Source organism: Streptomyces sp. OR43, from assembly GCF_008042275.1.
Lineage (GTDB): Bacteria > Actinomycetota > Actinomycetes > Streptomycetales > Streptomycetaceae > Streptomyces.
Genome location: NZ_RDBK01000012.1, coordinates 867 through 43,932, shown reverse-complemented (window position 1 = coordinate 43,932; position 43,066 = coordinate 867). Strand labels below are relative to the sequence as shown.

General features: G+C 70.5%; 33 protein-coding genes and 2 pseudogenes. 7 read left to right on the top strand and 28 right to left on the bottom strand.

From position 1 onward, the window contains the following. Nucleotides 1-442: 442 nt before the first annotated feature. The gene (locus tag EAO72_RS08390) at nucleotides 443-1,750 is read right to left on the bottom strand and encodes a hypothetical protein (RefSeq protein ID WP_148016613.1); all 1,308 of its coding nucleotides are present in this window, start codon (nucleotides 1,748-1,750) and stop codon (nucleotides 443-445) included. Between the two features lie 386 nt (nucleotides 1,751-2,136). On the opposite strand from EAO72_RS08390, the gene EAO72_RS08385 reads away from it, so the two are divergent. Beyond that, nucleotides 2,137-2,769 carry a hypothetical protein gene (locus EAO72_RS08385; protein ID WP_148016608.1) on the top strand — a complete coding sequence of 211 codons (633 nt, stop codon included), beginning with the start codon at nucleotides 2,137-2,139 and terminating at the stop codon, nucleotides 2,767-2,769. 349 nt (nucleotides 2,770-3,118) lie between these two features. On the opposite strand, the gene EAO72_RS41830 is transcribed toward EAO72_RS08385, so the two are convergent. Continuing rightward, nucleotides 3,119-3,259 (bottom strand): hypothetical protein, encoded by a 141-nt coding sequence (locus tag EAO72_RS41830; RefSeq protein WP_187284969.1) that lies wholly within the window; start codon nucleotides 3,257-3,259, stop codon nucleotides 3,119-3,121. A 258-nt stretch (nucleotides 3,260-3,517) separates the two neighbouring features. Here EAO72_RS41830 and EAO72_RS08375 point away from each other — a divergent pair, with 258 nt between their 5' ends. Next, the gene (locus tag EAO72_RS08375) at nucleotides 3,518-4,420 is read left to right on the top strand and encodes a helix-turn-helix domain-containing protein (protein WP_148016607.1); all 903 of its coding nucleotides are present in this window, start codon (nucleotides 3,518-3,520) and stop codon (nucleotides 4,418-4,420) included. After that, complete coding sequence (locus EAO72_RS08370) at nucleotides 4,417-4,620, top strand: DUF397 domain-containing protein (protein WP_148016606.1); 204 nt, start codon at nucleotides 4,417-4,419, stop codon at nucleotides 4,618-4,620. Before EAO72_RS08375 ends, EAO72_RS08370 begins: the two co-directional genes overlap by 4 nt. A gap of 79 nt (nucleotides 4,621-4,699) precedes the next feature. On the opposite strand, the gene EAO72_RS08365 is transcribed toward EAO72_RS08370, so the two are convergent. From EAO72_RS08365 to EAO72_RS08350, 4 genes are all read right to left on the bottom strand, one after another. Beyond that, nucleotides 4,700-7,885: a type I restriction endonuclease subunit R gene (locus tag EAO72_RS08365; RefSeq protein ID WP_148016605.1), complete on the bottom strand. Its 3,186-nt coding sequence runs from the start codon at nucleotides 7,883-7,885 to the stop codon at nucleotides 4,700-4,702. Next, nucleotides 7,882-9,123, bottom strand: coding sequence for a restriction endonuclease subunit S (locus EAO72_RS08360; protein WP_148016604.1), 1,242 nt, complete (start codon nucleotides 9,121-9,123; stop codon nucleotides 7,882-7,884). The genes EAO72_RS08365 and EAO72_RS08360 overlap by 4 nt, the downstream gene beginning before the upstream one ends. Further along, nucleotides 9,120-11,237 carry a type I restriction-modification system subunit M gene (locus tag EAO72_RS08355; RefSeq protein WP_148016603.1) on the bottom strand — a complete coding sequence of 706 codons (2,118 nt, stop codon included), beginning with the start codon at nucleotides 11,235-11,237 and terminating at the stop codon, nucleotides 9,120-9,122. The genes EAO72_RS08360 and EAO72_RS08355 overlap by 4 nt, the downstream gene beginning before the upstream one ends. Before the next feature lie 85 nt (nucleotides 11,238-11,322). Continuing rightward, a complete protein-coding gene (locus EAO72_RS08350) occupies nucleotides 11,323-13,488 on the bottom strand; it encodes an N-6 DNA methylase (protein ID WP_187284968.1) in 2,166 nt (721 codons plus the stop codon). 164 nt (nucleotides 13,489-13,652) lie between these two features. Between EAO72_RS08350 and EAO72_RS08345 the strand changes: the two genes are divergently transcribed. Together EAO72_RS08345 and EAO72_RS08340 are read left to right on the top strand one after the other, a co-directional pair. Continuing rightward, nucleotides 13,653-14,879, top strand: coding sequence for a DNA sulfur modification protein DndB (locus EAO72_RS08345; protein WP_148016602.1), 1,227 nt, complete (start codon nucleotides 13,653-13,655; stop codon nucleotides 14,877-14,879). 273 nt (nucleotides 14,880-15,152) lie between these two features. Beyond that, on the top strand, nucleotides 15,153-15,569 hold the full coding sequence (locus tag EAO72_RS08340) for a hypothetical protein (protein WP_261991369.1): 417 nt from the start codon (nucleotides 15,153-15,155) through the stop codon (nucleotides 15,567-15,569). Nucleotides 15,570-15,618: 49 nt separating this feature from the next. Here EAO72_RS08340 and EAO72_RS08335 read toward each other — a convergent pair whose 3' ends face one another. The 13 genes and pseudogenes from EAO72_RS08335 to EAO72_RS08275 all read right to left on the bottom strand — a co-directional run bounded on the left by EAO72_RS08335 (nucleotide 15,619) and on the right by EAO72_RS08275 (nucleotide 30,747). Beyond that, on the bottom strand, nucleotides 15,619-16,272 hold the full coding sequence (locus tag EAO72_RS08335; RefSeq protein WP_148016600.1) for a hypothetical protein: 654 nt from the start codon (nucleotides 16,270-16,272) through the stop codon (nucleotides 15,619-15,621). A gap of 126 nt (nucleotides 16,273-16,398) precedes the next feature. Then, nucleotides 16,399-17,382, bottom strand: a complete 984-nt coding sequence (gene sph, locus EAO72_RS08330; RefSeq protein ID WP_148016599.1) for a sphingomyelin phosphodiesterase — start codon at nucleotides 17,380-17,382, stop codon at nucleotides 16,399-16,401. Between the two features lie 307 nt (nucleotides 17,383-17,689). Continuing rightward, on the bottom strand, nucleotides 17,690-18,334 hold the full coding sequence (locus tag EAO72_RS08325; protein WP_148016598.1) for a class F sortase: 645 nt from the start codon (nucleotides 18,332-18,334) through the stop codon (nucleotides 17,690-17,692). 211 nt (nucleotides 18,335-18,545) lie between these two features. Further along, a pseudogene (locus EAO72_RS08315) lies at nucleotides 18,546-20,069 on the bottom strand (MFS transporter); the annotation flags it as partial. A gap of 110 nt (nucleotides 20,070-20,179) precedes the next feature. Continuing rightward, nucleotides 20,180-20,943 (bottom strand): annotated as a pseudogene (locus tag EAO72_RS08310) (arylsulfatase); the annotation flags it as partial. Between the two features lie 91 nt (nucleotides 20,944-21,034). After that, entirely contained in the window at nucleotides 21,035-22,852 is a 1,818-nt protein-coding gene (locus EAO72_RS08305) for a sulfatase (protein WP_148016597.1), read from the bottom strand. Continuing rightward, nucleotides 22,849-23,763 (bottom strand): formylglycine-generating enzyme family protein, encoded by a 915-nt coding sequence (locus tag EAO72_RS08300; RefSeq protein ID WP_410090140.1) that lies wholly within the window; start codon nucleotides 23,761-23,763, stop codon nucleotides 22,849-22,851. Before EAO72_RS08300 ends, EAO72_RS08305 begins: the two co-directional genes overlap by 4 nt. Next, nucleotides 23,760-25,616 carry an ABC transporter ATP-binding protein gene (locus EAO72_RS08295; protein ID WP_148016596.1) on the bottom strand — a complete coding sequence of 619 codons (1,857 nt, stop codon included), beginning with the start codon at nucleotides 25,614-25,616 and terminating at the stop codon, nucleotides 23,760-23,762. Before EAO72_RS08295 ends, EAO72_RS08300 begins: the two co-directional genes overlap by 4 nt. Continuing rightward, nucleotides 25,613-26,494 carry an ABC transporter permease gene (locus EAO72_RS08290; RefSeq protein WP_148016595.1) on the bottom strand — a complete coding sequence of 294 codons (882 nt, stop codon included), beginning with the start codon at nucleotides 26,492-26,494 and terminating at the stop codon, nucleotides 25,613-25,615. Before EAO72_RS08290 ends, EAO72_RS08295 begins: the two co-directional genes overlap by 4 nt. A 4-nt stretch (nucleotides 26,495-26,498) precedes the next feature. Beyond that, a complete protein-coding gene (locus EAO72_RS08285) occupies nucleotides 26,499-27,443 on the bottom strand; it encodes an ABC transporter permease (protein WP_148016594.1) in 945 nt (314 codons plus the stop codon). A gap of 1 nt (nucleotide 27,444) precedes the next feature. Then, nucleotides 27,445-29,037: an ABC transporter substrate-binding protein gene (locus EAO72_RS08280; RefSeq protein WP_148016593.1), complete on the bottom strand. Its 1,593-nt coding sequence runs from the start codon at nucleotides 29,035-29,037 to the stop codon at nucleotides 27,445-27,447. A 332-nt stretch (nucleotides 29,038-29,369) separates the two neighbouring features. Continuing rightward, entirely contained in the window at nucleotides 29,370-29,441 is a 72-nt protein-coding gene (locus EAO72_RS43760) for a putative leader peptide (protein ID WP_315986294.1), read from the bottom strand. Nucleotides 29,442-29,541: 100 nt separating this feature from the next. Then, nucleotides 29,542-30,747, bottom strand: coding sequence for an ROK family transcriptional regulator (locus tag EAO72_RS08275; protein ID WP_148016592.1), 1,206 nt, complete (start codon nucleotides 30,745-30,747; stop codon nucleotides 29,542-29,544). A 540-nt stretch (nucleotides 30,748-31,287) separates the two neighbouring features. On the opposite strand from EAO72_RS08275, the gene EAO72_RS08270 reads away from it, so the two are divergent. Further along, nucleotides 31,288-32,238 carry a TauD/TfdA dioxygenase family protein gene (locus tag EAO72_RS08270; RefSeq protein ID WP_148016591.1) on the top strand — a complete coding sequence of 317 codons (951 nt, stop codon included), beginning with the start codon at nucleotides 31,288-31,290 and terminating at the stop codon, nucleotides 32,236-32,238. Then, entirely contained in the window at nucleotides 32,235-33,710 is a 1,476-nt protein-coding gene (locus tag EAO72_RS08265) for a sulfatase-like hydrolase/transferase (RefSeq protein ID WP_261991368.1), read from the top strand. Before EAO72_RS08270 ends, EAO72_RS08265 begins: the two co-directional genes overlap by 4 nt. 27 nt (nucleotides 33,711-33,737) lie before the next feature. On the opposite strand, the gene EAO72_RS08260 is transcribed toward EAO72_RS08265, so the two are convergent. From EAO72_RS08260 to pcaH, 9 genes are all read right to left on the bottom strand, one after another. After that, entirely contained in the window at nucleotides 33,738-34,964 is a 1,227-nt protein-coding gene (locus EAO72_RS08260; protein WP_148016590.1) for an MFS transporter, read from the bottom strand. A gap of 82 nt (nucleotides 34,965-35,046) precedes the next feature. Then, nucleotides 35,047-36,084 carry an alpha/beta hydrolase gene (locus EAO72_RS08255; protein WP_148016589.1) on the bottom strand — a complete coding sequence of 346 codons (1,038 nt, stop codon included), beginning with the start codon at nucleotides 36,082-36,084 and terminating at the stop codon, nucleotides 35,047-35,049. Next, nucleotides 36,081-36,638 carry a quercetin 2,3-dioxygenase gene (locus tag EAO72_RS08250; RefSeq protein ID WP_222724075.1) on the bottom strand — a complete coding sequence of 186 codons (558 nt, stop codon included), beginning with the start codon at nucleotides 36,636-36,638 and terminating at the stop codon, nucleotides 36,081-36,083. The genes EAO72_RS08255 and EAO72_RS08250 overlap by 4 nt, the downstream gene beginning before the upstream one ends. Before the next feature lie 135 nt (nucleotides 36,639-36,773). Beyond that, nucleotides 36,774-37,676 carry a LysR family transcriptional regulator gene (locus EAO72_RS08245; protein ID WP_148016587.1) on the bottom strand — a complete coding sequence of 301 codons (903 nt, stop codon included), beginning with the start codon at nucleotides 37,674-37,676 and terminating at the stop codon, nucleotides 36,774-36,776. 25 nt (nucleotides 37,677-37,701) lie between these two features. Further along, nucleotides 37,702-38,877 carry a 4-hydroxybenzoate 3-monooxygenase gene (locus tag EAO72_RS08240; RefSeq protein WP_148016586.1) on the bottom strand — a complete coding sequence of 392 codons (1,176 nt, stop codon included), beginning with the start codon at nucleotides 38,875-38,877 and terminating at the stop codon, nucleotides 37,702-37,704. Between the two features lie 3 nt (nucleotides 38,878-38,880). Then, nucleotides 38,881-40,071, bottom strand: a complete 1,191-nt coding sequence (pcaDC, locus tag EAO72_RS08235) for a bifunctional 3-oxoadipate enol-lactonase/4-carboxymuconolactone decarboxylase PcaDC (protein WP_148016585.1) — start codon at nucleotides 40,069-40,071, stop codon at nucleotides 38,881-38,883. A gap of 127 nt (nucleotides 40,072-40,198) precedes the next feature. Next, nucleotides 40,199-41,701: a 3-carboxy-cis,cis-muconate cycloisomerase gene (gene pcaB, locus EAO72_RS08230; RefSeq protein ID WP_148016584.1), complete on the bottom strand. Its 1,503-nt coding sequence runs from the start codon at nucleotides 41,699-41,701 to the stop codon at nucleotides 40,199-40,201. Further along, a complete protein-coding gene (gene pcaG, locus EAO72_RS08225) occupies nucleotides 41,670-42,266 on the bottom strand; it encodes a protocatechuate 3,4-dioxygenase subunit alpha (RefSeq protein ID WP_148016583.1) in 597 nt (198 codons plus the stop codon). Before pcaG ends, pcaB begins: the two co-directional genes overlap by 32 nt. Further along, nucleotides 42,266-43,063 carry a protocatechuate 3,4-dioxygenase subunit beta gene (pcaH, locus tag EAO72_RS08220; RefSeq protein WP_148016582.1) on the bottom strand — a complete coding sequence of 266 codons (798 nt, stop codon included), beginning with the start codon at nucleotides 43,061-43,063 and terminating at the stop codon, nucleotides 42,266-42,268. Before pcaH ends, pcaG begins: the two co-directional genes overlap by 1 nt. Nucleotides 43,064-43,066: the final 3 nt, after the last annotated feature.

The following is a 43,066-nucleotide window of genomic DNA, read 5'->3' as shown; positions in this document are numbered from 1 at the left end:
CGGCGAGCGACTCCCCGTACAGCCGGCCGCCGCGGCGCCGGATGCCGGGCTCGACGTAGACGTAGACAGTGACGGAGACGGAGACGGGGGCAGAGGGCTGCTCCTGGTATCGGCGCTGACGGGGAGGGGTGGCGGGTTACTGGTCATGCCCCCACGCTTTCGCGCCGTCGCTCACGGTGACCAGTGGTGACGCGCGGTCGCGATGGGCTTGTACGCGGTGGCGTTCGGCTTGTACGCGGTTGGGGCAGGCCATGGGGCGAGGCGACCGAAGGAGACAAGGCCTTGACAGAGTCGCGGTCACGTGTGAACCGGACGACACGAGCAGTCCGCGCTCCTGGTGCAACTGTCTGCGCGTGCTATCCGCTCCAGCAGTGGCGGCCGGTCGATGGCCGCATGTCGCAAAGGTCATCGACCGGCAGCGAAGCCGGTGCTGCCGAGCTGTCTACGCGGCCAGCGCGGGGAACACGTCCAGCGAGCCGTCTTTGTTGCGGGCGATCTCGATCGCCACCTCCGTTTTGTGGCCGTGGACCACGACGCCGTCACTCAGCTGGTGAATGCGGTGTGCGGTGCGCATCAGGCGATCGACTTCACCGGTGGTGAAGACGGGCCGCAAACCGCTCGGGCGTGCCAGCTCCAGCGCCGACAGGCGTTCCAGGACACCGGCGATGCCCGACTCCAGTGCGTCGAGGCGCTGCTGGTCGCTCTTGAGTGTGCGGGCGAAGTTCCCGAACAAGTTGTCAGGGTCGCTCTGGGCATGCTCGACGGCCTGGAGGACGATGACCCGCTGCTTCAGCGCGATGGCCAGTGCGGCGAGTTCGAGGTGGGCGCGGAACGTGCCGCCGTCGCTATCGATGCCGGGGAACGACTTGGTCAGCGTGGCGATCTCGACGGCCTGGCCGTCGGGAAGCTTGTCGAGCGCGCTCTGCCACTTGTCGAGGCGGCGGCGGGCTTCTTCCAGGGCCTTGCTGATGGCGTGCACCGCCGAGTCCAGTCCCAGCGAGACACCAGGCTTGCCCTGGTCGAGCAGTACGGTGGTGGCCTTGTCGATGGCATCGCGGCAGCCGTCGAGTTCACTGCGCTCGCTATTGAGCTTGTCGTCCTGCAATTGCTCCAGCAGTTCCGTGATGTGCTCGACGGCCTGCTGACGCTTGCGGTCAGCGTTCGCGCTGACTCCCACGGCTACGGCCATGAGCACGAGCGGCGCGGCCACGGTGAGCGCCGCGCTGCCGGCGGCCGCGACTCCTGCTGTCGCACCGGCTCCGCCGACTACGCCCGCTGCTGCCGCTTTTCCGACGGGCATGAACGTCGCTTGGGCAGCGATGCCCGTTGAATTCACGAGCGCACCGTGGAATCCTCCGGCTGCCCCCTTTGCCGCCATCGGACGCACGATGCCCTGCCCGAACTGGGCGGCAACCTTCGCCGGCACCACCATGCGATACAGGCCTTCGCCCGATGCGGTCGCCTTCGCCGCCGCAGAGGAACTTCGCGCTGACTGCGTGATGAGTTGCGACAGGTGCTGTGCCAGGGGACTCGCGGCATCGAGCGGAATGCCCCGGCTGCGGTCGAGCTTGTCGGGCAGCGGATGAACCTCGAGTGTGGCGATCGGCTCGGCGGCCAGGCCGGCCAGCACACTGCGCAGTTCGGTCAAGCGCTCCGCCGTCATCAACTCCTCACCGGCCAGATAGGGCACCGGGGTGTCGCCGGTCCCCAGCGTCCACACCGGAATGATTGCCTCGTGGTCGTCAGTCATCGTCTCCCCATTGTTTTCGGACAACAGCGTACGGCTGACGTCCGACACGGAGAGCATGAACTCCGTCAATACGACCACGGGTTCGGCCTCCTGACGAATCAACGGCCGGTAACGCAAGGGTGCGTCTCACCTGCGTGATCTGGGCCGCCCAGATCAAGGAGCAGCCGAACGAGCACACGCTCCCCCATGAACCCGAATGCGCCCAGCAACCACCTGGCTGGGAGCAACGCCGCTCCGGACCACCGGATGAGACCGCACGCAAGGGTCGCGATTTCTTCACAGGTTGACCACATGTATGATCGCGCGTCACGGGGTGAGTGTTGTCGCTGCTTGCGGTCCTGCCTGCCCGTGGCCCTTCCAGCGCTGACCCAACGGAGGTCGTGTACGTGGGGATCAACATGAGGAAGAACGAGTCGGCTCTCATAAGCGGCGCTGTCGCAGTGAGTGTGCTCACCGTGACGTTGGCGGGTTGTGGCAGTGACGATGCCTCATCTGACGCTGCGCCAAGGGTCAAGCCCAGCGCTACTGCGAGCCCCACGGCTGACTTGTCGAAGCCTGTCAGCCCCTGGCCGGATATCTCTGCCGTGCAGAAGCCGGAGAAGACGGCCAGACGCGAGCCAAAGAAGGTCACGCTGTCGCTTGCGGAGATCGTCGACAATCCCGGCACTTTCGAACGGTTCAAGGAGTTCGTCGCAAAGCACGGGTCCGACGAGCAGAGGAAGGCCGTGCGTCACCTCAAGGGGTGGCGAGGCTACGAACGCAAGGCCTACCCGGTCCTGGAGGCCAGTTCCGACTACGCCACCGTCAACTACGAGGCCATAGATGGTGGTGACGAGGCGGAATCTGACAAGATGATGGGCTTGGAGGCGCAGAGCCAGCACATGGCTGAGGCGTTCGATGCCTGGTGGGAGGTCGACGAGGTGTCAGTCCTCCAGGTCTACGACCGCAGTGGCGAGAATGCTGTTGGCACCGCCTGCATCCGGCCCGACAGCGTGGAGAGCGAAGGGTCCTGCATCTGACCGTTCGGCTGACAACGGGCCGCAAGCGGCGGGCTTGGCATCAGCCGAAGAGCCTGTGCGGGACCGTTGTTGCCCACCTCGGAGCTGACGCGAACGCGCGAGCGCCACTGTCGGGCGGAGTCTTGACCGGCGGCGAGGGCGGCGCTGCGGGGGCAGAGGAAGCTGCCTGAGCTCTTGGACGCGGTGAACGCCTCGTTGAGGTAGTTGTCGGAGGCCGCCGTGTCCCCGCGTCGTCGAAGGTGAGCATCGGGCTGTTGCTGAGCGTGGCGCTCGCGTCGCCGCTGCTGTTGACAGTGGAGCGGTCGACGGCCAGGGCGGCAGGTGGGTCCGCGCTGGCGGTGGCGTCGGTCTAGGCGCTGCCCGCTGCCGTGATCACGCCGTCGACCAGCTGAGAGGCCTGGGGGCCCAGCGCGTTTGCTGCGGTGGGCGCGCGGGCGGTGACCGCGACGACCATGGCGGTGACACACGAGAGCTTCGGTGTGAGCCCCATGTCCACATACCCGTAAGTCGGAAGGGCGTGGCAGCAGCCTCGGTTGACGCCCCCGGGGAGGGCCCCGGCGACCTGGCAGAGCCCCTGCCCCCTGGTTCGAGGCGGCCACTCTTTGGAGGGAGCCACCAGCGAACGCGGTGCAGGCGGGTCTGCAGGTGATTACGGTGCCCGAGTGGGACGAGCCGAGGCGGGCGCTGCGGTGCGCAGGCGCGAGCGTGGGTGAGGAAGTCCTGAGTTGGGGCCGGGCGCGGGGCGCGTATGTACGGACAGGCGGTGGTGACGATGGCGCTGGACGAAGCGGGGACGGAGCCGGGTGCGGAGGCGAGCGGTGGGCCTGAAGCCGGGGGGCGGCCGGAGGGTAAGCCGGAGAACGGAGTAGCGGTCGCGTTCGGGCGGCAGTTGAAGCTGTTGCGCCTGCGGGCGGGGCTGGACCGGACGGAGTTCGGGAAGCGGGTGGGGTATGCGGCGCAGTCGATCGCCTCGTTCGAGCAGGGGCGTCGGATTCCGCAGCCGGAGTTCATTGACAAGGCGGATCCGGTGCTGGATGCCGGGGGGTTGTTGCTGGCGTTGAAGGAGGAGTTGGCGCGGGCTCAGTATCCGGCGTTCTTCCGGGACGCCGCGCGGCTGGAGGCGAAGGCCGTAGGGCTCTGCGTGTATGGCCTGTACGCGATCCCGGGGTTGCTTCAGACGGCGGACTACGCCCGAGCCGGCTTCGAGCTGGAACGTCCCTTGCTTGACGAGGAGGATATCGAGCAGGGCGTCTCAGCTCGACTGGCCAGGCAGGAGATCTACGATCGGCGTCCCGCTCCGTTGCTGAGCTTCATCGTCGACGAGTCTGTGCTCCGTCGGCCGATCGGTGGCTGGCCGACGCTATACGGCCAGCTGGAGCAGATGCTCAGAATCGGGAGCAAACGCAACGCGGAGATTCAGGTCATGCCGCTGGACCGTGAGGACCATGCGGCGCTCGGAGGACCGTTCACACTGATCGACATGGCTCAGGGACAGCGCCTCGCCTACGCTGAAGTACAGGGTGACAGCCGGCTGTACACCAGCCGGGACATGGTCCGCGAACTCGAAGCGCGCTATGGCATCATCCGGTCTCAGGCGCTCACTCCGCGTGAGTCCACGGAGTTCATTGCGAAGCTTCTGGGAGAGAAATGACCGTTCACCACGCTGTGCCGACCGGTCCCGAGTTGGTGTGGCACAAGAGCAGTTACAGCACAGGGAACGGTGGTGAGTGCGTTGAGGTTGCTGCCGCCGTCGCTCGCGTGCACATCCGTGACTCGAAGCAGACCGGCGGTCCCGTGCTGACGGTTGGGCCGGGCGCATGGGCGGGGTTCGTCGGGCTCGTCGCGAGCTGAGCCGCGCCTATGCAGGAGGGCCCCGCCGCGTGCCGAACCGGCAGCGCGGCGGGGCCATCCCGTGCGTACGGGCGACGAACTACTCGTCCAGGCCCTCGTCCCGGCGGATCATCCGCCAGGCCGCCCGGCGGGCGCTGCGGTCCAGGCTGGAGCGGAAGTTCTTGTCGGGGCCGAAGTACTGGCGCCCTATGCCGGCGGTTGCCTCGATGTGATCGGCCATGTTGTCGGCGAAGGCGCGGTCGAAGACCTTGCCGAAGTTCGCCTCGTCGTTGACGACGGCCGCGGCCCGGACCTTCGGGTCGTCGGTCGTCTTCTTGAACGGCTTGCGGACGTCGCCCTCGGTGAACTCCGTGCCGAACTTGGCGTTGAACGCCTCGATCAGTTCCGACAGCAGAGACTTCTCCGGCTCCGCCGCACCGCCCGTGCCGTCGCCGAATCCGGGGAGCGCGGTCGGCCCCTCGGGGGACAGGGAGACGTCGTATTCCCCCGTCTTCTCCACGCGCAGATGGCTGAGGTCGATTTCGCCTATGTCGACGCCGCCGTCCGCACGGCGGGGGAGCCGGTTGAGGAGGTAGCGGCCGTAGAGGTGCAGCCGCTCCAACTCCGCGTCGCGGTACGGGACGATCTGGGCGAGGAAGCCGTACTTCCGCACGTAGTCATTGAGGTTGGCGCGGAACTGCTCGGCCTCGTTTACGTCGTCCTCCTCCTCGCTCTCCAGGAGGGGAGTGAAGCGCGCGACGGCAGGGGAGAGGAGCCGGTACAGCTCGGCGTGCAGCTTCTCCCACTTTGCCTGTGAGCCGGCCGCCTTCTCCTTCGCCGTGAAGTACGCGGCGGCGAACTCGTCCATCTCGGACTCGGAGATGATCGGCGCCGACATGACCCGGCCTTGCGCGGTGTAGAGCAGGTTCGGGTCGGAGGGAAGGGTGTTGGCCTCCTCGAAGTACGGGCGGAACGCTTCCTGGATGTCCTCGGCGGCGTTCACGAAGTCCAGGACCGCCAGGTCCGCCTGCGTCTTGCGGTCGGCCGTGCGATTGAGCCGGGAGAGCGTCTGGACTGCGGAGATTCCGGTCAGGGTCTTGTTGACGTACATGGTGGTGAGGAGCGGCTGGTCGAAGCCGGTCTGGTACTTCTCCGCGACGACCAGGATCTTGTACTCCTGCTGCCCCCGCCCGCCCGCGCCGACGGTCTTGTCGTCGGCCCGGGTGTACGCGAATGCCTTCGGTAGCCCGCTCTCCGCAATGCCGCCGTTCTCCTTCGGCTCGGTCGTCTCGTCCTTGTCACCGTCGATCTTGAGCGAGCCGGAGAACGCCACGAGGACGCCCAGGTCCGGATACTTGGTGTCGTACCCCAGGTCCTTGATGTAGCTCTTGATCGCACGGGCCATCTCCACGGCGGACTCGCGCGAAGCCGTCACCACCATGGACTTGGCGCGACCGCCGAGCCGGCCTCGGGAGTGCGTCACGAAGTGCTCCACGATCACCTGGGCGTGCTGGGTGACGGTGCTCTCGTGCATGAGCGCGTACCGGGCGAGCAGGCTGTTGGCCTTCGAGGGGTCGACCTCGCGCTCGTCGCGGTTCTCGTTCACCAGCTTCCAGTACGTGTTGTACGTGACGTAGTTCCGCAGCGGGTCGAGGATGAACCCTTCCTCGATGGCCTGGCGCATGGAGTACGTATGGAAGGGGCGGTAGGCCGCCACGCCGTCCACGGTGTCCTCTGTGCCGAAAAGTTCGAGCGTCTTGGCCTTCGGGGTGGCGGTGAACGCGAAGTAGGAGAGGTTCGCGGCCTTCGAGCGTTCCGCGGCCTTCTGCTTCAGCTTCTCGTAGACGGTCGCGGTGCTCGCGCCCTGGTCCTCGGAGTCCGCGTCCAGACCGAGGTCCCGAAGTGCAGCCTTCACGGCGGTGGAGGCGTCGCCGGACTGCGAAGAGTGGGCCTCGTCGATGACGATCGCGAAGTTGGTGCCCTTGATCTCCGTCGGATTGCGCTCGATGTAGTCGATGAGCGCGGGGAACGAGTGCAGAGTGACCGTCACGATCTTGCCGGTGTCGCGGGACAGTGCACGGGCGAGCTGCTCGCTCTTCGAGCCGTGCTTCTCGTCGACCTTCACCACGAGGCCCTCGGTCTGCGAGAAGCTGCCGACCGTTTCCCGGAGTTGGGCATCGAGGTTGCGGCGGTCCGTGATGACGATGACCTTGTCGAACACGGGTGAGCCCGGCTTGATCCGGCCGGCCGCGAGCGCTTCCGGGTCGATCGTGCGGGGATCGGTGTCGGCGTGCAGGTCGCTCAGCCGGTGGGCGAGCCAGCCGATGGTGTTCGACTTGCCGGACCCGGCGGAGGCCATGACGAGGTAGTTCTGACCCACGCCGAAGGTCGCGGCGTGGGCGGTCAGCTTCTTGACGACGTCCCACTGGTGGAAGCGCGGGAAGATCGTCGACTTGGTGGTCCCGCCACCGGGGGTCTTGGTCTTCTGCTGGTGCACGTAACGCTGAAGCAGGTCCAGCCAGTTGTCCCGCGCCCACACCTGCTCCCACAGGTAGGACGTGGCGTAGGTGCCGTACGCGGTCGGGTCCGGGTTTCCGGCGCCACCGGGCAGGCCGGCGCCGTTGGAGCCGGTGTTGAAGGGGAGGAAGCGGGTGTTCTTGCCTCGGAGCTGGGTGGCGACGAAGACGAGATCCGGGTCCACGGCGAAGTTGGCGATGACCCGGCGGGTGAAGATCAGCTCGGTGGGGTCGCGGTCGGCACGGTACTGCTCCTTGGCGTGCTCGACGCCCTGCCGGGTGAGCGGGTTCTTCAACTCGGCGGTGGCGACCGGGATGCCGTTCAGGAACAGGGTCAGGTCGAGCCGGTTGTTCCAGTCCGCCTGCTTGGTGGCGTAGGCGAGTTCGCGTACGACGGTGAGGCGGTTGGCGCGGTAGCCGTCGAGGACGGAGTCGTCGGCGACGAGATTCGGCTTGAAGTAGGCCACGCGGAGGCGGACGCCCCGGTCCTTGACGCCGTTGCGGAGGACCTTGAGGAGGCCGTCTTCGCTGATGGCTTTGTCGAGGCGCTGGGCGAAGCCGCGCTGGGCGGCGTTGACGTCGTTGCCGTAGACGGCGAGGAGCTCGTTCCACTCATGGATCTGGCTCTCGCCGAGGAAGGTGAACAACTCGTTGGTGTCGAGGCCGAGGTCGGCCTGATAGTCCTCGGGCTGCGCGTCGCGCCAGCCGCGCTCGATCATGGCCGCGACAATCGCGTCGCCGAAGGCGGATTCGCTGTGGATTGGGCTCATGCCGTGACTCCGTCCGTTACGCTGCGGCCGCTGGCGGCGGAGACGTCGAACTGGCCGGTTACGGCGGCAGTGATGAGGGCTTGGCGGCGCTCCGCGAGTAGAGAGCGCTGACGGTTTAGCAGTTGGCGCACCTTCAAGTCTCGATCTTGTGCGCGATTGAGTTGCGCCACAATGCTCCGTTGGACATCAGGTTTGGGGAACGGGAACCGCTGGGGCCTCAATTGCTCCCGTGTCAGGTGCGTCATCGTGCTTGTGTTGCCCTGCACTTGGAAAACCTTCATCTGCTCGGCCACGACGAGGCAGTAGTAGAGCCAGCGTGGAACCTCGACGCTGCGGGAGCGGATTCGATGCAAAGCCTTCTGGTAGTAGATTTCGTCAATTTCTCCGTTCCAGATAGCTGCTCGGCCTGGCCAACTCCCTCCCTCGTTTACGAGAAGATCACCCGCCTTGAGGCGGAATCGCACTCGTTCCTCTGTCGGGAAATCCATCATTGCTAGATCGCTGGTGTCGATTCGATCCCACTGAACATTCGCTACGCGAAGGTAGGGGCGCAGTTGGTCTCCCTGTGCGCGCTCTTGGTTGAGCATCTTTCCTAGCTCGACCTCGAAATAGTGGGAGACGGCAGCAACTCTCCAGGTTGTTGGGATGGAACCGAGCCAGGTGAGGCCGCTGCTTTTTCGCTCACCAGTGATTTTTGCTCCGCGAACTGCGTCGTAAGTCCGGCTGAATTTCGCTTCGTCATGAAGATCGATCTGCCGGGAGCGGAGTTGCAGGAGACGATCGATACGGGCAGTTTCGATGTCGAGGAATTCGGCGATGCGGCGCTGTTCCTTGAGGGGAGGTTGCCAGATATCGATCTTCTTTAGGTCTTCTTGTGTGAGCTTGTCCCGCGTCGACCCTGTGAGGTAATTCGAGTAGTCAACGCAGTTGAGTGCGTAAGCGAGAAACCGTCCATCGGCACCTGTTGTGCGTAGGGCATGGATATGATTGTTGATCCAGGTTGGCCCCTCTACGTGGTAGGCAACGCCTTTTCCTGGGATGAAAAAGGGAGATCCGTCTTCCTTGAGGAGGATCAATGGCTCGTTGAAGATTGCCTTATCGACAAAATCTACTACGCCGCCAGCTCCCCAGTACGGGACGCTTCCCCTCATAGCTGCTCGCTGCTCGCTGTTCAGTGGGACTCGTCGGCCGTCCAGACATGTAACGAGGCGTCGCAACGGTACCGTTGGCCAGGTCATTCTGTAACCTCTTCCAGCAGCGCCTGAATCTCCGCCTCAAGCGCCTTCAACTCCGCATCGATCTCCGCCAACGGCCGCGGCGGCTCGTACACATAGAAGTGCCGCGTGAACGGGATCTCGTACCCCACCTTCGTCTTCGCATGGTCAATCCACGCATCCGGAACGTGCGGGTGCACCTCCCGCGTCAGGTACTCCTCCACGTCCTCGCCCAGCGGCACGTTCTCGTAGTCCCGCAGCTCCGCGTCCGGCTCCGAGGCCCCGCCCTTGAGGAGCTGCACCTCCCCCTCCGGATCCCGCACCCCCACCGCATCCCGCAACGCCTTAGCGAACGGCGCCCCCGTCGGCCCCGGCACGCCGGCCTCCGCCATCGCGCTCCGCACCGCCACCTGCGCCTCGGACTTGGTCGCCCACTCCGAGCCCAGCAGCGGTCTCAACGCATCCCCGAGCACCGCCGCCTCAGCATCGGCCAGCTTCCGGAACTGGGCATCCTCGTCCTCCGTCAGCTTCCGCCGGGCCTTCGCCTTCGCAGCGAGCTCCGGCTCACGGGGCAGGAAGCGCTCCTCCGCCCACTTCTGGACCGGCTTCGACGCGAGCAGCGCGGCCAGGGTCTCCTCCGTCAGCTCGAACCGCAGCTTCAGCGGCCGCTCCACCGTGATCCGCTGGTAGCCGAACGCCGTGTTGTCGAAGACCTTCACCTTGGCGTGCAGCGGGTGTTCCGTGTCCGCCGCCGCAGCCACCGCGTCCGCGTACAGGCGGGTGATGTCGCCGATGTGGTTCGGCTTGTTGCCCGTGCCGTCGCCGAGTTCCTTGCGCTTGTCGCCCAGCGACTTCCGCATCTTCACCCACTGGTCGCGCGCGTCCAGCAACACGACCTTGCCCTTGTGCTGGGGGTCCTTGCGGTTCGTCAGGATCCAGAAGTACGTCGAGATGCCCGTGTTGTAGAAGAGCTGGTCGGGCAGGGCGACGATCGCCTCCAGCCAGTCGTTCTCCAGGATCCAGCGGCGGATCTCCGACTCTCCGGAGCCGGCCGCGCCCGTGAAGAGCGGGGAGCCGTTGAAGACGATCGCGATGCGCGAGCCGCCCCCGCCCTTCACGTCTACCGGCTTCATCTTCGAGATCATGTGCTGGAGGAAAAGCAGCGAGCCGTCGTTGATGCGGGGCAGGCCCGCGCCGAAGCGGCCGGATTCGCCGAGGGTCCTGTGCTCGTACTCGACGTCCTCCTTGACCTTCTTCCACTCCACGCCGAACGGCGGGTTGGCCAGCAGGTAGTCGAACGTCTCCCGCTTGTGGCCGTCGTCCGAGAAGGAGTTGCCGAAGGCGATGTTCTCCGGGTCCTGCCCCTTGATCATCAGGTCGGACCGGCAGATCGCCCAGGACTCCGGGTTGAGCTCCTGGCCGTACACCTCGACCGTGGCGTCCCGGTTGTACGACTTGATGTGCTCCTCGGCCGCGCTGAGCATGCCGCCCGTGCCGCAGGCCGGGTCCAGGACCGTGCGGACGACACCGGGCAGGCTGAGTGCGTCGCCGTCCGGGGCGATCAGCAGGCTGACCATCAGCTTGATGACTTCGCGCGGGGTGAAGTGCTCACCCGCGGTCTCGTTTGACTGCTCGGAGAAGCGGCGGATCAGCTCCTCGAAGATGTAGCCCATGTTGTGGTTGGAGACGACCTCCGGGCGCAGGTCGAGATCGGTGAACTTGCCGATGACCTGGTAGAGGAGGTTCGCGCTGTCCAGCTTGCGGATCTGCTGGGCGAACTCGTACTTCTCCAGCACCTCACGCGCGTTGGGGGAGAAAGCGCCCACGTACACCTGGAGGTTCGCGGCAGCGTTGCCCGCGTCGCCGACGATCGACTTCAGGGTCAGGCTGCTCGTGTTGTAGAAGGAGTGGCCCGATGCCCGGGGCAGGAAGTAGTCCGGGTCGAGCTGCTCCTCCTTGCACCGGACGACCTCCGCCGCGACCTTCTCCCGCGTCGGCTCCAGTACGCACTCCAGGCGGCGCAGCACGATGAACGGAAGGATGACCTTTCCGTAGTCGGACTGCTTGTAATCGCCGCGCAGAAGGTCGGCGACGGACCAGGCGTGGTTCGCCAGCTCCGTGTGCTTGCTGCTGTTCAAGGGGTTCCCCGGTTCCATATCGACCCCGCTCTGCCGGAGCGGGTATGGGCAAGTGTGGTGGTTACGTGAAAAGCGTGGTGCCGGTTCAGGCCGATTCGGTGCCCGATGGATTGGCGTCCGCGGCCGGCGGTGGTGACGGGATCAGGCCGCCCCCGGTGAGGCCGCCCGCCAGCAGCCGGGCCGTTTCGTCGGCCAGCTCCGTGGCGCGTGCCGCCTCCGCGCGCAAGGTGTGCACGCGGCGGAAGGCCTCGCCGTAGCGTCTCTGCTCCTCCAGCGGCAGCAGGGGGACGCGTAGGCGACCCGGGCTGACGTGCAGGATGGTGCTGCCCGTCGACGCGGCGGCGATGTTCTCCGCCGAGCCCAGGAAGCCCGCGAGGAACCACGGGTCGAGCCGGGCCGGGTCCGGGCGGAAGAGGTGCACCTGGGGGCCGAGCAGGGCTCCCGCGTCAGCCACGTCCGTCACCCGGGCCATCGCACCGTTGCCGCCCGCCACTGCCCGTACGACGACGTCGCCCGGCGCGATCACCGGTGCCGTGTCCGTACGCAGGCTGCCCGGAGCACCCGACGGAGCCGCACCCCGGGCGATGTCCGGGCCGGTGAGCACGGGCAGCGTGGCCGTCGACGCGTCGCCCGCCGAGTCCCGCGACTCCGGCGCCGTGCGCAGCAGTGTGAGCGCGCCGCCCCGTGCGAGGTCCGCCGCGGTGGCCGTGCGCCACTCGCGGGGTGTCGGGCCGGCCGCGCTCCAGTCGGTGTAGCGCGCCGCCTTGCCGAGCGACGCGGCCCCGGCGACGAGTCGGCGGCGTACCTCCTCCGTCTCGCGGACCAGGTCCACCGGGGCGATGTCCGTGCGGGAAGCGCGGACATGTCGGGCGGGCGTGAGGTCGACGACGTCGTCCAGGAGGTCCACCACCGGCACCGCACGCGCCGTACCGGGCTCGTCCGTGAACGTGTCCGGGGCCTCGGTGAACGCCGACCACTGGCCCAGGGCCGTCTCCGTCAGCACGGGCCAGTCCAGCGCGGCACGGGCGCCCCGCGCGCCGGTCGCCGCCGATGCCGCCGGGGACCGGTCGCCCGCGCCCCCCGCCTCCGTCGTGTCGACGAACAGGACCGACTTCCGCTCCGGACCCGCCGGTTCGGGGCGCTGCAGCACCCAGATCTGCAGCCCCACGTGCAGGGGTGCCGCAGCGCCCGGGGGCAGGGCGATGACCGTGCGAACGGCTCCGCTGCGTACAAGATCCATGCGTACGCGGCGGCCCGAGGCGCGCGACGCGGTGGCGGGTGGCAGGAGCATTACGGCGTGGCCGCCTGGCACAAGGTGGGCCAGCGCGTGCTGGACCCAGGCGAGCTCGGACTCGGCACGGGGCGGGACGCCGTACGCCCAGCGCGAGTCGTACGCCAGCTCGTCGTGGCCCCAGTCGCGGTCACCGTACGGCGGGTTGCACAGGACGGCGTCGACGGTGAGGTCGGTGAAGGCGTCGGAGCGGAGGCTGTCGCCGACGCGCACCGTGACGTCCGCATCGGGCGCGGCCAGCAGCAGGCTCACCGCGCTGCGCTGGGCCTGCACCGGAACGGTGTCCTGCCCGAACAACGCACCCGCGCCCCGTCGGGCCACCGCAGCAAGCAGCGCCCCGCTTCCGCACGCCGGGTCGAGCACCCGCTCGCACGGGCCCGGAACCAGCCGGGCCATCAGGTCCGCGAGGGGGGCGGGGGTGCGGTAGGTGCCGCCGACCGAGCTGTCCTCCAGCTCCCGCTCCGCCAATACGGCCAGGGCTGCTTCACCGGTCGCGTCGTCGTCCACACAGCGCAGCAGTGCACGCAGCACGTCGATGTCCTCCCCGGCGAAGCGGACGGCCTCCGCTCCGGGGACAAGGTCGGAGACATCGGCCGACGCCCCCTCCGCGCGGACGATCAGGCTCGGGTCGGACAGGCCGGCGAGCGCGGTGCGCTCCTCGGGCGTGCACCGGGCGGCGGCCAGCACCAGAGGGAGCAGGCTGCCCGTCAGGCTGCCGCTCCGCTGATGCAGACGCAGCGTGGTGCGCAGTTCCTCCGCCGGATCGGCCGTCGTCGCGTGGCCGCGGGCGCCGAGCCAGGCCTTTACCTCCACGAGGTCGTACAAGGGGCTGGACTCCGTGCCCCCCGACGGGGCCGGGAAGTCGTCGTGCCTGCGGCGCCAGTTGCTGACGGTGGCGCGCGTGACTCCTGCGATGCGTGAGATCTCGGCGGCGGTCACCTGGGCGGATGGCTGTGGCATGGCGCGAGTCCTGAACCTCTCGGTAGTGAACAGCTCACAACCTACACCACCAGTCAAACTGATGATGTTGATTGACAATGCTTTCACGTTCCTGCTTCTCTTGGATTGCTTCCGAGCGCAAGTGCTCGGCAGACAGTCGTCGAACCCGTGGGGGAAGCATCGCCATGCCCATCACCATGCCGACCGCAGTCATCGAGGGAACCCAGCTCACCGTCATGCCCTTCCGGGCCGACGCGGTGATCGGGACCATGTCCGTACCGACGCTCGTCCAGCTCGTTCCGTCACCCCGCCGTGAGGAGGACACGAAGACGCTGAAGGCGGCCTCGGGGGCCGTGCGGCGTCACGCCGAACTGCGGGCGCTGGTGCAGCGGGCGCTGAAGTCCACGCAGAAGGGGAAGAACGTCGGCTCCTACGCCGAGTACATCGCCGACGGTGTCAACGGCGAACTCGGCTCCGGCTGGTCGACCCCGCCGATCACCTTCTGGCACGCCGGTCCGCTTGCCGCGCTCAGTGACGAACTCCTGCCGGGGACCGGATTGCGGACGCTGACCATCGCGCCCGGCACGTCGGTCGTCGCGATCGACGGCGAGACGCAGACGACCGCGTGGCACGAGCTGTACGACGACCCTGAGCGGTTCGGTCTCACGTACGCCGAACTCGCCCAGGTGCGCGTGCCGTTCGAGCTGTACGTGGACCTGAGCGTCGCCGACGCGCGGCAGATCTTCTACGACCGCAACGTACAGGGCGTCGCCGTCGCGAAGAACCTGGCCATGTCCATGGACCAGCGCGACTTCGCCACCCGCCTCGCGCACCGCGTCGCCGAGGCCGTCAAGGTGGACATCGACGGCCGGCTCGTACCGTTCACCAAGTTCGTCAACGCCACCAAGCGGCAGGTAGGGAAGGCCGAGCCCGAGGTCGTCACGCTTTCCGCGATGCGGGCCCTGGTCATCACGGCGGTCTACGGCAAGGGCGGGCTCTCCCGGTCGGCGGAGACCGTTCACGAGGACGAGTTGCCCGCAGCGGCGACAGCCGAGCAGGTGGAGCAGTACGTCGTCCCGGCCCTGGCCCGCCTGATCGCCGAGCACGCCGAGCACTTCCTCTCCCGCAGCGCCCTCACCGCACCCGCTGTACTGGCCGGCCTCGGGATCGCCGTGCACCACACCACCCCGTGGGCCGACCCCTCGAACGCCATGGGCGCGAACGAACTGGACCGGCTCCTCGCCGGTATCCGCTGGGCGCGCGAGGCCCGCTACTGGGACGGCGTCGCCGCGAAGGCCGGCGCGTCCGGGCGCCTCAACTTCAGCGGCGGCGTGAAGGACTCCGGAGGCCGCGTCGCGGACGCGCTCCTGTACCCGGGCACCGAGGCGGGCCGCCGTATCCGGGGGCAGTGACCCTGCCCGTTTCGAGCTTCTTCCTGTCCGCTCCCCGCGAGGCAGCGCACCCCGCATGACCACGACCCGCGCGACCACCCACCAGCAAACGGAGCACACCATGAACAGTCCCGACTTCCAGGGCCCCGGCCCGTACCAGGCACCGGGCCCCACCAGGTTCCGCACTACACCGCAGCCGTTCCGCCGGCGCTCCCGCCCCGCAAGCCCTCGCCGGCCAAGGCGTGGCTGACCCACGGGGCGGCCGCCTTCGCGGCGCTGTTCATCGGTGTGGGTATGGGCGCGAGTGGCGGCGCGGACACGGAGCCGGGGGACGCGAAGGCGGGCGGGACGGCGAAGCCGGGGCCGACCGTGACCGTGACCGGGGCGGCCAAGGCCCGTCCTGCGCCGACCGTCACCAAGACCGTGACGGCGAAGCCCGAGCCCCCGAAGAAGACCGAGGCCTCCGGACCGGCCACGAGCTTCAGCGGTGACGGCGAGTACCTGGTAGGGGAGGACATCGCGGCAGGGACGTACAAGACGGCAGGGTCCGACGGGTCCTTCGGCTGCTACTGGGAGCGGGCCAAGGACGCGAGCGGGGAGTTCGGGTCCATCATCGCCAACAACAACCTCGAAGGCCCCGGCCGGGTGACGCTCAACAAGGGGGAGTACTTCAAGACGAACCGGTGCGCGGAGTGGAAGCGGGCTGGCTGAGCGGTCGTGGCTCCGGCCTGCCACGACCCCGGCCGGACGCCGCCATCCGTCAGCGGGCCGCGCGGGTCTCCACCTTGAACATGGCGAACTCCTGGCCGTCCTCGAACTCCAGGTATCCCGGCTGGTCGTCCGGCACCATCAGCACCGTGGTCGCCTTCACGAACTCACCCGGTCGCGGGTCCGGTTCGTTCAGGAAGTTCTCGTCGGCCACGCCCAGTCCCGCGCAGGCGCTGTTGGTGAACGGTTCGATGTTCTTCGTTTCCCCGTCCTCGCCGGTCCACCGTGCATGCGTCAGCGGGGAGGTGTCGAACTCCGCGCCGCCCGTGTTCTGCACCTTCATCTCCAGGCACACGAATGTCATCCCCGGATCGGCCACCTCCGGGTCCAGGCCGGCGTCACTCGGCAAGCTGTCGGCCTGTTTCAGCTCCGTCAGGGTCACCTCGGCCGAGCTCGCGGGGATGTCGAGCACGTCGTTCGGCGAGATCGCCACAGGGAGGGTCCTGTCCTCCTTGAGAACCCGCACATGGTCGTCCGACGGGGCCGCTGTGGTACGGGCTGCGGCGGCGCTCGCCTGTACCGCTCCGTTCCGCATGTGCGCCGCGTCCCCAGCGGTGCCGCAGGCCGCCAGCATGCCGACGGCGGCGGTGGCACCGACCGCCGCGAGGAGCCCCCGGGCCGGTGTGCCATGCAGTCTTCGAGCCATGGTGACCGGCTCCTTCCGGCAGTTGTTCCTCGTCTCAGCTTGCGCCCAGGGAGAGTGGACCGCAGGTCGGCGGCGAAGGGCGTTGTGGCGAGTGGGGGGGGGGCTGGCCCGCCCCCACTCGGCTAGTCACCGTCCCGAAGCCACCACCGGATAGTGATCCGAGAGGTTCGTGTACGTGTAGTCCGTGCCCCAGCTGGACACGGTCCAGGGCGCGCTGTTCTCCTTGACCACCTCGTTCGTCCAGCCCGTCGGCTTCGCATGGCCCGCACGATGCAGCACGTAGTCGAGGTCCTCGCGCGGGTCGTCGGGGTAGCGGTCGGCGGCGATCGAGTTGTCCTGTGTGTCGAAGGAGTACGGATGCCCGGTCCGGGCGTCCGCCCCGGTCAGCCCGGCGTTCGCCAGCAGTGACGCGTATTCGGGGGAGTGGGAGTCGACGTTGAGGTCGCCGGCCACGATGACCTGCTCGGACGCCGGGATGTTCTTCGCGTCGAGGAACGCGTCGATCTGCCGGAACTGCCGGCCCCGGACCTCCGCGGCCTCGCCCGCGCCGCATCCCGGATCCGTGGACTGGGTGTGGGTGCCGACGATGTGTACCCGGGTGCCGTTCACGTTCAGTTGGGCATAGGCGAAGCCTTTGTTGGACCACCAGTCGCTGCCGCAGGCGTCCTTGTAGATGTGCTGTTCCCGCCGGACGATCGGCCACTTGCTGAGGACGGTGACGCCGCCGTCCTCGGGCGTCGCCGCGGAGTAGGACCCGCTGGTGGCGTCCCATCCGCTCCTGCTCCGGCCGACCACCGGGGTGTGGAACGGGTACTGGGCCGAGGCGTCGGCGGTCAGTGCGTCCGACGAGGCGTTGTCGAAGGCCTCCTGGAGCACGACCACGTCATTGCCACGGAAGAACCCGGTCTTCGTGATCTCCGCCGTCCGGTGGGCCTGACCCCAGTTCGGGTAGAGGCTCGTGCTCATCAGGAACGCGTTGTACGTGAGCACCCGCAGGGACGGAGTGCCGGTGGCGGCCGACGCGTGCGGGGCGCCGGCGGTCAGGGCGACGGCGGCGAGCGCGGCGGACAGGGTCACACCGGAGATACGGCGAAGCGCGGAGTGGGGCACCTGGACTCCTGTTTCTGCTCTGGCAGTTGGGGGGCGGTGAGGTCTTGTCACATGAAAGCAGGGTGAGTTACCCGTGGGTAGACTCCAGGTGCCGAGATCCCTTCCTGCTGCCGTCCATCGGGTGCCTGTGGTCGTGCTCCCCGTTCGCCCCGACCCGGGCCCACTGCATCACCTGCAGATGCGGATGGTCGAACGACTCCGGGCAGACGTACATCTGCAACGTGTAGCCGCGGCCGATCGAGACCTTGGTGGGTCCATGGGGGAGCGGATGCGCCCGGCTCGGACACGCCGCCGCTTGCCGGGTGCGTCAGCGCCTCGTCGCGTACACGATCAGGTTGTCGACGGGATGCCCCTGGGCGTCGAACGCGCCGTCACAGGTGACCAGGCGCAGGGCCCGGTCGTCGGTCGGGCCGTAGACCCGGTTGGTCGGGAACGCGGTCTTGCTCGCCGTCTCGCGGCCGGTGACCTCGAAGTGGACTTCGGCGCCCTTCGCGTCCCGGACGGTGATGTCCGCCCCCTTGGTGATCTTCTTCAGGTCGTGGAAGACGGCCCGGCCGAAGCGGGTGTCGTTGTGGCCGATCAGTACGGCGGGTCCCTGCGCGCCGGGCACCGGGCCGCCGGTGTACCAGCCGACCGTCATGCCCTTCTCGGCGGGCGGGACTTCGACCGTGCCGTCGGTGTTGAGGCCGAGGCGCATGATGTCGCTGTCCACCCCGAGGGAGGGGATGGAGACATGAACAGGCGCCTGGGCAGCGGGCGTTGCCGGGGCCCGCGGCGTGGCCGAGGCTTCGGCGTCGGAGGTGACGGACGTGGTGGTTGTCGGTGCGGCGGCGGCCGGAGACTTCGACGGTGAGGCGTCGGAGCAGCCTGTCAGCGCGGTGAGTGCGGTCAGTGCGGTCAGTGCGGTCAGCACCAGACAGGCGCGGGCCAGGGACGGGGTGGTACGGGGCATGGGGGTGGGCCTGTCCATCCTCGTGACGGTGTTCGGTACGGCCAGCCGCAACGAGGCCACCGACCAGGTACCGAAGTTCCTGGCGGACGCGACACCGGCCGAGCTGGCACAGTTCCGCAGGACCGGCCAGCTGCCGGGACAGTGGGGCGACCAGGTGCTGGCGTCCGGAGTCTCCCAGGCGTTCGTCGTCGCCGCCGTCTTCGCTGTCGTCGCCGCGCAGGCGTTCCAGGTCCGAGGGGCGTACCTGGATGACGATCAGGGCGATCAGTGCGGCGACGACAGCGAAGACGGCGGCGACGACGAACGCCTGGGAGACTCCGGACGCCAGCACCTGGTCGCCCCACTGTCCCGGCAGCTGGCCGGTCCTGCGGAACTGTGCCAGCTCGGCCGGTGTCGCGTCCGCCAGGAACTTCGGTACCTGGTCGGTGGCCTCGTTGCGGCTGGCCGTACCGAACACCGTCACGAGGATGGACAGGCCCAGCGATCCGCCCACCTGTTGCGTGGTGTTGAGGATCCCCGAGGCCGCACCGGCGTCCTTCGGCTCCACCCCGGAGACGGCCATCAGGGTCAGCGACACGAACTGCAGGCCCATGCCGAGTCCGAACACCAGCACCGGTCCCAGGAGACTGCCGACGTACGAGCTGTGGACATCGGTCTGTGTCAGCCAGCCCAGGCCCGCGGCGGCCAGGAGCGCACCGGTCACCATGAAGGGTTTGGGCCCCCATTTGGGCAGCAACTGGGAGGCGATACCGGCACCGACGGCGATGATGGCGCTGACCGGCAGGAAGGCGAGCCCTGCCTTCAGGGGGCTGAAGTCCAGGATGTTCTGTACGAACAGGGTGAGGAAGAAGAACATGCCGAACATCGCCGCGGCGAGGCTCAGCATCATCCCGTACGTGCCGGCGCGATTGCGGTCGCGGAACATCCACAGGGGTGTGATGGGCTGCCGGGACCGGCTCTCGATCGCGATGAACAGGGCCAGCAGCACGACCGCCGCCGCGAACGCCGACAGGGTGAGGGTGTCGCTCCACCCCTCTTCGGACGCCCGGATGAAGCCGTAGACCAGGCACACCATGCCCACCGTCGCCGTGAGCGCGCCAAAGAGGTCGAAGTGCCCGGGATGGCGTTCGGACTCCCGGATGTAGCGGGGTGTGGCGAGCACGATCAGCAGACCGATGGGGATGTTGACGAAGAAGATCCACCGCCAGTCCAGCCACTCCACGAGCACCCCGCCCGCCAGCAGTCCGATGGCGCTGCCGCCCGCCGAAACGGCCGCGAACACGCCGAACGCCCTGTTACGGGCCGGGCCCTCCCGGAAGGTCGTGGTGATGAGCGACAACGCGGTAGGCGAGGCGATCGCACCGCCGACGCCCTGGAGGGAGCGTGCGGCGAGCAGTTGCCACGATTCCTGGGAGAGACCGCCGAGCAGGGAGGCGAAGACGAAGAGGGCGACGCCGAACATGAAGACTCTGCGGCGCCCGAGAATGTCACCGAGGCGCCCGCCCAGCAGAAGCAGCCCGCCGAACGTGAGCGTGTAGGCGTTGATGACCCAGGAGAGGTTCTCGGTGGAGAACCCCAGCGAGGTCTGGATGTGCGGGAGAGCGATGTTCACGATGGTGATGTCGAGGACCACCATCAGCTGGCACGAGCAGATGACGAGAAGGGCGATCCCGCTGCCGCGCCCCTTCTCCGGGGATTCGGCAGCCTGCCGGGGTGTCGCGTGGGAGCCCGTCATCGGATTGCTTGTCACTCGAGTCATCGGTGCACTCGAACCATCAGTGAACGCGGTCGTTCACTCCCCCGACGTTAGCTCTGCCCGTCGTCCGCCGCCATTCGGGCGCCCTCTCACTCGAACGCCGCAGCCGCCTCCTCCAGCGCGGAGGCCACGGCCTCCGGGGAATCGGGCCCCGGCGGCCCGGGACGGTAGGTCACCGACCGCAGCCGCCCCCGGAAGCGGAAGGAGCGGTGGCGCTCGAACAGCGGCAAGGAGACCGGAGACTTGCGGTCGATCCCGACGCTGATGCCCTGTGGGAGACCAGGACGCCTTCCCCCGCCTCGTCGATCGCGACGGTGATCTCGAAGGAACGCAGCGCGACCAGCCGGGAGGACCGGTAGCGCTCCAGTTCCGGAGTGCCGGGCAGCAGGGTCAGCCGACGGGCGAGCCGCTGTTCGGCCGGGTTGCGGCGGGCGAGCGCTCCGCTGAGGTCCGGCAGCGGGAAGACGCCGTTGCGCCGGGCGGCCACCTCCCAGGCAGCCGGCAGTTCCTTGACGAGGGCGGGGCGCTCGGCGGCCAGGTCGCGGATCTCGGTCGGGTCGGTCCGGATGTCGTACAGCGCCCACTCGGAGTCGTCGTAGGGCGTGCCGGGCCGGTGAAGGGTGACGAGCTTGTGGCCGTCGCGGTAGTAGTTGCGGTTGCCGGTCATCTCGCAGTACTGCTCGGGGTGGGTGGAGGCGTGTTCCGCGTCGGCGAGCACGGGGGCGAAACTGACGCCGTCCGGTTCCTGGAGCGTGACACCCCGCCGTGCGGCGGGCCGCTCCAGCCCGGCCAGCCCCAGGAGGGTGGGGGCGAGGTCGGTGACGTACTGGTACCGCGTGCGCAGGCCCGGGGCCGAGGTGCGGGCCAGGCCGGTTCGGAGTCGGCGAAGGTACGGCCGATCCGGCCGGGGAACTGTTCGTAGGGGTCGCGCCGGATGCTGGTGGTCATCGGCTGATGGCTCCGTCGTGGTCTGTGGGGGAGAGTGGGAAGAGGCGGGCCAGTTCGTCGGCGAGAGCGGCGAGTTCGAAGTGCCCGGGATGCCCGGCGAAGGCCGCGATCTGAAGGAGCGAGCCGGCGCCGCGGACGGTCAGCAGCTCGGTGTCGAGCAGGCCGGGGACGATGCGGCGGATGGCCTCGGCGGCGGCGGGTTCGGCCAGCAGCTGCGCCAGCGGGGTACGGAGGTTGAGTGCTCCCTCGGTGAACTCGTCGGACCGGGCGGCCGGTTCACGTGCTGCTTCGGCACGCTCGCGCTGGGCGGCGACCAGGAGATGTGTCTCGGTGACCTCGGCCGGGTCGCTCGGAACACCGAGCCGTTCGTACTGCTCGGCGGGCGCATCGCTCGCCCGGAGCCGCTCCACCAGCAGCCGCACCATGCGCAGTTCGACCGCGTCGTCGACGAGGGGCTTCTCCTGCCGCGGGTCGGTGCCGAGGTCGAACAGGAGGGTGCCGAACCGCTGCGGCCCGAGCAGAGGGGAAGGGTTGGCGGCGATCCTGAGGGTGGGTACGCCCTTGGTGAAGGCGAACGGTTCGGCCAGGGTCAGGTCCGAGAGTTCCGCCGGGGTGAAGCGGCCGCGGATGCGGGTCGGCATCAAGGTGTGTTCGTACAACGGCCGGTTGGTGTCGTCATGGCAGGCCCGCATGTAGACGTACCGGCCGTCGGTGACGTTCACATGGCCGCCGAACATGCCGAAGAGCGCCGATTCCCGGGGCTGCTGTGCCGTCGCGGTGTCGCGCAGGGGGCGCCCCTGCATGTCCGGGGTCCGGTCGGCTCCGAAGAAGTCGAGGAGGGTCGGGGCGAGGTCGATCGTCTGGACGAGCGCGTCGTCACGGCTGCCGGCGCGGTCCGGGCTGCGCGGGTCGTGCACGAACAGCGGGGTGTGGACGAGTTCGTTGTACCAGGGGGTGACGACCTTCGCCCACCAGCCCTTCTCCCCCAGCAGGTAACCGTGGTCGGTGCAGACGATGAGCATCGTGTCGTCCCACAGGCCGTGCTCGTCCATCGCGTCGAGGACCCGGCCGAGCGAGTGGTCGCACATGGAGAGCAGCGCCGCGTACTCGTAACGGGCGTGGTTCTCCTGGTCCTTCGTCTCGGTGACGCGGTTGTAGTCGGGCCAGTCGAAGTGCGGCCCGTCGTAGTCGTGCGGGTACAGGTCCTTGTAGTGGTCCTGGGTGAAGAAGGGTTCGTGCGGGTCGAAGGTCTCGATCTGGACGAACCAGTCGTCCTCGGTGTGGTTGGTCCGCAGGAATTCCAGGCCGGCGTCGAAGGTGAGGGTCTGGGGCTGCTTGGCCTCGGTGTCCAGGTACGGACGGTTGACCCAGTCCTGGCGCCACAGGTCATTGCGGGTGGTGCGCAGGTCCTCGGGGATCTCGGGCTCCGCGACCTGCCCCTTCCACGGGTCGCCCTCCTGGCCGCGGAAGAACTCCCAGGAGTTGTAGCGGCCGTGGTAGGTGGCGCCGCCGTCCTCCCAGTAGTGCTGGTGGTCGCTGACGAGGTGGGTGTAGACACCGTGGTGCTTCAGCATTTCCGGCATCGAGTCGTCGAACGGCTCCAGCGGCCCCCAGCCCCGGTGCAGGAAGTTGTGGCGCCCCGTGTGCAGTTCGCGCCGGGCCGGCATGCATGGCATGGAGCCCGCGTAGCAGGTGTCGTAGGTGACCGTACGCGCGGCGAGGCGGCGGAAGTTCGGCGCGTGGATCCAGTCGGCGCCGTACGGCGGCAGCAGATGCCGGTTGAGGCTGTCGAACATCACCATGACGGCTTTCACTGCCTGGTTCGTCCTTCTGGAAGGTCGCGGGCGCAGCGGAAGCCGCCGTGACCGGTCGAGGAGTCGGGGGTGTTGTGGGAGCGGGCGGCGACGCGGTACCGGTTGCAGTACGAGGCGTGGCACAGGTAGGAGCCGCCTCGGATGACGCGTTCGCCGGCCCCGTAGGTGTCGGCGCACCACTCCCAGACGTTGCCCGAGGTGTTGTGGAGGCCGTATCCGTTGGGTGCGTAGGCAGTGACGGGCACCGTGCCCGTGCGGCCGCCGGGCCGGTCGGAGCGGTGCGGGAACGAGCCGCGCCAGATGTTGCACATCTCGCGTCCGGCAGGGGCGAGTTCGTCGCCCCACGGGTAGCGGGCGCCGTCGATGCCTCCGCGGGCCGCGTACTCCCATTCGGTTTCGGTGGGCAGTCGCAGCCCGGCCCAGTCGCAGTAGGCCAGGGCGTCGTCGTGGGACATGTGGACGACGGGGTGGTCCGGCCGGTCCGTGATGCCGGAGCCGGGCCCCTCGGGCGCGTTCCAGGACGCTCCCTCGACGCCGAGCCACCACGGTGCGCCCGGCACCCGGCCGATGACGTGGCGCCCTGCGGCCGGGGCGAGGAGGAGGTGGAACACGTAGGAGCTGCCGTAGCGTTCGGCGTCCGTGCGGTAGCCGGTGGTTTCCGCGAAGAGGGCCCAGTCGGCGTTGCTGACGGCGGTGGTGTCGATGGCGAACGGGGCCACGGTCACCTCACGCACCGGCCCCTCCCGGTCGGCGAGGTAGCCCTCCCCGAAGGCGTCGCCCATCCGGAAGACGCCGCCGGGCAGTTCGGCCATGGCCCGGCGGGCGGCGGCCCGTGACGGGGCCGTACGGGGTACGGAGGGCAGCGGGATGACGTCCGTACATGGGCGGCCCGGGGCGCAGCACGCGCTCACGCGAGTGCTCCCGTCTTCTGTGTCCGTACGCTCCGGGCAGCCGGCGGTACGGGTTCGGGAGCGGCGGCGAGCAGGGCGCGGGTGTACGGGTCGCGGGGGTGCTCGCAGATCTCGTCGGCGCTGCCGGTCTCCACGATCCGGCCCCGGTGCATGACCGCGATGCGGTGGCTGACCTGTCGCACGACGGCGAGGTCGTGGGCGATGAAGACCAGGGCCAGGCCCAGGTCACGCTGGAGGTCGGTGAGCAGGGAAACGATCTGGGCCTGGACGGAGACGTCGAGCGCGGAGACGGGCTCGTCGCAGATGAGGACGGAGGGTTCGGGGGCCAGTGCCCGGGCGATGCCGATGCGCTGGCGCTGACCGCCGGAGAAGGAGCGCGGATGCCGGTCGGCGACGGCCGGGTCCAGCCCTGCCCGGCGCAGCAGTTCGGCCACCCGCGCGTCGCGTTCGTCCCGGTCGCCGAGGCCGAAGGCGATCAGGGGTTCGGCGACGATCTCGCCGACCGMCATCCGGGGATTGAGCGAGGCGTACGGGTCCTGGAACACCATCTGGATCTGGCGGCGCACCGTGTGCAGGGCGCGCCTGGAGGGCCGGGTGATGTCCTCGCCGCGCAGCCGGACGGTGCCTTCGTCCGAGGTGTGGGCGTGCGCCAGCACCCGGGCCAGGGTGGATTTCCCGGAGCCCGACTCGCCGACGACGCCGAGGGTCTCCCCCGCCGCCAGGGTCAGCGACACGCCGTCGAGCGCGGGGACCGCGTGCCGCCGGGTGCCGCGCGACCTGTACGTCTTGCGCAGTCCCTCGGCCTCCAGGACGACGGCTCCGGGTGCCGGCCGGTCGATGCGGGTGGGCGGGGCGGTGGAGGGCAGGGGCTCGGTGCGCCCGGCGGCGGGCAGGCAGGCGACGTGCACCCCGTCCGCGGTGCGGCTGAGCGGCGGTACGGCCGTACGGCAGCGGTCCTCCACGAGCGCGCAGCGGGCGGCGAAGGCGCAGCCGTCACCGAGGAGGGTGAGGTCGGGTGGACTGCCGGGGATACCGGTGAGCCGGGTGCCGGACGGGGTGGAGAGACGGGGCACGGCGGCGAGGAGGCCCGCGGTGTACGGATGGCGGGGGCGGGTGAGCACTTCGGCGGTGGGCCCGTCCTCGACGACCGTGCCGCCGTACATCACCAGGACGCGTTCGCAGGCGCGGGCGACGACGCCCATGTTGTGCGTGATGAGGACCAGGGCGGTGCCGGTCTCCCGGTTGAGGTCGGCGAGCAGGGTGAGGATCTGGTCCTGGACGGTGGCGTCCAGTGCGGTGGTCGGTTCGTCGGCGAGCAGGATGTCGGGTTCACCGGCGAGGGCCATGGCGATGAGGATGCGCTGGCGCTGGCCGCCGGAGAACTGGTGCGGGTGGTCGTCGGCGCGCCGGTGCGGTTCCGGGATGCCGACCCGGTCCAGGAGCTCGACGGCGCGGGCTCGGCGGGACGCCTTGTCGCGGTCGCCGTGGGCGCGGAGGACCTCTTCGATGTGGCGGCCGGCCGTCAGGACCGGGTTCAGGGCCGTCATCGGGTCCTGGAAGATCATGCCGATGCGGGCGCCGCGCACCGCGCGCAGTTCCTGCTCGGTGGCGGCGGCCAGGTCCTGGCCGTCCAGTCGGACCGTGCCGGTGGTGATGCGGCCGGTGCCGGGCAGCATCCGGTTCAGGGCGAGTGCGGTGGTCGACTTGCCGGAGCCGGACTCGCCGACGACGGCCAGGGTCTCGCCCCGGTTCAGGGTGAACGAGACGCCGCGGACGGCGCGCAGCGCCGAGCCGTCGGGGGTGGTGAACTCGACGCCGAGGTCGCGGACCTGCAGCAGCTCCTGGGCGGTCATCGGCGTATCTCCCGGTTGAGCGCCTCGGCGATGAGCGAGAGTCCGAGGACGAGCGCGGTCACGGTGATCAGGGGTCCTGCGGCGAAGTTCGGGGCCTGGGCGAGATAGGGCATGGACTGGCTGAGTACGGCCCCGAGGGTGGGTTCCGGCGGCCGTACGCCGACCCCCAGGAAGCTCATCGCGCCTTCGATGAACACGGCGACGGTCAGCGAGACGGCGATCTGGACGATGAGCGGGTCGGCGGCGTTGGGCAGGATGTGCCGGACGAGCACCCGACGTCCCGAACTGCCGCCGACCCGGGCGGCGGTGACGTACTCCCGTTCCCGCTGCACGAGGATCCCGCCACGCAGCAGCCGCCCGAACGCGGGGATCTCGGCGAGTGCGATGACGAGAACAACGGGGACGCGCCCGGGGCCCAGGATCGCGGTGACGGCGAGCGCCAGGATCAGGCCCGGGAAGGCGAGGAGGAGGTCGAAGACGCGTTGGACGACGGTGTCGGCCACCGGGTGCGCGGCGGCGAGGAGGGCGAACAGGCAGCCCAGTACGGCGCCCAGGGGGACGGCGATCGCGATGATGCCGAGGTCGGCGCGGATGCCGTAGAGGACTCGGCTGAGCAGGTCACGGCCGAGGTCGTCGGTGCCCAGCGGGTGGCCCGGGGTGCCGAGGGCGGCGAGGCTCTGGCCGCTCTGGTCGGTGGGGCCGTGCCCGGCGAGGAGCGGTGCGAGCAGCCCGGCGAGGACCACGGCGCCGACGAGGACGAGACCCGTGCGGGCGCGGGCGGTGGACAGGGCGCCGCGGTAGGGGTGGCGGACCCGGCCGCGGGCCTTGGAGGCGGCCGGCGGCGGGCCTGCGGCGAAGAGGTCGGTCGTCGAGGTCATGGGGTTACTCCCACCTGATGCGGGGGTCGAGCCAGGCGTACACGAGGTCCGTGAGCAGCTGGACGAGGACGAAGACGGCGACCAGGAGCAGCAGCAGGTCCTGGACGACCGGGTAGTCCCGGCGCTGGAGGCCCTGTTCGGCGAGCTGGCCGAGACCCGGCCAGGCGAAGATCGCCTCGACGAGTACGGCTCCGCCGAGCAGATGCCCGACCTGCATGCCGAGCAGGGTGACGACGGGCGGGAGGGCGTTCGGCAGGGCGTGGCGCCACAGCAGCCGGCGCGGGGCGACTCCGGCGGCGGTCGCGGTGCGGATGTAGTCCTCGGCGAGTCCGCGTTCGATGCCGTCCTTGAGGTAGCGGCCGAGGACGGCGGCACTGGGCAGGGCCAGGCAGAGCGCGGGCAGCACCAGGTACTGCGCGGCGAGGTCGGGCGCGGACAGGAAGGCGACCCGGCCGCCCGGGGGCAGGACGCCGAGGATCACGGCGAACAGCAGCACGAGCAGGACCCCGCTGACGAAGGGCGGCACGGCCAGCGCGGCGGTCGTGGTCACCCGGACCGCGGTGCGGATCCAGCGGCTGCGGGAGGTGGCCCCGAGCACGCCGAAGGCCGTACCGAGCAGGACGACGAACAGGAGGGCGGCGACGGTCAGTTCGGCGGTGGCGCCGAGTCCGTCGCGGATCAGGTCGGCGGTCTGCCCGCCGATCGCGTACGAGGGGCCGAGGTCGCCCGTCAGCAGTGAGCCGATCCAGTGGGCGTACTGGGAGAGCAGCGGCGCGTCGAGGCCGAGCCGGTCGCGGATCGCCGCGACGGTGGCCGCGTCCGCGTCGGGGCCCGCGAGGGTGGTGGCCGGGTCGCCGGGAACGAGCCGCAGGATGGTGAAGATCAGGAAGGAGGCGGCCAGCAGGACGAGGAGGGCGGAGGGCAGCCGGCGGATCACGTAGCTGCGCATGTCACACCAGGTAGGCGTTGTCGAGGTTGAGATACGAGAACTTGTTGAGCGTGACGCCGTGCAGCCCGTCGGCGGCGACCTGGACCTGTCCGCGGACGACGAGGTCGATGAGGAATGCCTCGTCGAGCAGGATGGAGGAGATCTTCTCGTGCTGGGCGTTGGCCTCGGCGGTGCTCGACTCGGGCCTGGTCCAGGCCTCTTGCACCACCTTGGTGTACGCGGCGGACCGGTACTTGGAGGTGTTCTTCGCCTCGTTGAACGGATAGGCGCTCACCGCGAGGGTGGAGGGCTGGACCTGGGCGAAGCCGTGCCCCATGGTCCACAGGGCCGGCATGTCCTGGGAGATCAGCTTCTTCTGCCCGGTGGCCGGGTCGGTGGGCTGGAGTGTGACGTGGACGCCGACCTGCTTGAGGTCGTACTGGAGGGATTCGGCGATCGCGGTGTCGCCGGGCAGCGCCAGGTGCAGCAAGGGAAGTTCGAGCCTGGTGTGCCCGGCGGACTTCAGCAGCTCCCGGGCCTTGGCGGGGTCGTGCGAGTAGTGGGTGCGGTGCGCCTCGGTGAAGGCGGGCGAGGACTTGGGCCAGGGAGCGGCGGAGGCGAGGCCGTAGCCGCCGAGTGTCTGTGCGAGCAGCCGGTCGCGGTCGACGGCCCAGGCGAGGGCCTGGCGCACGGTCCGGTCGTTCAGCGGGGCGACGGTGGTGTTGACCCCCAGGTAGACGGCGCCGCCGCCTGTGTCGTAGTCGCTGATGGTGAGGTGCGGATCGCTCTTGGCGACGCCGAGGCTCTTGCCCGGCACGTTGAAGGAGAGCTGGGACTGGCCGGAGCGGAGCGACGAGAGCAGGGCGTCGGCCTGGGGTATGACCCGCAGTTCGACACCGTCGAGGTAGGGCCGGCCGGCCTGCCAGTACGTGTCGTTCCTGGCCAGGGTCAGGCCGGAGCCGGGGCTCCATTTCTTCAGCTTGAACGGGCCGGTGCCGATGAGCTGCTTTCCGGTGACGGCGTCCTCGACCGTCTCCGAATCGGCGATGATCATGAACTCGAACAGGTCGAACAGGTTGTTCACCGGGTGGGCCAGCTTGAGCACGAGTTCATGGTCTCCGCGCTTCTCGAAGCCGGTGACCGTGGCGGCCGTGGCCCGCAACTGCGCTGCGCGTAGCGGATTCTGAAGGTTCTTCACGGCGAAGATGACATCGGCCGCCGTGAACCTGCGGCCGCTGTGGAAGGTCACGTCGTCGCGCAGCCGCAGCGTGATGCTGCGCCCGTCCTTGGCGTACGTCCAGGAGCGGGCGAGCTCCGGCTGCGGGCTGAGACGGTCGTCGTAGCGGGTCAGGGTGTTGTAGATGAGCCGGTGCTGGAGGGACTGCCCGCTCTGGGAGAACAGCAGGGCGGGCGTGAAGTCGCTGTTCACAGCGATGTTGAGCACGCCACCGCGCCGGGGAGAGGCGCTCGCGCCCTTCGGAGCGGACGAGGCCTCCGAAACCGCCGAGCGGCAGCCCGCCAGGCCCAGTCCGAGAAGCAGGGTGCCGCCTCCGGCCGCGCGCAGTGTCGTGCGCCGGGAGGGTCCGGGGGGCGTGAGGGGGTACAGCTCGGTCATCGAAAGCCTGCCTGTGACGGTGGAGAACGGTGAAGGGAGGGTGCGGCGCGACGCACACCTGCATTGCTTCCGCTGCGGGAGGAATGGAAAGGCCGCGGTGGTGCTTCCCGAACGAGGCGTGGTGCAGGAGCACTTCGAGGTGTGCGGGATCAAGGCCGGCAGCGCGTCAAGACGCCTGCCGGAACGAGAAGGGGTGGGACGCGGGGCATCAGGCCGCAGCGCGGTGCCGGACCTCGGGGAACCGGCTCCGGCCAGGAGCCTCGTACTGCCGGTGAGGTGTCAGCGAGGCGTTGCGAACACCCGGGACGGGTCCGCGGAGGAGGCGGTCCGGGTCAGTTGCGGACGGCACAGACCGCGCTGGCCTGTCGACAGAGGTCGACGTGCCTGCGGGAGACGAGGCGCATGTCCGGGTTCACGGGAGCAATATGACAGTGGCTCCGGCGGACGGTCAACCCGGTCTGTCCGGATCCTGGTACGAAGCTCCCTGCCGTACCTCACGGGCGGCTACCGCTGGGACGCGGTCAGCGGGCTCCTGAACAGCGGGTTCAACAGGATGGTACCTGCCGCGACGGGGATGACGGCCGTCCCGGCATGCGGACTGACGATCCGTTCGGGATCCTGGCAGACGTGGGAATGGTCCACCGCCGCGCCCCGGATCTCCTCCAGGTACTCCGGATTGACCAGGCTGGAGTGCTCGGTGACCACGACCAGGTCCGGGTTGAGGACGTCCAGGAGCAGGGCCGCCGCCCGGCCGACCGCGCGGGCCCGCTCGCGCAGCAGCCGGTCGGCGCGGCTGTCACCCGCCGCCGCGGCGTCCACCACCAGGAACGCGTCGGGCTCGGGCACGATCCCGCGCCGCACGGCGGTGTGCGCGACGGCCGTGTTGGAGGCGGTCGCCTCCAGGCAGCCGGACCTGCCGCAGGGGCAGCTGACCGTGGAGTCCGGTACCGGCAGATGCGCCACGTCACCCGCTCCGGACCCCGGCCCCTGATGCACCACCCCGGCGATCCCGAGGGCGGCGTCGACCACGTTCCCGATGAAGAGGTGGACCAGGCTGCGGCGGGCCGCGGGCCGGCCGAAGAGGATCTCCGACTGGGCGATGGCCCGGGCGTGGTTGTCGATCCGCACATCGAGTCCGCCCAGGCCACGGGCGAGTTCGGCGGCGAGGGGCCGGTGGTGCCAGCCCAGCGCGTCATGCCGCACTGCCGTCCCCGTAGCCGGGTCGACCCAGCCTCCGAGGGCCGCGCCCACGCCCAGCAGGCGCCGGCCGCGGCCCGCGTCGGCCAGAAACGCGCGCAACCCCTGGACGATCCGGAGCGGCAGCTCTCCGGGCGCCAGGCCGTCGTGCGGGAGGGAGCGACGGGCCAGCAGCCGTCCGCGCAGATCCAGCAGGCCGAAGGTCGAACCGGGTACCCCTATGTGGACACCGCCCACGACCGGTCCGCCGCTCTCCCCGGTGTGCAGGTCGACCGGGATCTGCGGCCTGCCGACCCCGCTGCTCGCCACCAGTTCGGGCAACTCCCGTACCAGGCCCAGGCCTACGAGATCGGTGCACTGGCGGGACACGGCGGCCGGGCTGAGCCCGGAGAGATCGGAGATCGTCCGGCGGGCGACCGGCCCGTGGTCGAGGACGGTGCGCAGCACCGTGGCGGCGTTGGTCTCGCGCCGGCCGTCACCGGTCGCCCGGAAGACGTGGGGGGCAGCTGTCATGGGGCTTCCTTCGGTCCTGCGGCCCGGACGCGGGTCGCAACATTACGGCGGCATGAAATCGTCCCCGGGCCACGGCCCGGTGCCGGGCCCGCTGCTCGCCTTCTCCGGGACAACCGGAGAAGCCCCAGGTCACCTGCCGTTTCGCAAGGCTTCTCCGGAAGGGGTACGGGCCCCGTGCAAGGGCCGATTGAACCACTGCCCGGCGCCCGGCGGGGCGGGGACGGGCGCTTGACGTACTCCGCGGGGCGCTGCGAGTCTCCGGACATGTTCGCGACGGCCGATACCGATGCGCGGCCCGCCCGCGCCGGCCGTACCGCAATGCCGCCCGCGTGTCCGGGCCGCTGTACCGCCGCCTGACCAGGCTGCCCCGCACCGCACTTCGGACGGCTCTCCACCCACACGCCCGCTCCCGGACGACATCGCGTCCGACGGCGGTCACCTCACGCCCCTATTGATTCCGCTCCCGAATTAATCAACTCGCCGTTGACCGCGCTCCACGGCCGGCCGACGCACCAGCGTGTCCTTCGAAAGGGATCTGTCATGACCTCCACGACCACCGCTCCCGCCCTCACCGTCAGCAAGCTCGGCGGACGCATCGGCGCCGTCATCTCGGGCGTCCGCCTCGGCGGGGATCTCGCCCCCGAGACCGTCGCGGCCGTCCGGGCGGCGCTGCTGGCCAACAAGGTCGTCTTCTTCCGCGGCCAGGACCATCTGGACGAGGAAAGCCACGAGGCGTTCGGGCGGCTGCTCGGCACCCCGGTCGCCCATCCGACGGTTCCGTCCGCCGACGGCCGCTACTCGCTCGGCATCGACTCCGACCACGGCGGCCGGGCGAACCAGTGGCACACCGATGTCACGTTCGTCCCCGCCTACCCGGCCTTCTCCATCCTGCGCGCCGTCGTCATCCCGCCGTACGGCGGCAACACCCTGTGGTCCAACACGGCTGCCGCCTACGCCGAGCTGCCCGAGCAGCTGCGCACCCTGGCGGACAGTCTGCGGGCCGTCCACTCCAACGACTACGACTACGTCGCCCTGCGGCCGAACGCCCTGCCGGAGGCGCTGGCCAAGTACCAGGAGGTGTTCACCTCGACGAAGTTCCTCACCGAGCACCCGGTGGTCCGCGTCCACCCCGAGACCGGTGAGCGTGTGCTGCTCCTCGGCAACTTCGTCCAGCGGATCAGCGGGCTGACCGGCCGCGACTCCCGGGCACTGGTCGATCTGTTCCAGTCCCACATCGAGCGCCCCGAGAACACGGTGCGCTGGGACTGGCAGGTGGGCGACGTCGCCATCTGGGACAACCGTGCCACCCAGCACTACGGCGTGGACGACTCCGACACGCACGAGCGCAAGCTGCGCCGCGTCACCATCGACGGCGACGTCCCGGTCGGCACCGACGGCCGCTCCTCCACCCTCATCAGCCCCGAGGCGGTGCCCGACCCGTCCTTCGGCATCGCGTCCGGCGCCTCGACGGCCGAGACCGCGGGCGTGTGAGCGTGCCCGTCCCGCACGGTGAGTCACCGGCCCCGGCGGGCGGTGCTGCGGCGTCGCCCGCGGGGGTGCCTCCGCAGGTGATCGTGATCCTCACCGACCAGCAGCGCTGGGACACGGCCGGCGTCCACGGCAATCCGGCGCGGGTGACCGGGGAGTTCGACCGTATCGCCCGCGAGGGCACCCTGTTCGCTCAGGCGATCACGCCCAACCCGGTCTGCGCACCGGCCCGTTCCGCGCTGCAGACCGGCCGCTTTCCGACCGCGGCGGGAGTCTTCCGCAACGGTCTGCCGCTCCCCCCGGGCATCCCCACCCTCGCCGGAGAGTTCGCGGCGGCCGGGTATGCGACGGGCTACATCGGCAAATGGCACCTGGCGGGCGAGGACCAGCCGGACGGCCCGGTGCCACCGGACCGCCGGGGCGGCTACGGAAGCTGGCTCGCCTCGGACCGGCTCGAGTTCACCTCGGACGCCTACCGCACGGTGGTGTACGACGAGGGCGGGGAGGCCGTCCGGCTTCCCGGATACCGCTCGGACGCCCTGATCGACGCGGCGATCCGTTTCGTTGCCGACCACCACGACCGCCCGTACCTGCTGTTCCTCTCCCTGCTGGAGCCGCACCACCAGAATCCGACCGACGACTACCCGGCTCCGACGGGCTACCGCGAGCGCTACGAGGGCGCGTGGCTGCCCCCGGACCTCGCCGCGCTCGCACCGGAAGCCCCGCAGGGCGGTGCGCACCGGCATCTGGCCGGATACCTCGGACAGATCAAGCGGGTCGACGAGGGGGTGGGGCGCCTGCGCGACGCCCTGCGCAGCATCGGGACCGAGGAGAACACCGTGCTGGCCTGGACGGCGGATCACGGCTCCCACTTCCGTACCCGCAACAGCGAGTACAAGCGCTCGGCCCATGAGGCGTCCGTCCATGTGCCGCTCGCCTTCACCGGGCCGGGCTTCAGCGGCGGCGGGCTCGTCAGCCGGCCGGTCGGCACGGTGGACCTGATGCCCACCCTGCTGGCGGCCGCGGGCCTTCCGGTTCCCGACGGTCTCCACGGACGCTCGCTGCTTCCGCTGACCGGTGGGGGCCGTGACCCCGGCCGGCCCGGCTCCGTGTTCGTCCAGATCAGCGAAGACCGGGTGGGGCGCGCGGTACGTACCTCCCGGTGGAAGTACGTGGTGGACGCGCCGGGCGCGGACGCGTGGCACGATCCGGGCGCGGAGCGCTACACGGAGACGGAGCTGTACGACCTGGCGGCCGACCCGTACGAACTGGACAACCTCGCCGGGCTGGACTCGCACCGGGAGGTCGCCGACGAGCTGCGCCGGGAACTGCTGGGCTGGCTCGAACGGATCGAGGACGTGAAGCCGGAGATCGAGCGGGCCGCCGCGCGCCCGTCCGGTCAGCGCCGCGCGGAGTCGTTCCCGGGCGGGACGCCGTGGGAGGGTGTGCGGTTCGGTCACCGGCCGCGCCCCTGACGGTCCCGGGCCCTTCGCCGCTGCCGCTCAGACGCCCTGGGCGGCGACGACGGAGTCGGGCTCCTGACGTGTCCTCGCCGCCCACCGTGCCGCCGGCCCCAGCGCGTACGACGCGGCGAGGACAACTCCCCCGAGCAGCAGCCAGCCCGCCGTGCCCCAGCCGACCAGCAGCGTGGTGAGCAGGAGGGGTCCCAGCGTGCGCGCGACGGTGACGCCGGTACCGAAGAAGCCCTGGTACTCGCCGATGCGCCCCGCCGGTGCCAGATCGAAGGAGAGCTGCCAGGAGCCGGCCGAGTGCAGCATTTCCGCCGCGACCAGCAGCACGGAGCCACCGGCCAGGGCGGTCACCGCGAGCCACGAGTCGTCCACCGCCGACATGGCGAGGACGAGGCAGGTCAGGACCATGAGCGCGCCGGACCGGCGAAGGGCTCGCGCTGCCGTGGAGATCCCGTTCACGGAGCGGGCGGTTCGGATCTGGAAGAGCATCACGGCACCGGTGTTGAGCACGAAGAGCGCGGAGACCACCCACTCGGGAGCCTCGGTCCGCTCGGTGATCCACAGCGGCAGACCGACGCTGAGCAGTGGCATGCGCACGAGGAGCACGGCGTTGAGGAGCGTGACGACGGCGTACGGCCGGTCGCGCAGCACCACAAGCTGCGCGCTCCGGTCCCCGGGCACCGCCGCGACGGCCGGCAGCCGGAGCAGGACGAGTGCGCAGAGCAGGAAGCTTGCGGCGTCGACGGCGAAGACCGCCAGGTACGCCGCCGTGGATCCGGCGGACAGCGCGAGGCCGCCGAGTGCGGCGCCCACGGCAAGGCCCGCGTTCAGCGTCGACTGCAGGTGGGCGAGCGCACCGGTGCGCTCCTCCTTGGCGACGAGGCCCGCGAGCAGAGCCTGACGGGCGGCGGCGAGGCCCGACTGCGCGGTGGCGTAGAGGCAGGCGGCTGCGAGGAACGGCGCGAAGTCCCGTACGACGAGGAAGGACGCGACGGCGGCACAGGTGGCGAGGGCGAGCAGGACCGCCGTTCCCCGCGGCCCCCGGCGGTCGGCGATCCGGCCGAGGGGCACCCCGACGACGGAGCCGACCGCCCAGGCGACGGTGAGTCCGAGCCCGATCCTGGCGGGAGCGAGGCCGACCACATGGGTGAAGTAGAGGGCCGAGGTGACGTAGTAGGCGCCGTCGCCGACTGAGTTGGTCAACTGGGCCAGCGAAAGCGTGCGTTGAGGTCCGACCGGCGGCAGGAGTTTCGGCATGGCGTTGAGGCTACGCAGGGATCGGCTCACCCGCGTGGGGCAATTCGACACCACGCGGGTGGGCCATTTCGGCTGTTTCCGTTCAGTCGGAGAAGTGCCGGCGCAGGTGCAGGTCGAAGAACCGCTCGACGAGACCGGAGGTGAGCGCGCCGGGCCGGTCCGGCGTGCGCTCGCCGGACCGCGTGGTATGCACGGTCGTGGGCAGAGGCGGCGTGCGCTCGAGTGCGTCGGTGTTGAAGAAGCCGTGTCCGGCTCCGTGGACCGTCACCAGGGTCGCTTCGCTGCCGGCACCGCGCAGGGCGTCGAAGAGCCGTTGGCTCTGCCTCGGCCCGACCAGGAGGTCCGCGTCTCCGTGCAGGATCAGGAAGGGTGCCGTCGGCCCGCTGACGTGGCTCACGGGGCTTGCCTGCGAGGCGAGTTCAGGACGGTCCGCCGTGGGGCCGCCGAGCAGTCCCCAGGGCGGGGACGACGGATCGATGTCGTTCACGACCCCGCCCGGCAGCCTGTCCTCGTCCATGTGGAGGAGGTCGGCGGGGCCGTAGCCGTCGACGACGGCCCGCACGTCGCTGGGATACGCGGCGTGGCCCCCGTTCCCCTCCCACACCGGGTCGCCGCCGGTCAGTCCGAGCAGTGCGGCCAGATGCCCGCCGGCCGAGCTTCCCCATGCGCCGATGCGTTCCGCGTCGAGGCCGCGATCCTGCGCCACCGACCGTAGATAGCGCACGGCGGCTTTCACGTCGTGCAGCTGGGCCGGCCAGAGCGCCGTACGGCTCGACCGGTATTCGATGTCCGCCATGGCGTAGCCGCGCTGGGCGAACAGCCGCCCCAGGTGAGGGCCCATGCCCCGGGCGGCGCGCTGCCATCCGCCGCCCGGCAGCCAGACGATGACGGGACGCGGCCCGGGCACGCCCTCGGGCAGATACAGGTCCAGCCGCAGTTCACCGCCGGTGCTGGGCTCCGAGAAGACCAGGTCACGCAGAACCGTCACGGCCGCGGCGGGCGCCGTCGGTCCCGGTGGCGAGGTCGCGGCGAGGCCCTCGACGTAGGTCTGCATCAGGGTCGCGTTGCGGCCGCGCTGCTCCGCGTCGGCCGGGCCGTCCGCCTCCGCTCGCGGGCTCATGCTCCTTCCCACTGCTGACCGGGGGCGGGAGTGTTCCGGTAGCGGGTGAACGCCTGCCGCATCCGGTCCGGGGAGGGGACGAAGGGGACGGTCGGCACGTCCCGTTCCTCCGTCAGATCGCCCAACGCCTGGAAGAAGCGCTCGAATCCGCCGGTGGACACGCCGAGGATCTTGTTGTACTCGCCTTCGGTCCGGTACGAGTGGACGATGCCGGCGGGCACATAGCCGAAGTCGCCCGGGCGCAGCAGTCTGCTCTCCTGACGCCCGTCGGGGTGTTCCAGGAAGACGCGGGCGGCCCCCTCGACCACGTAGAAGATCTCGTGCACGTCCTCGTGCGAGTGCGCGACGATCAGGTCGCCCTTGGGCTGGCGCGTAGTGAAGACCCCGAACTGGCCCTCCGTCTCGTCCGCCGACAGCAGGACCGTCACGACGCTGTCGAACAGCTTCGCCCGCTCGCCGTCCCCGTCCTCCAGGAAGAAGGGTGCGGGACGTCCTGGAAGGACTCCCTCCCAGGACGGCTTCGACCGGCGGTCGGGGACGTGATCGAATGTCACAGGTGCCTCCAGGCAGTGGGTACGGGTGCGTCGAGTCTGCTGACGCATCTCTCCGGAAGCCACGACCTGTTACCCCAAGCATCATGAGGCCGAACCTAACCTTGCAGGTCGGAGTGGCCCTCGCCGCGACCGCCGTCAGCCGGGTCCGGGCCGCCCCGTCTCGCGGCGTGCCACGCGTACGGCGAGTTCCTCGACCGCCAGGACCGCGGCGGAGGGGGCCCTGGCCGACCGGAGCAGATAGACGGTGGCGTCGGGCAGTCCTCGCACCGGGACGAAGGCGACGCCGTGCCGGGACGATCCGGAGACCGCTCCCGCTCCGGCGATGTTGACCGCGAGGCCCGCCGAGCAGATGTCGAGCACCTCCTCGAACGTGGCGGCGACGTAGGCGACCTCGGGAGCGAAGCCGTCGCTGCGCGGCAGCCCGAGCCAGTCGGTGAGCGCCTCGTCGCCCAGCGTCGCGACGAAGAGCTCGTCCGCCACCTCGTCCACGGTGACGCTGTCACGGCCGGCCAGCGGGTGGCCGGCGCCGGCCACCAGGACCCGGCCCTCGGACCACAGCGGCACCACGTGCAGGTCCGGGCCCGAGGGAGCTGCCAGGGCCGGCGCCAGGACCAGGTCGACCAGGCCTGTTCGCAGCGCGCCCAGGGAGCCGTCGAACCCGAGGCGCCGGATCTCCCACCGCGTGCCGGGAAGAGCGCGCGCTGCCTCGGCCAGGATGGCGGAGCCGATGTGGCTGCCGACCACGAGGCCGACGCGTACCACCGCCCCGCCCGCCCGCCGTTCCTCGGCCCACGCCACGATGTCGTCGAGCGCCGCGATGGAACGGCGGGCCATCGGCAGCAGTTCCGACCCCAGTTCGGTGAGTTCGACGTGGCGCGCGTCCCGGCGGAACAGCGGGGCGCCGAACCGCCGTTCCAGCGCGGCGATCTGCTGGCTCAGCGACGGGGCGGAGATGCGCAGGCCCTGCGCGGCACGGGCGAAGTGCAGCTCGTGTGCCACGGCGACGAAGTACCGCAGCTGCTGGACCGTGAGATCCACGGAGATCCTCCTGGTGGGACCGTCGCTACGGCAGGCGCAGTCCGGCGTAGTTCTGCGCCAGTTCGGCGGCGGCGTGCGGCGAGGCGGCGATCCTGTCCAGCTGTGAGACCTGCAGCCGGGTGTCGAAACCGCTCTGCTCCGGGTCGGTGTGGAGCGTGGTGGTCATGAAGTACGAGAAGTGCTCGGCCCGCCACACCCGGCGCAGGCACGTGTCCGAGTAGGCGTCCAGCAGTTCGGACGATCCGGTCGTGTGCCGGTGCACCAGGGCGCGGGCGAGCACGACGACGTCGGCCGCCGCCAGGTTGAGCCCCTTCGCGCCGGTGGGCGGCACGATGTGGGCGGCGTCCCCGGCGAGGAACACCGAGCCGTACCGCATCGGCTCCGTGACAGAACTGCGCATCGGCAGAACGGACTTCGCGGTAATGGGGCCGCGTCGCAGTTTCCAGTCCCCGTCGACGGCGAAGCGTGCGTCGAGCTCGTCCCAGATCCGTTCGTCGGACCAGCCGGCGGGGTCGGTGCCGTTGGGCACCTGGAGGTAGAGCCGGCTGACCTCGGGCGACCGCATGCTGTGCAGGGCGAAACCGCGCGGCGAGTGGGCGTAGATCAGTTCGTCGCAGGACGGCGGCACGTCGGCCAGGATCCCCAGCCAGGAGTACGGGTACACCCGGTCGTACGTCCGCCGCACGCCGGCCGGGATCGCGGCCCGGGTGACGCCGTGGAATCCGTCGCAGCCCACCACGTAGTCGCAGGTGAGTACCTCGTCGCGGCCTTCGTGGGTGTAGTGGACGGCCGGCCGGCCCGAGTCGGCCCCTTCGACCGACCTGACCTCGGCACCGAAGAACAGCGGGGCACCGTCGGCCAGTTGCAGGGCTATGAGGTCCTTGACGACCTCGGTCTGGGCGTAGACCCACACCCGTCGGCCGTCGGTGAGCGAGGGGAAGTCGACGCGGTGGGACCGGCCGTCCCAGCGCAGCTCGATGCCGTCGTGCACCAGGCCCTCGGCGTCGAGGCGCTCGGCCGCACCGGCCTCGCGGAGGGCGTCGACGGTGGGCTGTTCGAGAATGCCGGCGCGCTGGCGCTGTTCGACGTAGGCGCGGTCCCGGCTCTCCAGGACCACGCAGTCGACGCCTGCGCGGTGCAGCATGCGGGCGAGCAGAAGTCCCGCCGGTCCGCCGCCGATGATCCCTACGGTCGTGTGCACGGTCTATTTCTCCTCTGCGCTGTGGCTGATGTCGGTGAGGATCCGGTCCGCCGCGGCGAACGCGGCGTTGGCCGCCGGGACTCCGCAGTAGACGGCTGCCTGGAGCAGGACCTCCTGGACGTCCTCGGGGGTGAGGTCGCCGCTGACGAGTGCGGCCCGCAGGTGCATGGCCAGTTCCTCGTGGTGGCCGAGGGCGACCAGGGCGGTGAGGGTGAGGCAGCGCCGGGTGCGGTGGTCCAGCCCGGGCCGGGTCCACACCTCGCCCCAGGCGTAGCGGGTGATGAAGTCCTGGAAGACGGCGGTGAAGGGGGTGGTCCGGGCGATGGCCCGGTCGACGTGCGCGTCGCCGAGGACGGTACGGCGTACGGCGAGGCCGGCGCCGTGGCGGGAGGAGTCGTCGGTGGCCGTGGCGGCGGTGAAGTGGGTGGACAGCGCCGCCGTTACAGGTGCCGGCCGTTCGACGTTGGCCAGGTGCGAGGCGCCCGGGAGTTCGACCAGGGTCGAGCCGGGGATGGTGTCGGCCAGTTCGCGGGCATGGGCGACCGGGGTCGCGGGGTCGTCGCGACCCGCCACGACGAGCGTGGGGGCGGTGATGCCCGCCAGTTCGCCGCGCAGGTCGTACGCGGCGAGGGCGTCGCACAGCGAGGCGTAGGCGTGGGGGTCGACGTCGTGCAGGCCGGCCAGAAGGGCGCGGGCCGCCGGGCCGCCCGCGAAGTCCGTGGTGAACCAGCGGCCCGCCGCGGTCTCGGCCACCGGTCCGATGCCTTCGGTCCGTACGAGGGCCGCGCGCTCGCGCCAAGCCTCCGGTTCGCCGAAGCGCGCCGAGGAACAGACGAGCGCGAGCGAGGTGACCCGCTCCGGGTGGTGGACGCCCAGCCAGGCGCCGACCGCGCCGCCGAGGGAGATGCCCGCGTACGCGAACCGCTCGATGCCGAGGGCGTCGGCCAGGCGGAGTACCTGCCCTCCCAGCTCCGCGACGCCGCCGCCGTCGGGGAACAGCGCGGCGGGCGTGCCGCCGTGACCGGGCAGGTCCCAGCGGACGACGCGGTGGTCGCGGGCCAGGCCGGCGATCTGTGTGTCCCAGACGGACAGTGCGGTGCCGAGGGACGGCCCGAGGAGGAGGTGCGGTGCGGAGAGGGGGCCGTCCACCTGGTGGTGGAGAAGGCGCGCCGTGGGTGCGGTCGGGGTGGTCATGGGGCTCCTGGTCCGGCCGGTGCCGGATGCGATGAGTGCCCGGCGGCAGCCGCCGGGAGCGCACGGTGCGGGTGGGCCGTCGCCGTGCGGCCGGTGCGGGTCGGGGTCGTGGTGTGCGGTCTGCGCGTCACTCCGGAACGGTCCCCCCGTCGTGGTGGCGGCGCAGCGCGCGGTCGGCGAGGAGGCCGGCCGATCCCGTGTATCCGGACGGGTCGCCGAGGGTCCTCAGCTCGTCCGGCGACACGATGCCCGCCAGTGCGGGGTCCTGGGCGAGGGCGTCGTGGAGGCGGGTTCCCTCACGGGCCGCGCGGGCGGCTCCCCGGGTCACCGCCGTGCGGGCCGCGGCCCGTCCCATCCGGGCCGAGAGGACGGCGGTGATCCGTTCGCTGACGATCAGTCCGCCGGTCGCACCGAGGTTCGCGCGCATGCGCCCGGGGTGGACCCGCAGCCCTTCGGCCAGGGTGGCCGCCGCGTCGGCGGCTCCGCCGACCGTGCGCAGTGCCTCCCGCAGGGGCTGCCATTCGGCATGCCACGCTCCGGGCGGGCGCTCGTCCTCGGCGGCGAGTGCACCGTACAGGATCCCCACCGCTGCGGGGACCTGGCGGGCGGCCGAGGCGATGAGGACGGCGCGGGCCGGATTGGCTTTGTGCGGCATCGCCGACGAGCCGCCGCCGGTGCTCTCGGAGACCTCACCGATCTCGGTGCGGGAGAGGACGAGGACGTCCGCGGCGAGTTTCCCGAGCGCCCCGGCGGTGAAGGCCAGCGCTCCGGCGAGGTCGGCGACGGGGGTACGCAGGGTGTGCCAGGGCAGGAGGGGCACGGCCAGCCCCGTCGCGTCGGCATAGGCGGCGACGAGGCCGAGGCCGGTGTCCCGGACCTCTCCAGCGCCCCGCTCCCCCGAGTCCGCGAAGGCCCCGAACGCGGCCAGCGTCCCTGCCGCGCCCCCCAGTTGTACCGGGAGCGTGTGCAGGACCGCCGCGACCCGGTCGCGGGCGTCGAGGATCAGGCTGCGCCATCCCGCCGCCTTCAGGCCGAAGGTCGTGGGCACGGCGTGCTGGGTGAGCGTGCGCCCCGCCATCGGGGTGTCCCGGTGCTCGGCGGCGATGAGCGCGAGGGCCGCGGCGGCCCGGTCCAGGTCGGCCAGGATCAGCCGCAGAGCCCCGGAGGCCACCAGCATGGCGGCGGTGTCGAGGATGTCCTGGCTGGTCGCGCCCCGGTGGACATGGGCCGCGGCCTCCTCGGACCGTTCGGCGACGGCGGCCGTCAGGTCGGCGGCCATCGGGATGACCGGATTCCCGCCCGAACGGGCCCGCAGCGCCAGGGAGCGCGCGTCGAACCGGGTGGCGTCGGCCGCGGCCGCCGCGACGGTGTCCGCGGTACCGGCCGGTGCGTGGCCGAGTGATTCCTGGGCGCGGACGAGCGCGGTCTCGGCGTCGAGCAGGGCGCGCACGTAGGCGGCGTCGCCCGTCGCGTCCTCGACCGCCGTCCCGGCGCGGACCGGCGCCAGCAGTCCGACATCCGCCGCGGCGTCATCCCGGGCGGCCGCGCCGACGTCCGCCGCGTCACCCGGAGCCGCCGGGCCGGAGTCCGCCGCCGCGTCACCCGAAGTCAAGGAAGACCGTCTCCTCATGTACGCCGTCGTACTGCAGACGGATGTCGAAACGGTGGATGCCGGTGTCCTCCGGCGTGGTGAGGAGGGTGGCCCGCCGCTCCTCGGGAAGGTCCGCGAGCAGGCCGTCGCGGTCGAGGCCGGCGGCGTCGTGCAGATAGGCGCGGGTGTGCAGGTGGTGCGTCAGACCGCGGGCGAAGACGAGGACCGCGAGGTACGGGGCTCCGCCCGGCGGCAGCGTCGTGACGGTGTAGTGCCCGTCGGCGTCCGTCGCCACCCGGCCGAAGCCGGTGAACGCGACTCCGTGGCGGCCGATGACCGCCCCGGTGACGGGGTCGCGGCGCAGCGAACCGGGCGCCCCGTGCCGGGAGCCGTCGGGTGCGGGCTGCCACACCTCGATGAGGGCGTCGGGCACCGGCTCGCCGGCCCCGTCGAGGACGTGTCCGTGCAGGACCACGGTGCCGGGCCGGCCGGGCGGCGCCATGTCGCCGCCGCCCGGGAAGGGCAGGGCGTACCCGTAGAAGGGTCCGACGGTCTGGGACGGGGTGGGCAGAAGCTCCCCGGCTGCGGAAGCGGCGGCGGACATCAGCGGCCCTCCTCGGTCCAGGTGGCGGACGGGCCGTCGAGGACGATGTCCCAGCGGTAGCCCAGCGACCATTCGGGGGTGGACCGTTCGTGGTCGTACGCCGCGACGAGACGGCCGCGGGCGGAGTCGTCGGTGACGGACTGGAGGATCGGGTCGTAGGCGAAGAGCGGATCGCCCGGGAAGTACATCTGGGTGATCAGACGCTGCGTGAACGCCGCCCCGAACAGCGAGAAGTGGATGTGCGCGGGGCGCCAGGCGTTGGTGTGGTTGCGCCAGGGATAGGCACCCGGCTTGACGGTGACGAAGGAGTAACCGCCCTGGTCGTCGGTCAGGCAGCGGCCCACGCCGGTGAAGTTCGGGTCGAGGGGTGCGGGGTGCTGGTCGCGCAGGTGGGCGTACCGGCCCGACGCGTTGGCCTGCCAGATCTCCACGAGCTGGCCGCGCACGGGGCGGCCCGACCGGTCGAGGACCCGTCCGGTGACCCTGATCCGCTCGCCCAGCGGTTCTCCGTGGTGCTGCCTGGTCAGGTCGTGGTCGAGTTCGGTGATGTCGGTGACGCCGAAGACGGGGCCGGTCAGTTCGACGGCCTCCGGGTCGGCGCCCACCTGGATCAGCGGGCGCTTCGGGTGCCGCAGGGTGCTGCTGCGGTAGGGGGCGTAGTCCCGGGCGGGGTGCGGGCGTACGGGTGCGCCGCCGGCCAGCGACGCGGCGTAGTCCGCGCGCGCCGCGGTGATCTCGGCGGTGATGTCGGCCTGCGTCAGGGCGCGGGGACCGGCCGGGGCGGTGGGGGTGCTCATGGG

What these genes read in the sequence shown, in the direction of transcription:
- EAO72_RS08390 (WP_148016613.1), bottom strand. Translation starts at nt 1,750, where the DNA reads ATGACTGACGACCACGAGGCAATCATTCCGGTGTGGACGCTGGGGACC.
- EAO72_RS41830 (WP_187284969.1), bottom strand. Translation starts at nt 3,259, where the DNA reads ATGGGGCTCACACCGAAGCTCTCGTGTGTCACCGCCATGGTCGTCGCG.
- EAO72_RS08375 (WP_148016607.1), top strand. Translation starts at nt 3,518, where the DNA reads ATGTACGGACAGGCGGTGGTGACGATGGCGCTGGACGAAGCGGGGACG.
- EAO72_RS08370 (WP_148016606.1), top strand. Translation starts at nt 4,417, where the DNA reads ATGACCGTTCACCACGCTGTGCCGACCGGTCCCGAGTTGGTGTGGCAC.
- EAO72_RS08365 (WP_148016605.1), bottom strand. Translation starts at nt 7,885, where the DNA reads ATGAGCCCAATCCACAGCGAATCCGCCTTCGGCGACGCGATTGTCGCG.
- EAO72_RS08360 (WP_148016604.1), bottom strand. Translation starts at nt 9,123, where the DNA reads ATGACCTGGCCAACGGTACCGTTGCGACGCCTCGTTACATGTCTGGAC.
- EAO72_RS08350 (WP_187284968.1), bottom strand. Translation starts at nt 13,488, where the DNA reads ATGCCACAGCCATCCGCCCAGGTGACCGCCGCCGAGATCTCACGCATC.
- EAO72_RS08345 (WP_148016602.1), top strand. Translation starts at nt 13,653, where the DNA reads ATGCCCATCACCATGCCGACCGCAGTCATCGAGGGAACCCAGCTCACC.
- EAO72_RS08340 (WP_261991369.1), top strand. Translation starts at nt 15,153, where the DNA reads ATGGGCGCGAGTGGCGGCGCGGACACGGAGCCGGGGGACGCGAAGGCG.
- EAO72_RS08335 (WP_148016600.1), bottom strand. Translation starts at nt 16,272, where the DNA reads ATGGCTCGAAGACTGCATGGCACACCGGCCCGGGGGCTCCTCGCGGCG.
- EAO72_RS08325 (WP_148016598.1), bottom strand. Translation starts at nt 18,334, where the DNA reads ATGCCCCGTACCACCCCGTCCCTGGCCCGCGCCTGTCTGGTGCTGACC.
- EAO72_RS08290 (WP_148016595.1), bottom strand. Translation starts at nt 26,494, where the DNA reads ATGACCTCGACGACCGACCTCTTCGCCGCAGGCCCGCCGCCGGCCGCC.
- EAO72_RS08285 (WP_148016594.1), bottom strand. Translation starts at nt 27,443, where the DNA reads ATGCGCAGCTACGTGATCCGCCGGCTGCCCTCCGCCCTCCTCGTCCTG.
- EAO72_RS08280 (WP_148016593.1), bottom strand. Translation starts at nt 29,037, where the DNA reads ATGACCGAGCTGTACCCCCTCACGCCCCCCGGACCCTCCCGGCGCACG.
- EAO72_RS08275 (WP_148016592.1), bottom strand. Translation starts at nt 30,747, where the DNA reads ATGACAGCTGCCCCCCACGTCTTCCGGGCGACCGGTGACGGCCGGCGC.
- EAO72_RS08270 (WP_148016591.1), top strand. Translation starts at nt 31,288, where the DNA reads ATGACCTCCACGACCACCGCTCCCGCCCTCACCGTCAGCAAGCTCGGC.
- EAO72_RS08260 (WP_148016590.1), bottom strand. Translation starts at nt 34,964, where the DNA reads ATGCCGAAACTCCTGCCGCCGGTCGGACCTCAACGCACGCTTTCGCTG.
- EAO72_RS08255 (WP_148016589.1), bottom strand. Translation starts at nt 36,084, where the DNA reads ATGAGCCCGCGAGCGGAGGCGGACGGCCCGGCCGACGCGGAGCAGCGC.
- pcaDC (WP_148016585.1), bottom strand. Translation starts at nt 40,071, where the DNA reads ATGACCACCCCGACCGCACCCACGGCGCGCCTTCTCCACCACCAGGTG.
- pcaB (WP_148016584.1), bottom strand. Translation starts at nt 41,701, where the DNA reads ATGAGGAGACGGTCTTCCTTGACTTCGGGTGACGCGGCGGCGGACTCC.
- pcaG (WP_148016583.1), bottom strand. Translation starts at nt 42,266, where the DNA reads ATGTCCGCCGCCGCTTCCGCAGCCGGGGAGCTTCTGCCCACCCCGTCC.
- pcaH (WP_148016582.1), bottom strand. Translation starts at nt 43,063, where the DNA reads ATGAGCACCCCCACCGCCCCGGCCGGTCCCCGCGCCCTGACGCAGGCC.